53 protein-coding genes (1 of these 53 cut by a window edge) are annotated in these 56,665 nt (G+C 68.4%); 9 read left to right on the forward strand and 44 right to left on the reverse strand.

The genetic code is table 11. The features are described from left to right. Positions 1–428 precede the first annotated feature (428 nt). Positions 429–1,730 (reverse strand): tyrosine--tRNA ligase, encoded by a 1,302-nt coding sequence (gene tyrS, locus E3O54_RS14385; RefSeq protein ID WP_241976920.1) that lies wholly within the window; start codon positions 1,728–1,730, stop codon positions 429–431. Positions 1,731–1,876: 146 nt separating this feature from the next. Here tyrS and E3O54_RS14390 point away from each other — a divergent pair, with 146 nt between their 5' ends. Further along, a complete protein-coding gene (locus tag E3O54_RS14390; RefSeq protein ID WP_134342190.1) occupies positions 1,877–2,527 on the forward strand; it encodes a winged helix-turn-helix transcriptional regulator in 651 nt (216 codons plus the stop codon). Next, positions 2,524–3,228 (forward strand): hypothetical protein, encoded by a 705-nt coding sequence (locus E3O54_RS14395; protein WP_134401895.1) that lies wholly within the window; start codon positions 2,524–2,526, stop codon positions 3,226–3,228. Before E3O54_RS14390 ends, E3O54_RS14395 begins: the two co-directional genes overlap by 4 nt. A 268-nt stretch (positions 3,229–3,496) precedes the next feature. Here E3O54_RS14395 and E3O54_RS14400 read toward each other — a convergent pair whose 3' ends face one another. The 18 genes from E3O54_RS14400 to infC all read right to left on the reverse strand — a co-directional run bounded on the left by E3O54_RS14400 (position 3,497) and on the right by infC (position 21,529). Next, positions 3,497–4,108 (reverse strand): DNA-3-methyladenine glycosylase, encoded by a 612-nt coding sequence (locus E3O54_RS14400; protein ID WP_104101263.1) that lies wholly within the window; start codon positions 4,106–4,108, stop codon positions 3,497–3,499. Further along, on the reverse strand, positions 4,105–5,547 hold the full coding sequence (gene argH, locus E3O54_RS14405; RefSeq protein ID WP_104101261.1) for an argininosuccinate lyase: 1,443 nt from the start codon (positions 5,545–5,547) through the stop codon (positions 4,105–4,107). Before argH ends, E3O54_RS14400 begins: the two co-directional genes overlap by 4 nt. A gap of 7 nt (positions 5,548–5,554) precedes the next feature. Then, positions 5,555–6,754, reverse strand: coding sequence for an argininosuccinate synthase (locus E3O54_RS14410; RefSeq protein WP_104101259.1), 1,200 nt, complete (start codon positions 6,752–6,754; stop codon positions 5,555–5,557). Positions 6,755–6,816: 62 nt separating this feature from the next. Further along, complete coding sequence (gene argF / locus E3O54_RS14415) at positions 6,817–7,746, reverse strand: ornithine carbamoyltransferase (RefSeq protein WP_104101257.1); 930 nt, start codon at positions 7,744–7,746, stop codon at positions 6,817–6,819. Between the two features lie 38 nt (positions 7,747–7,784). Further along, positions 7,785–8,978 (reverse strand): acetylornithine transaminase, encoded by a 1,194-nt coding sequence (locus tag E3O54_RS14420; protein WP_134401896.1) that lies wholly within the window; start codon positions 8,976–8,978, stop codon positions 7,785–7,787. A gap of 32 nt (positions 8,979–9,010) precedes the next feature. Next, positions 9,011–9,946, reverse strand: a complete 936-nt coding sequence (gene argB / locus E3O54_RS14425) for an acetylglutamate kinase (RefSeq protein WP_104101252.1) — start codon at positions 9,944–9,946, stop codon at positions 9,011–9,013. Beyond that, entirely contained in the window at positions 9,943–11,115 is a 1,173-nt protein-coding gene (argJ, locus tag E3O54_RS14430; protein ID WP_104170088.1) for a bifunctional glutamate N-acetyltransferase/amino-acid acetyltransferase ArgJ, read from the reverse strand. Before argJ ends, argB begins: the two co-directional genes overlap by 4 nt. After that, positions 11,112–12,155: an N-acetyl-gamma-glutamyl-phosphate reductase gene (gene argC, locus E3O54_RS14435; RefSeq protein WP_134342194.1), complete on the reverse strand. Its 1,044-nt coding sequence runs from the start codon at positions 12,153–12,155 to the stop codon at positions 11,112–11,114. The genes argJ and argC overlap by 4 nt, the downstream gene beginning before the upstream one ends. A gap of 132 nt (positions 12,156–12,287) precedes the next feature. Next, positions 12,288–14,822: a phenylalanine--tRNA ligase subunit beta gene (gene pheT, locus E3O54_RS14440; protein WP_104101246.1), complete on the reverse strand. Its 2,535-nt coding sequence runs from the start codon at positions 14,820–14,822 to the stop codon at positions 12,288–12,290. Beyond that, positions 14,822–15,862 (reverse strand): phenylalanine--tRNA ligase subunit alpha, encoded by a 1,041-nt coding sequence (gene pheS / locus E3O54_RS14445; RefSeq protein ID WP_104101244.1) that lies wholly within the window; start codon positions 15,860–15,862, stop codon positions 14,822–14,824. Before pheS ends, pheT begins: the two co-directional genes overlap by 1 nt. Positions 15,863–15,882: 20 nt before the next feature. Further along, positions 15,883–16,806 carry an amino acid ABC transporter permease gene (locus tag E3O54_RS14450; protein ID WP_104101242.1) on the reverse strand — a complete coding sequence of 308 codons (924 nt, stop codon included), beginning with the start codon at positions 16,804–16,806 and terminating at the stop codon, positions 15,883–15,885. Next, positions 16,803–17,450 (reverse strand): amino acid ABC transporter permease, encoded by a 648-nt coding sequence (locus E3O54_RS14455; protein WP_104101240.1) that lies wholly within the window; start codon positions 17,448–17,450, stop codon positions 16,803–16,805. Before E3O54_RS14455 ends, E3O54_RS14450 begins: the two co-directional genes overlap by 4 nt. A gap of 135 nt (positions 17,451–17,585) precedes the next feature. Further along, positions 17,586–18,455 (reverse strand): glutamate ABC transporter substrate-binding protein, encoded by an 870-nt coding sequence (locus E3O54_RS14460; RefSeq protein WP_104101238.1) that lies wholly within the window; start codon positions 18,453–18,455, stop codon positions 17,586–17,588. Between the two features lie 37 nt (positions 18,456–18,492). Next, positions 18,493–19,281 carry an amino acid ABC transporter ATP-binding protein gene (locus E3O54_RS14465; protein WP_104101236.1) on the reverse strand — a complete coding sequence of 263 codons (789 nt, stop codon included), beginning with the start codon at positions 19,279–19,281 and terminating at the stop codon, positions 18,493–18,495. 67 nt (positions 19,282–19,348) lie between these two features. Then, on the reverse strand, positions 19,349–20,149 hold the full coding sequence (locus tag E3O54_RS14470; protein ID WP_104101233.1) for an RNA methyltransferase: 801 nt from the start codon (positions 20,147–20,149) through the stop codon (positions 19,349–19,351). 152 nt (positions 20,150–20,301) lie between these two features. Beyond that, entirely contained in the window at positions 20,302–20,688 is a 387-nt protein-coding gene (rplT, locus tag E3O54_RS14475) for a 50S ribosomal protein L20 (RefSeq protein ID WP_104101231.1), read from the reverse strand. A 27-nt stretch (positions 20,689–20,715) separates the two neighbouring features. Continuing rightward, positions 20,716–20,910, reverse strand: coding sequence for a 50S ribosomal protein L35 (rpmI, locus tag E3O54_RS14480; RefSeq protein WP_104101228.1), 195 nt, complete (start codon positions 20,908–20,910; stop codon positions 20,716–20,718). After that, positions 20,903–21,529, reverse strand: a complete 627-nt coding sequence (gene infC, locus E3O54_RS14485) for a translation initiation factor IF-3 (RefSeq protein ID WP_104101226.1) — start codon at positions 21,527–21,529, stop codon at positions 20,903–20,905. Before infC ends, rpmI begins: the two co-directional genes overlap by 8 nt. Before the next feature lie 286 nt (positions 21,530–21,815). Between infC and E3O54_RS14490 the strand changes: the two genes are divergently transcribed. Continuing rightward, entirely contained in the window at positions 21,816–22,163 is a 348-nt protein-coding gene (locus tag E3O54_RS14490) for a DUF1844 domain-containing protein (RefSeq protein WP_104101224.1), read from the forward strand. 135 nt (positions 22,164–22,298) lie between these two features. Here E3O54_RS14490 and E3O54_RS14495 read toward each other — a convergent pair whose 3' ends face one another. The 8 genes from E3O54_RS14495 to E3O54_RS14530 form a co-directional block, all read right to left on the reverse strand. Further along, entirely contained in the window at positions 22,299–23,078 is a 780-nt protein-coding gene (locus E3O54_RS14495) for a DNA-formamidopyrimidine glycosylase family protein (RefSeq protein ID WP_104101222.1), read from the reverse strand. Continuing rightward, on the reverse strand, positions 23,071–27,819 hold the full coding sequence (locus E3O54_RS14500) for an ATP-dependent helicase (RefSeq protein ID WP_134401897.1): 4,749 nt from the start codon (positions 27,817–27,819) through the stop codon (positions 23,071–23,073). The genes E3O54_RS14495 and E3O54_RS14500 overlap by 8 nt, the downstream gene beginning before the upstream one ends. Before the next feature lie 210 nt (positions 27,820–28,029). Further along, positions 28,030–28,830, reverse strand: coding sequence for an SseB family protein (locus E3O54_RS14505; protein WP_104101218.1), 801 nt, complete (start codon positions 28,828–28,830; stop codon positions 28,030–28,032). Continuing rightward, a complete protein-coding gene (gene priA, locus E3O54_RS14510; RefSeq protein ID WP_134342198.1) occupies positions 28,814–29,560 on the reverse strand; it encodes a bifunctional 1-(5-phosphoribosyl)-5-((5-phosphoribosylamino)methylideneamino)imidazole-4-carboxamide isomerase/phosphoribosylanthranilate isomerase PriA in 747 nt (248 codons plus the stop codon). Before priA ends, E3O54_RS14505 begins: the two co-directional genes overlap by 17 nt. Positions 29,561–29,617: 57 nt before the next feature. Then, positions 29,618–30,250: an imidazole glycerol phosphate synthase subunit HisH gene (gene hisH / locus E3O54_RS14515; protein ID WP_104101211.1), complete on the reverse strand. Its 633-nt coding sequence runs from the start codon at positions 30,248–30,250 to the stop codon at positions 29,618–29,620. Then, positions 30,247–30,870: an imidazoleglycerol-phosphate dehydratase HisB gene (gene hisB / locus E3O54_RS14520; RefSeq protein ID WP_104101207.1), complete on the reverse strand. Its 624-nt coding sequence runs from the start codon at positions 30,868–30,870 to the stop codon at positions 30,247–30,249. The genes hisH and hisB overlap by 4 nt, the downstream gene beginning before the upstream one ends. A 26-nt stretch (positions 30,871–30,896) precedes the next feature. Then, positions 30,897–31,976, reverse strand: a complete 1,080-nt coding sequence (locus E3O54_RS14525) for a histidinol-phosphate transaminase (RefSeq protein ID WP_104101204.1) — start codon at positions 31,974–31,976, stop codon at positions 30,897–30,899. A gap of 49 nt (positions 31,977–32,025) precedes the next feature. Next, positions 32,026–32,382: a LysM peptidoglycan-binding domain-containing protein gene (locus E3O54_RS14530; protein WP_104101202.1), complete on the reverse strand. Its 357-nt coding sequence runs from the start codon at positions 32,380–32,382 to the stop codon at positions 32,026–32,028. Positions 32,383–32,665: 283 nt separating this feature from the next. On the opposite strand from E3O54_RS14530, the gene lexA reads away from it, so the two are divergent. Further along, positions 32,666–33,370 carry a transcriptional repressor LexA gene (gene lexA, locus E3O54_RS14535; protein ID WP_104101199.1) on the forward strand — a complete coding sequence of 235 codons (705 nt, stop codon included), beginning with the start codon at positions 32,666–32,668 and terminating at the stop codon, positions 33,368–33,370. Positions 33,371–33,563: 193 nt separating this feature from the next. Here lexA and metE read toward each other — a convergent pair whose 3' ends face one another. From metE to hflX, 3 genes are all read right to left on the reverse strand, one after another. Beyond that, entirely contained in the window at positions 33,564–35,906 is a 2,343-nt protein-coding gene (metE, locus tag E3O54_RS14540) for a 5-methyltetrahydropteroyltriglutamate--homocysteine S-methyltransferase (protein WP_134401898.1), read from the reverse strand. Continuing rightward, entirely contained in the window at positions 35,903–36,898 is a 996-nt protein-coding gene (locus tag E3O54_RS14545) for a methylenetetrahydrofolate reductase (RefSeq protein ID WP_104101195.1), read from the reverse strand. The genes metE and E3O54_RS14545 overlap by 4 nt, the downstream gene beginning before the upstream one ends. 293 nt (positions 36,899–37,191) lie before the next feature. Further along, positions 37,192–38,730, reverse strand: coding sequence for a GTPase HflX (gene hflX, locus E3O54_RS14550; protein WP_134401899.1), 1,539 nt, complete (start codon positions 38,728–38,730; stop codon positions 37,192–37,194). 41 nt (positions 38,731–38,771) lie between these two features. Between hflX and E3O54_RS14555 the strand changes: the two genes are divergently transcribed. Beyond that, positions 38,772–39,383, forward strand: coding sequence for a class I SAM-dependent methyltransferase (locus E3O54_RS14555; RefSeq protein WP_134401900.1), 612 nt, complete (start codon positions 38,772–38,774; stop codon positions 39,381–39,383). A gap of 33 nt (positions 39,384–39,416) precedes the next feature. Here the strand turns inward: E3O54_RS14555 and dapF are convergent, their stop codons facing one another. The 13 genes from dapF to thyX all read right to left on the reverse strand — a co-directional run bounded on the left by dapF (position 39,417) and on the right by thyX (position 53,697). Further along, positions 39,417–40,298 (reverse strand): diaminopimelate epimerase, encoded by an 882-nt coding sequence (dapF, locus tag E3O54_RS14560; protein WP_134401901.1) that lies wholly within the window; start codon positions 40,296–40,298, stop codon positions 39,417–39,419. A gap of 10 nt (positions 40,299–40,308) precedes the next feature. After that, positions 40,309–41,298: a tRNA (adenosine(37)-N6)-dimethylallyltransferase MiaA gene (gene miaA / locus E3O54_RS14565; RefSeq protein ID WP_241976922.1), complete on the reverse strand. Its 990-nt coding sequence runs from the start codon at positions 41,296–41,298 to the stop codon at positions 40,309–40,311. Positions 41,299–41,302: 4 nt separating this feature from the next. Further along, on the reverse strand, positions 41,303–43,021 hold the full coding sequence (gene miaB / locus E3O54_RS14570; RefSeq protein WP_134401902.1) for a tRNA (N6-isopentenyl adenosine(37)-C2)-methylthiotransferase MiaB: 1,719 nt from the start codon (positions 43,019–43,021) through the stop codon (positions 41,303–41,305). Positions 43,022–43,082: 61 nt separating this feature from the next. After that, positions 43,083–43,880 (reverse strand): regulatory protein RecX, encoded by a 798-nt coding sequence (locus E3O54_RS14575; RefSeq protein WP_134401903.1) that lies wholly within the window; start codon positions 43,878–43,880, stop codon positions 43,083–43,085. A 3-nt stretch (positions 43,881–43,883) separates the two neighbouring features. Next, complete coding sequence (recA, locus tag E3O54_RS14580; protein WP_104170109.1) at positions 43,884–45,017, reverse strand: recombinase RecA; 1,134 nt, start codon at positions 45,015–45,017, stop codon at positions 43,884–43,886. A 259-nt stretch (positions 45,018–45,276) separates the two neighbouring features. Then, positions 45,277–45,498 (reverse strand): DUF3046 domain-containing protein, encoded by a 222-nt coding sequence (locus tag E3O54_RS14585; RefSeq protein WP_104101179.1) that lies wholly within the window; start codon positions 45,496–45,498, stop codon positions 45,277–45,279. A gap of 9 nt (positions 45,499–45,507) precedes the next feature. Beyond that, positions 45,508–45,813 (reverse strand): helix-turn-helix domain-containing protein, encoded by a 306-nt coding sequence (locus tag E3O54_RS14590; RefSeq protein ID WP_104101176.1) that lies wholly within the window; start codon positions 45,811–45,813, stop codon positions 45,508–45,510. Between the two features lie 189 nt (positions 45,814–46,002). Further along, complete coding sequence (locus tag E3O54_RS14595) at positions 46,003–46,560, reverse strand: CinA family protein (protein WP_370247996.1); 558 nt, start codon at positions 46,558–46,560, stop codon at positions 46,003–46,005. Continuing rightward, on the reverse strand, positions 46,553–47,152 hold the full coding sequence (gene pgsA, locus E3O54_RS14600) for a CDP-diacylglycerol--glycerol-3-phosphate 3-phosphatidyltransferase (RefSeq protein WP_134342204.1): 600 nt from the start codon (positions 47,150–47,152) through the stop codon (positions 46,553–46,555). The genes E3O54_RS14595 and pgsA overlap by 8 nt, the downstream gene beginning before the upstream one ends. A gap of 3 nt (positions 47,153–47,155) precedes the next feature. Next, positions 47,156–50,101 (reverse strand): DNA translocase FtsK, encoded by a 2,946-nt coding sequence (locus tag E3O54_RS14605; protein WP_134401904.1) that lies wholly within the window; start codon positions 50,099–50,101, stop codon positions 47,156–47,158. Between the two features lie 124 nt (positions 50,102–50,225). Then, positions 50,226–51,902 carry a ribonuclease J gene (locus E3O54_RS14610; RefSeq protein WP_194087077.1) on the reverse strand — a complete coding sequence of 559 codons (1,677 nt, stop codon included), beginning with the start codon at positions 51,900–51,902 and terminating at the stop codon, positions 50,226–50,228. Between the two features lie 28 nt (positions 51,903–51,930). Continuing rightward, positions 51,931–52,908 (reverse strand): 4-hydroxy-tetrahydrodipicolinate synthase, encoded by a 978-nt coding sequence (gene dapA, locus E3O54_RS14615; protein ID WP_134342207.1) that lies wholly within the window; start codon positions 52,906–52,908, stop codon positions 51,931–51,933. A 51-nt stretch (positions 52,909–52,959) separates the two neighbouring features. Next, positions 52,960–53,697 carry an FAD-dependent thymidylate synthase gene (thyX, locus tag E3O54_RS14620; RefSeq protein WP_104101167.1) on the reverse strand — a complete coding sequence of 246 codons (738 nt, stop codon included), beginning with the start codon at positions 53,695–53,697 and terminating at the stop codon, positions 52,960–52,962. A 78-nt stretch (positions 53,698–53,775) separates the two neighbouring features. Between thyX and E3O54_RS14625 the strand changes: the two genes are divergently transcribed. From E3O54_RS14625 to E3O54_RS14640, 4 genes are all read left to right on the forward strand, one after another. Beyond that, positions 53,776–54,249 (forward strand): thioredoxin family protein, encoded by a 474-nt coding sequence (locus E3O54_RS14625; protein ID WP_134342208.1) that lies wholly within the window; start codon positions 53,776–53,778, stop codon positions 54,247–54,249. Further along, positions 54,230–54,754: a DUF4395 domain-containing protein gene (locus E3O54_RS14630; protein ID WP_104101163.1), complete on the forward strand. Its 525-nt coding sequence runs from the start codon at positions 54,230–54,232 to the stop codon at positions 54,752–54,754. The genes E3O54_RS14625 and E3O54_RS14630 overlap by 20 nt, the downstream gene beginning before the upstream one ends. Positions 54,755–54,852: 98 nt before the next feature. Continuing rightward, positions 54,853–55,278 carry an OsmC family peroxiredoxin gene (locus E3O54_RS14635; protein ID WP_104101161.1) on the forward strand — a complete coding sequence of 142 codons (426 nt, stop codon included), beginning with the start codon at positions 54,853–54,855 and terminating at the stop codon, positions 55,276–55,278. A gap of 16 nt (positions 55,279–55,294) precedes the next feature. Beyond that, the gene (locus E3O54_RS14640) at positions 55,295–56,185 is read left to right on the forward strand and encodes a TIGR01777 family oxidoreductase (protein ID WP_134401905.1); all 891 of its coding nucleotides are present in this window, start codon (positions 55,295–55,297) and stop codon (positions 56,183–56,185) included. Positions 56,186–56,446: 261 nt separating this feature from the next. Here E3O54_RS14640 and E3O54_RS14645 read toward each other — a convergent pair whose 3' ends face one another. Continuing rightward, positions 56,447–56,665, reverse strand: partial view of a tetratricopeptide repeat protein gene (locus E3O54_RS14645; protein WP_104101156.1) — the 3' end only. The gene runs 219 nt beyond the window's last position; the window shows 219 of its 438 coding nt (coding positions 220–438); its start codon lies beyond the right edge, outside the window — the gene reads right to left on this strand; the stop codon is at positions 56,447–56,449.

Consider the following 56,665-nt stretch of genomic DNA (forward strand, 5'->3'; position numbering starts at 1 on the left):
CCGAGGTTTTTGGCATTTGACATTGTGCACGCTGTTGAGTTCTCAAGGATCGGACGCACTCGACTTCAAACCCCACAGGGGCTGTCGCTTCGAGGCAACTTGTATAACTTAGCTGCCCGGCCACGCCCTGTCAAATCACGGAAAGCAGCCGATTCCAAGTGCGCCAAAGCGACTCGGACAACCACCCACCAGACCAAACACGCAGCCGGAGAGAGTTACCATCTTAGGCCTCCCCCACACCCACCTGAAACAGGAACAAGCATGAGACGAAGCGAAAAACTGTGGTTCCACATGAGGCCGGGAAGCTCTGCGGCTTTCCGCACCTGTGGGGTACGTTTGAATACATTACNAGGCCGTCAAAACCAGCAACCGCCCGGGCGTGTCACGCCCCAACGGGGCGGAACGACCAGGCGACATCCGTCTCTGAATCAGACGACGAAAACGCCGGCCAAGGTCTTCTTCCCACGGCGGAGCACGGCCACTCCCCCGGGAAGCACGGCACCCTCGATGGTCTGGTCATCGCTCAGCACCTTCACGTTGTTGAGATAGACCCCACCCTGGCTGATGGCACGGCGGGCTTCGCTCAGACTCATGCTGAGTCCGGTGTCGACCAGCAGCTGCACCACGGGGGCGTGCGGGGCGGTCGTCGTGTTCGGGAGTTCTCGCAGAGCGGCTTCGAGGGTGGCCTCGTCGAGATCGGACAGCTCACCCTGGCCGAAGAGGGCATGCGCGGCCTGGATGGCGGCATCCGTCGCGGCACGGCCGTGAACAAGGCTCGTCACGGACACGGCGAGCGTGCGCTGGGCGAGGCGTTTGAACGGTTCCGCCGCCACGGCACCCGCGAGCTCCTCGATGTCGGACCGGGTGAGGAAGGTGAACACCTTCAGCCGGTTGAGGACATCGGCATCGTCGGTGTTGAGCCAGAACTGGTAGAACGCGTACGGGCTGGTGAGGGTGGGGTCGAGCCAGACCGCGTTGCCCTCACTCTTGCCGAACTTGGTGCCGTCGCTGTTCGTAATCAGCGGGGTGCCGATGGCGTGGGCGCTCTCCCCCTCCGCCTTGCGGATGAGGTCGATACCGCTGGTGAGGTTGCCCCACTGGTCGCTGCCTCCGGTCTGCAGCACGCAGCCGTACGTGCGGAAGAGCTCGAGGAAGTCCATCCCCTGCAGAACCTGGTAACTGAACTCGGTGTAGCTGATGCCGGCGTCGGAATTCAGCCGGGCGCTCACGGCATCCTTCTTGAGCATGCTGCCGACCCGGAAGTACTTGCCGATGTCGCGCAGGAAGTCGATGGCACTGAGCGGGGCGGTCCAGTCCAGGTTGTTCACCAGGGTGACGGCGTTGTCGCCCTCCGAGCTCAGAAAGCGCGAGACCTGGGCCTGGAGGTAGCCCACCCACTCGCCGACGACATCCCGAGAGTTCAGGGTGCGCTCGGCCGTGGGGCGCGGGTCACCGATCAGTCCGGTGGACCCGCCGACCAAGCCGAGGGGCTTATGTCCGGCCAGCTGCAGCCGGCGCATGAGCAGCAGCTGCACGAGGTTGCCGAGGTGCAGGCTCGGGGCGGTCGGGTCGAAGCCGCAGTAGAACGTGGCCGGCGGGCCGGCGAGCAGCTCACGCAGTTCGGTGGTGTCGGTGGACACCTGTACCAGGCCTCGCCAGGAGATCTCCTCCCAGACGTCGTCGAAGGTCGGGTCGTTGGCTTGCAGGGCGAGGATGGCTGGATCTGACACGAGCCAAGGATATCAGCGCCCGACTCGCTGCCCGGGAATTCAGGACCACACCTTGATCGGCAAATATTAAGCCTATAGGCTGAATTAGTGTAGATTCATCGTGGAAGCTTCATATCAGCCCGCCAACTCCGTCGGAGGTCCCGCCCATGTTCGTCATCACGGCCGACCAGGTCGACAGCCGCAACGATCGCGATCGGGCCGGCGAGATGATCGCCGAGCTCGTGGCCGCGTACGGCCCGGCGTTCACGCTGCCGCCCGACCAGACGTCCGGCGATGAGATCCAGCTACTGCTGCCCGACGCCGGCACGGCCCTTGCCGCCGTTCTCGCGCTGCATCGCGCGGGCCATTGGAGCATCGGGCTCGGCATCGGCGAGGTGCGCACCCCTCTTCCAGAAACAACCCGGCAGGCCTCCGGCGGTGCGTTCGTCGCGGCGCGCGCGGCCGTGACGCGGGCAAAGAAGGCCGAGGCCCGGTTCAGTCTCGAGGTTGATCCGGCCGCTGGCCGTACTGCTGGCCGCTCTGCTCCGCTGCTCGACGCCGACGGGGTGGAAGCACTCATCACCAATCTGCTGCTCCTTCGCCAGCGTCGCTCGCAGGAGGGCTGGGCGGCCATCGACCTGCTGGCGAGCGGGATGTCCCAGGTGGAGATCGCCGCCGAGCTCGGCATTTCCCCCGCCGCCGTCAGCCAGCGCATCCGAATCGCCCTCTGGAGGGTCGACCAGTCCGCCCAGCCCGCACTCGTTAGGCTGCTGGAGAACCTCGAGCACGCCACGACCGAAACGGACCCTGCCGCATGATCTCCTCGTCCTTCCCGATCGTTGCCTACCTCTACTGGATGTCCCTCCTGGTCGTCACCACCGGCTCGCTGGTCTTCGCCATCCTCGCGTTCCGGCGCCAGAAGCCGCAGTTCGCCGCGGTCTCCGGCGGCGCCCTCGCCGCGGCCCTGATGATCGCCGCCCTCCCCTCGCCCGGAGGCGCGACCGTGTCGGGCGTGCTCCTCGGCATGGTGGCCCTCGGTCTCGCCGTGGTCGGCGGCGGCCCGGCGGCGCTGCTTGCGCTGAGGCTGGCCACGAACAACTCCGTGCCCCAAGGCCAGCACGGCGGGATCCTGGTCGACAACGGCGGCGCTCCCGTGACACCGGAGCCGGGCCGCGCGTCCGGGGTTGATGCCGGCGCACCGGATGCACCGGATGCACCGGATGCACCGGATGCCACCGGTGTACCCGATGGTGAGGGGACGGCCGGAACGCACGGCACTTTCGTGCACGAGGTGCTGCGCGGTGGATTGATGATCGGAATCCTGGAGCGCCTCGCCGTGGCCGGCGCGATCCTGGCGGGCTTCCCGGAGGCCATCGCGGTCGTCGTGGCGATCAAGGGCGTCGGCCGCTTCACCGAGCTGGCCACGGCCGAGGCCCGGGAGCGGTTCATCATCGGCACGCTGGCGAGCCTGATCTGGGCGTGCGCGTGCGCCGCCCTGGTGCAGATCGCCCTGACGTAGGCGCCGGTCGGCGGTCGAGCTTGCCGGGATCCGGTGACCCGAACCTGCCGCGCGACCCGGGACATCCGTGCCGATCGCGCTGACGTAACCTCGGAGATTTTCGCGACACGCCGGTCGGCCCCCGAACCGGCGTTTCCCGAAAATCTCCGCTTTTATATGACGCCGGATGCCCCAGCGCGGGTCCCGGTGATGGCGCGAGCCCGGCGACGGCCCGAGCCTGTCGACGGTGCTCGCCTGTCGACGGTGCTCGCCTGTCGACGACGCGCGCCTAGCGAGAGTCGGGCTCAGCGCCCAGCTTCGGATGTCGCCGGTACGGCGACACCGACGCGTCGCCCGGGATCCAGAATCGCCACGGATACTCCGCTCCCCCGCCGACGCCGCCGACTCCGGTGCGGGGTCCGCTGCGGAAAGCGACCGGTTCGGGAGGCAGGGTCAGCGTGAACGGCGCCTCACCGAGGTCCGCACCGTCGTCTCCCAGCCCGATGCCGAGCGCCAGCGTGAGCCGGGCCGGGCCGCGCGCCAGGTCGCGGTCGCTGCGTGAGGTGGGGCGGCGCATCCGTGCCTCGGCGACACCGTCGACGATCTCGCCGGCGCGCAGCAGCACGGCGGACGCTTCGCCGCCCGGCGAGCAGACGATGTTCGCACAGACGTGCATGCCGTAGCTGAAGTACGCGTAGAGGTGGCCGCTCGGGCCGAACATCGACGCGTTCCGCCGGGTCTGGCCACGGAAGGCGTGCGAGCCGGGGTCGAGCCCTTGCCCGAGGTAGGCCTCCACCTCGGTGATGCGCAGCCGCACCCCGGCGCGGTCGAGCAGCGCGCCCAACAACTGTGGCGCGACCTCAACGGCCGGTCGCGCCAGAATGCCGTCGGCGAGTGTCACATGCCGAGCGCAGCCGCCAGCGCGCGCACCCGGGTGACGAGCGCCGCGCGCTGCTCCGCCACGCGCACCGGGGCGGTCCCGCCCTGGCCGTCGCGGCGGGACACCGAACCGGTGATGGTGAGTACCTCGCGCACGTCCGGCGTGAGGTGCGGCGACAGCGCGAGCAGCGCGGCGTCGTCCACCTCGTGCAGGTCGAGCCCGTTCCGCTCCGCGAACTTCACCAGCGAACCGGTGATTTCGTGCGCGTCCCGGAACGTGACCTGCTGCTTGACGAGCCACTCGGCGACGTCGGTGGCCAGGGAGAATCCCTGGGGGGCGAGCTCGGCCATCCGTTCAGTGTGGAAGGTCAGGGTCGCGATCATTCCGCTGAAGGCCGGCAGGAGCACCTCGAGCGTCTCGATCGAGTCGAAGACTGGCTCCTTGTCTTCCTGCAGGTCGCGGTTGTAGGCGAGCGGCAACCCCTTGAGAGTGGTCAGCAGACCGGTCAGGTTGCCGATCAGGCGCCCCGCCTTGCCGCGGGCCAGCTCGGCGATGTCCGGGTTCTTCTTCTGCGGCATGATCGACGACCCGGTGGAGTAGGAGTCGTCGAGGGTGACGAAACCGAACTCGCGGGTGTTCCAGAGGATGATCTCCTCGGCCAGACGGGACAGGTCGATACCGATCTGGGCGGTGATGTACGCGAACTCGGCGACCAGGTCGCGGCTCGCGGTGCCGTCGATCGAGTTCTCGACCACGGCGCTGAAGCCGAGGTCGGCCGCCACCAGGTTGGCGTCGAGGCCGAGCGTGTTGCCGGCCAGGGCACCAGACCCATAGGGCGAGTAGTCGGCGCGTGTGTTCCAGTCGGTGAACCGCTCGAGGTCGCGCACGAGCGGCCAGCAGTGCGCGAACAGGTGGTGGGCGAGCAGCACCGGCTGGGCGTGCTGCAGATGCGTGCGGCCCGGCATGATGGCCTCGTCGTTCGCTTCGGCCTGCGACGCCAGGGCGTCGATCAGGTCGATGACGTGGGCGGAGATGCCCTTCGCCTTGTCGCGCAGCAGCATCCGCACCAGGGTGGCGACCTGGTCGTTGCGGCTGCGGCCAGCGCGCAGCTTGCCGCCCAGTTCGACGCCGACGATGTCGATCAGGCCGCGTTCCAGGGCCGAATGCACATCCTCGTCGGATTCCGCGGGAAGGAAGCTCTCGTCGACCACGGCCTGCATCAGGGTGTCGAGGCCGGCGATCATGGCGACGAGTTCCGGGGCGGTCAGGTAACCGGCCGCGGCCAGGGCCCGCGCGTGGGCCTGGGAACCACGGATGTCGTAGGGAGCCAGCGGCCAGTCGAACTGGGTCGACTTGCTCAGCTTCGCCAGTTCCGGCGACGGTCCCCCGGCGAAGCGGCCACCCCAGAGGGCGCCCGCCTTGCCCGCGCGGTTCTCGTGCGTGTCCGTGTCGCCAGCCACGTCAGCCCTACTTGCCGGCGAGGTCGCGGCGGGCCGAGATCTTGCTCGGCAGCGACCACAGCTCGATGAAACCCTTGGCCATGGACTGGTCGAAAGTGTCCCCGGTGTCGTAGGTGGCGAGGTTGAAGTCGTAGAGGCTCTGCGTGGACTTGCGGCCGGTGACGACGGCGGTGCCAGCATGCATCTTCAGACGGATGTCGCCGGTCACGTGCTTCTGCGTCTCGTCGATGAACACGTCGAGTGCGCGCTTCAGGCCGGAGAACCAGAGGCCGTCGTAGACGAGTTCGGCCCACTTGGACTCGACCGTGCGCTTGTAGCGGGCCAGGTCACGTTCCACGGTCATGTTCTCGAGCTCTTCGTGCGCGGCGATCAGGGCGATGCCGGCGGGGGCCTCGTAGACCTCGCGGCTCTTGATGCCGACGAGGCGGTCCTCGACGATGTCGATCCGTCCGACGCCCTGGTTGCCGGCGAGCAGGTTCATCATTTCGATGGCCTGCAGCGGGGTGACGGCGACGCCGTCAATCGCGACGGGAACACCCTGGTCGAAGCTGATGACGACCTCGGTGGGCTCGCGAGTCACGGCCGGGTCCTGCGTGTACGTGTAGAGGTCTTCGATCGGGGCATTCCACGGGTCTTCGAGGAAGCCGGTTTCGACCGCACGGCCGTAGACGTTCTGGTCGATCGAGTAGGGGCTCTTCTTCGACTGTGCGATGGGCAGGTCGTGCAGCGCCGCGTATTCGATGGCTTTGTCCCGGGTGAGGGCGAAATCGCGCACCGGGGCGAGCGAGGTGAGCTCGGGCGCGAGGGCGGCGACGGCGGCCTCGAAGCGCACCTGGTCGTTGCCCTTGCCGGTGCAGCCGTGCGCGACGCTGTTCGCTCCGAGCTCCTTGGCCGTGGAGGCGAGGTACTTGGCGATCAGCGGGCGGCTGAGCGCGGAGACGAGCGGGTAACGCTTCTGGTAGAGCGCGTTGGCCTTGAGGGCCGGCACGACGTAGTCGCTGGCGAACTCGTCCTTCGCGTCGACGACGATGGACTCGACGGCGCCGCAGTCCAGGGCGCGCTGGCGGATGACGTCCATATCCTCGCCGCTCTGTCCCACGTCGATGGCGAGGGCCACGACCTCTTTGCCGGTTGCATCCTTCAGCCAGCCGATGCCAACCGAGGTATCGAGTCCGCCCGAATATGCCAGCACAACGCGTTCAGCCATGGTTCTCCCTAAAAATTCGATCTGATCAAGTTTACGGTCATGCTGTGACGCCCGCCGGGGCGTTAGGCGCTGTTCTGGGTGAGCAGCCAGACGAGCAGCGCCTTCTGGGCGTGCAGGCGGTTTTCGGCCTCGTCCCAGATGATGCTCTGCGCGCCGTCGATGACGTCGGCGGTCACCTCGTAACCGCGGTCAGCCGGCAGACAGTGCAGGAAGTGCGCGTCGGGCTTCGCGAGCGCCATCAGGGCGGCGTCCACACGGTAGCGACCGAGGTCACCCAGGCGGGTGGCCTTCTCCTCTTCCTTGCCCATCGACACCCAGGTGTCGGTGACGACCACGTCGACGCCGGTGACGGCCGCGACCGGGTCGGTGAAGAGCTCCACGGAGCCGCCGGTGCGCAGGGCGATCGCCGCGGCATCCGCGACGACCTCGTCGGTGGGCGTGTACCCGACCGGGGAGGCGATGCGCACGTGCATGCCCGCGGTCGCGCCGGCAAGCAGGTAGGACTGGCCCATGTTGCAGGCGCCGTCGCCGAGGAACGCGAGGGTCTGACCGGCCAGGTCGCCGCGGTGCTCACGGATGGTGAGCAGGTCGGCGAGCAACTGGCAGGGGTGGAAGTCGTCGGACAGCGCATTGACTACGGGCACCGTGGTGCCGAGGGCCATCTCCTCGAGTCCGGCCTGGCCGTAGGTGCGCCAGACGATCGCGGCCACCTGGCGCTCGAGCACGCGGGCCGTGTCGGAGGCGGTTTCCTTGCCACCGAGCTGGCTGTTCGCGGTGCTGATGATCAGCGGGCTGCCGCCGAGGTCGGCGATCCCCACGGCGAAGGAGACCCGGGTGCGGGTCGATGACTTGTCGAAGATGACAGCCACGGTCTGCGGGCCGGCCAGAGGTTTGACCGCGAATCGGTCACGCTTGAGGTCCAGGGCAAGGTCGAGGATCTCGGCCTGTTCGGCCGGTGAGATGTCGTCGTCGCGCAGGAAATGGCGGGTCACGGTGTCACTTTCGCTTCTGGGGAATAGATCGTTCAACTCTAGAGGCTGGCCAGAGCGAGCCCGAATCGGCACTCGAAATCGGCCAGTTCGTCGTCGCCGACGATGAGGGGCGGGGCCAGACGGATGGTGGACTCGTTTGCGGCGTTCACGATCAAGCCGTTGCTCTGGGCCGCGGCCGCCAGGCGGGTGGCGACCGGTTCGGTCAGCCCGACACCGAGTAGGAGCCCGCGGCCGCGCACCTCGCCGATGAGGGGGGAACCGAAATCGGCGAGGATCTCCCGCAGCTGCTCGCCGCGCCGCGCGGCGTTGGCGACCAGGCCGTCGGCCTCGATGGCGCCGAGCACGGCGTTGGCGGCGGCCGTGACGAGCGGGTTGCCGGCATAGGTTGAGCCGTGCTGGCCGCGCTGGAACAGCTCCGACGCCGCCCCGAAGGTGACGAGGGCGCCGATGGGCAGGCCGCCGCCGATCCCCTTCGCCAGCGTGAGCGCATCCGGCTGGATACCGTCGTGCTGGTAGGCGAACCACTCGCCGGTGCGGCCGGCGCCGGTCTGCACCTCGTCGAGGATGAGCAGCACGCCGTTTCGGGTGCACAGCTCGCGGGCGTGGCGCAGGAACCCTGCGGGCAGGTCGACCACCCCGGCCTCGCCCTGCACGGGCTCGAGGAAGAGGGCGGCGACGGTCTCGTCGATCGCGGCGTCCAGCCCCTCGAGCGTGGCGTGGATGTGCTCGACCCCCTCGGGGACCGGCAGGAACGGCTCGCGCATGGCCGGCTTGCCGGAAAGGGCGAGCGCCCCCATCGTGCGGCCGTGGAACGAGTCGTGCAGGGAGAGGATGCGGGTTCGGCTGCCACCGTCGGTGTTCAGTCGGGCCAGCTTGAATGCGGCCTCGTTGGCCTCGGCGCCGGAATTGCAGAAGTAGACCCGGCCGGCCTGTCCCGCACCGGTGAGGCGCTTGAGCCGTTCGGCCAGTTCCAGCTGCGGTGGCGACGCGAAGTAGTTCGAGACGTGGGCAAGCCGGCCGACCTGATCGGTGACCGCGGCGACGAGAGCCGGATGCGCGTGGCCGAGCGAGTTCACGGCGATTCCGGCGAGGAAGTCGAGATATTTCGTGCCCTCGTCGTCCCAGACGTAGCACCCCTTCCCGCGCACGAGCATCGCCAGCGGCGGTGCGATCGTGTGCATCATGGCGGCGCTGAAACGCTCGCGCCAGTCGGGGGTGCCGGAATCAGCCATCTGTGCGGTGCTCGATTCTGGGTGCGTATTGCTCATGCCGGGACCACTTCGGTTCCGATCCCGCTGCCGGTGAAGACCTCGAGCAGGATCGAGTGTGGTACCCGGCCGTCGATGATGGCCGCCTTCGCGACGCCACCCTCGACCGCGTCGAGGCAGGCCGTCATCTTGGGGATCATTCCCGACTCGAGGCCCGGCAGTAGGGAGCGAAGCGAGTCCACGTCGATGACCGACACCAGCGAGTCGTGGTTGGGCCAGTCGCTGTACAGCCCCGCGACATCGGTCAGGATGACCAGTTTGGCGGCGCCGAGCGCGACCGCGAGGGCCGCGGCGGCGGCGTCGGCGTTGATGTTCAGGGACTGGCCCGGGACATCCGTGTCGGGTGCGATCGAGGAGACGACCGGTATGCGGCCGGCGGCGAGCTGGGCGAGCACGGCCTCGGGGTCGACGCCGATCACGTCGCCGACGAGGCCGAGGTCGACCTCGCCGCCGTCGATGACGGTGCCGCGGCGACGGCCCTGGAACAGCCCGGCGTCCTCGCCGGAGAGCCCGGCCGACAGCGGACCGTGCTGGTTGATGCGGCTGACCAGCTCGCGGTTGATCTGGCCGGTGAGCACCATCCGCACGACGTCCATCGCCTCAGGCGTGGTCACCCGGTAGCCACCGCGGAACTCGCTCGCGATGCCGAGGCGGTCGAGCATCGCGGAGATCTGCGGGCCGCCGCCGTGCACGACGACGGGGCGGATGCCGGCATAACGCAGGTACACCATGTCTTCGGCGAACGCTCGCTGCAGTTCCTCGCTGACCATGGCGTTGCCGCCGAACTTGACCACGATGATCTGGTCGTGGAACCGCTTGAGCCAGGGTAGCGACTCAATCAGCGTGGCGGCCTTGACGGCTGCCTCCGCCCGGCTGTTCGTCTCGTCGCCTGGGGTCGTCTCGTCGCCAGGGGTTTCGTGGACCGGGTTCAACTCGAGTACGCGCTGTTCTCTTCGACGTAGGCGTGGGTGAGGTCGTTGGTCCAGATGGTGGCCGTCTCGTCGCCCTCGTGCAGGTCGATCAGCACGGAGACCGAGCGGGGGGTGAGGTCGACGAGCTCACGCGGCTGGTCGGGTTCCCCCGCGGTGCAGACCTGAACGCCATTGATGGCGACGTCGATGCCGTAGGGGTCGAAGGCGGCATCCGTCGTACCGACCGCCGCGAGCACGCGGCCCCAATTCGGGTCGTTGCCGAAGATCGCGGTCTTGAACAGGTTGCTGCGGGAGACCGCGCGGGCGACCGTGACGGCGTCGGCCTCGGTGCCGGCGTGCCGCACCGTAATGGCGACGTCGTGGGCGGACCCCTCGGCGTCGGCCTGCAGCTGCAGGGTGAGGTCCTGGCAGATGGCGATCAGGGCATCCGTGAATTCGGCCAGGTCGGCGGTGACCCCGCTCGCCCCGGAGCCGAGGAGGGTGACAGTGTCGTTGGTGGACATGCAGCCGTCGGAGTCGAGGCGGTCGAACGTGACCCGGGTGGCCTGGCGGAGGGCCACGTCCAGCTGCTCGGAGTCGAGCACGGCGTCGGTGGTCAGCACCACGAGCATGGTGGCCAGGCCAGGCGCGAGCATGCCGGCGCCCTTGGCCATGCCGCCGATGGTCCAGCCGGTGTCGGAAACGAGCATGGTCTGCTTGGGTGTGGTGTCGGTGGTCATGATCGCCTGCGCCGCGGCCAGGCCGGCGGCGTCGGAGGTGGCCTTCTCACCCTGCAGCGCGAGGGTCGCGTCCCACACGCCGGCGGTGATCTTGCCGAGGTCGAGCTGTTCGCCGATCAGGCCGGTGGAACAGACCAGCACCTCGCCGGCGGAGATCTCCAAGCGGTCGGCGATGGCCTCGGCGGTGGCGTGCGTGGTCTGGAAGCCGATGCTGCCGGTGTAGCAGTTCGCGCCGCCCGAGTTGAGCACGATGGCCTTGACTCGGCCGCCCTTCATGACCTGCTCGCTCCAAAGCACCGGGTTCGCCTTGCACCGGTTACTGGTGAAAACGCTGGCCGCGCTGGTGAGCGGGCCGAGGTTCTGCACGACGGCGAGGTCGAGCCCGCCGGACTGTTTCAGGCCGGCGGTGACTCCGGCGGCGGCGAACCCGGCGGGGGCGGTGACACTCATGGGGCAACTCCATTCGTGCTCAGGCCCGTGGTCTCGGGCAGTCCCAACGCCAGGTTGGCGGACTGGATGGCGGCACCGGCGGTGCCCTTGGTGAGATTGTCGACGGCGGTGATCGTCACGACGCGGCCCACGGCCTCGTCGACGGCGAGGCCGATCAGCGCGGTGTTGGCGCCGAGCACATCGCCCGTGCGCGGGAATCGGCCCTCCGGCAGCACATGCACGAACGGTTCGTCGGCGTAGGTCGCCTCCCAGGCGGCGCGCACCGCGGCGCCGGATGTGCCGGGCACGAGACGGGCCGTCGCGGTGCAGAGGATTCCCCGCGACATCGGCACGATCACCGGGGTGAATGAGATGGTCGGGTTCGAGGCCCCTGCCCAGCGCAGGCTCTGCTGGATTTCGGGGATGTGGCGGTGCACGCCGCCGACCGCGTAGGGGTTCGCGGAGCCGAGGATCTCGCTTGCGAGGTTCGGCAGCGTCAGACTCTTGCCGGCGCCGGAGGGTCCGACCGCGAGCACCGCGGCCAAGTCTTCGGGCTCGATCACCCCGGCACGGATGCCCGGCGCCAGCGCCAACGCCACCGTGCTCGCGTTGCAGCCGGGGGCGGCGACGCGGCGGGAGCCGGCCAACCGGGAGCGCTGCGTGCCGCCGACCACCGGGAGCTCGGGCACGCCGTAGGTCCAGGCGCCGAAGTAGTCGCCCCCGTAGAACGCCGCCCAGTCGCTCTCACTTTCGAGCCGATGGTCGGCACCGCAGTCCACGACGAGCGTGTCGGCGGAAAGGTGCGCGGTGAGGGCACCGGATGCCCCGTGGGGCAGGGCGAGGAACACCACATCGTGCCCGGCGAGGGTTTCGGGCGTCGTGTCGACCAGGGTGAGGTGCGCGAGCGAGCGCAGGTGCGGCTGCGCGTCGATCAGACGCTGCCCGGCAGTGCTGTGCGCCGTGACCGTGCGCACCTCGAAGTCGGGGTGCCCGGCCAACAGACGCAACAATTCACCGCCCGCGTAGCCACTCGCACCTGCCACCGCCACCGAAAAAGACATGTTCCCAACCTAGCGCGCCGCCCCGCGCGCCGAGAATCGCCGTTCACGCCGATAATCGCCGCCCGGGCGGTGACTCTCGGCGCGCGGAGCGGGCGCCAGCCCGCGCCACTCGCGCTACTCGCGCTACTCGCGCTACTCGCGGAGAGTGGCCCCGAAGCGGGCGGCGGCCACCGCGACGCCGGCGAGTTTGGCGTCGCTGGCCTCCGCGGCGGTGAGGGTGCGCTCCGGCGCCCGGAACCGCAGCGCGAACGTCAGTGACTTGCGTCCGGACGGCACGCCCGTGCCGCGGTAATCGTCGACGAGTTCGGCGTGGTCGAGCAGCGGCCCGCAGCCCTCGAGCAGCGTGCGGAGCACGTCGCCGGCCGGCACGCCGGCGTCGACCACGAGGGACAGGTCCTGTGTGGCGGCCGGCATCGTGGCGATCGGTGTGGCGCGCAGCTCGGCGCCGGCCTCCGCGAACACGGCGGTCAGGTCGATCTCGGCAACCGCGACGACCGCGGGCAGGTCCGCGTCGCGGGCGATGCTGGGCAGCAGTTCGCCGGCGTAGCCGACCGAGGTCGTGCCGGCATCCGTCGTCACGAACAGCTCGGCGGTGCGGCCGGGATGCATGGCCTGGTGCGAACCCTGGCGAACCGTGATCGGAACGCCGGCGGCCAGCGCGACCTGCTGCACCGCGGCGAGGGCGTGCTGCCAGCTTGCGGCCACGGCGGGCTGCCCCGGCTGGTGCCGCACGACGGAGCCGGTCAGCACGACCGCCACCGACAGAGGCTGCGGCGGGATGCCCGCGTTGAGCTCGGCCTCCAGCTGCGCGCTCGGGCGCACCGCGCCGGGCGGCACGACGGAGCCGCCGTAACGGATGCCCGCCACCGGCCGGAACACCAAGCCCAGTTCGAAGACGGCCAGGTCGGTGAGGCCGCGCGAGCGGTTGCGGTGTGCGATCTGCAGCAGCCCGGGCAGGATCGACGTGCGCAGGAACGGCGCCTCTCCGTCGAGCGGGTTGGCAACCCGGATCTGCGGAACAGCAGGGCCGATGGGCAGCCCGAACAGGTTGTTCGACTTCTCCGCCACGAACGGGTACGCGAGCACCTCGGTGTGGCCGGTGGCCGCCAGGGTCTGCGCCACCTGGCGGCGCAGGGTCTGCGCGTGGGTGAGGCTGCGCCCGGGCGGGGCGACGGGCAGCACCGAGGGGATGCGGTCGTAACCGACGATGCGGGCGACTTCCTCGGCCAGGGTCCACTTGTCCGTCAGGTCGGGGCGCCAGCTCGGGGCGGTGACGTTCAGCCCGATCTCGGTCTCCTCGATCGAGGCGCCGATCTCGGCCAGCGAGGTGCGCACCTCCTCGCGGGTGTAGTCGAGTCCGATCAGGCCGGAGATGAAGCCGGTCGGCAGGAAGATCGGCTCGGCGTCGGGCGTGGCGTCGTGCAGGGAGCCGAGGCCGTCGGCTTCTCCCCCGGAGAGCTCGACCAGCAACTGAACGACGCGGGCGGCGGCGACCGCGGCCACGGCCGGGTCCACCCCGCGCTCGAACCTGCGGGATGCCTCGCTGGGAAGCTTGTGCCGACGGGCCGTGCGCGCGATCGATACCGGGTCGAAGTTCGCGGCCTCGATCAGCACATTCGTGGTCGCGGAACCGATCTCGGTGCTCTGACCGCCCATTACGCCGGCCAGACCGATCGGTCCGGACTCGTCGGTGATCAGCAAGTCTTCGGCGTTGAGAATGCGGGTGACGTCGTCGAGGGTGACGAGCTTCTCGCCCGGTTCTGCGCGACGCACGGTGATACCGCCGGCCAGCTTGTCAAGGTCGTAGCCGTGGATCGGCTGGCCGAGCTCGATCATCACGTAGTTGGTGACGTCGACGATCAGCGAGATCGAACGGATGCCGGCCAGCTTCAGGCGGGCGATCAACCAGGCCGGAGACGGCCGGGTGGGGTCCACGCCGCGCACCGCGCGGGTGACGAACACGCTCGCGCCGACGCGACCGCGGATCGGGGCCTGATCGGCGATGGTGACCGGGAAGGCGACCGTGGACGCGTCCGCGGTGACGGAGAGCGCCGGGTCGCGGAAGGCAGCCCCGGTGGCGTGCGCGTACTCGCGGGCGACGCCACGGATCGAGAAGGCGTAGCCCCGGTCGGGCGTGACGTTGATCTCGACGGCGGTGTCGTCCAGGCCCAGCAGGCTGATCGCATCCGTGCCGATCTCGGGGTCGAGGCCGAGGCTGCCGAGCACCAGGATGCCGTCGTGCTCGTCGCCGAGGCCGAGTTCGCGGGCCGAGGCGATCATGCCGTCGGACACGTGGCCGTAGGTCTTGCGGGGCGCGATCGGGAACGGACCGGGCAGCACGGCGCCGGGCAGGGTCACGACAACCTTGTCGCCGACGACGAAGTTGTGGGCGCCGCAGACAATGCCGTGCACGGCCGGGCCGCCGTCGGCCGCGAGCTCGCCGTCAGCGGCGACGCGCACCTGGCACCAGTTGATGGTCTTGCCGTTGGTCTGCTCCTCGCCGACGAACTCGAGCACCTGGCCGACCACGATCGGCCCGGTCAGCTCGAAGCGGTGGATCTCCTCCTCTTCGAGGCCCACGCTCACCAGGGCGGCGTGCACGTCCTCGGGCGTGATGCCCGGGGCCAGGTCGACGAACTCAGCCAGCCAGCTCAGTGGTACGCGCATCAGACGGTCATCCCGTACTGCTGGCTGAACCGGACGTCGCCTTCGACCATGTCGTGCATATCCTTCACATCATTTCGGAACATCAATGCCCGTTCGACGCCGACGCCGAACGCGAATCCGGAGTAGACCTCCGGGTCGATCCCGGCGGAACGCAACACATTGGCGTTGACCATGCCGCAGCCGCCCCACTCGATCCAGCGGGCGCCGTCCTTGAAGGTCGGGTGCCACAGGTCGAGTTCGGCGCTCGGCTCGGTGAACGGGAAGTAGTTGGGGCGCAGGCGCACCTTCGCCTCGGGGCCGAACATGGCCTGCACGAAATGGTCGAGAGTGCCGCGCAGGTGCGCCATGGTCAGGCCCTTGTCGACGGCGATGCCCTCGATCTGGTGGAACACGGGCGTGTGCGTGGCGTCAAGTTCGTCGGTGCGGAACACCCGGCCGGGCGCGACGACATAAACGGGAAGTTCGCGCGACAACAGGGCACGCAGCTGTACCGGCGAGGTGTGGGTGCGCAGTACCAGGTGTGCCTCGGGTGGGTCGATGAAGAACGTGTCCTGCATGGCACGGGCCGGGTGGTCCTCGTCGAAATTGAGGGCGTCGAAGTTGAACCACTCGCTCTCGAGCTCGGGGCCCTCGGCGACCTCCCAGCCCATGCCGACGAAGACATCCGCGACGCGCTCCTGCAACAGGGTGAGCGGATGCCGCGCGCCGGGCTTCCAGGTGGAGGCCGCCGCCGTCACGTCGATTGTTTCGGCCGCGAGCTGAGCGGTTGCCTCAGCCTCGGTGATCGCGGCCTCGCGGGCGGCGAACGCCTGGGCGACGGCACCTCGGGCCTGGCCGAGGAGCTTGCCGGCGGCGGCCTTCTGGTTGCCCGGCACGCTGCGCATCAGCGCGTTGAGTCGGGCCAGCGGGGAGGCCTCGCCGGTGTGCTCGGTGCGCACGGTTTTCAGGGCCGCGGAGTCGTTCGCGGCGTCAATGGCGGCGAGTGCGGCGTCGACGGCCGCGCTCACGACTGGTTCAGAGATCTCAGTGGGGTCAGACACAAGGCATAAGTTTAGTGCCGCTAAAGCCCCCGGGCGCCCATCTGGTTGCCGAGCGCAGCGGGGTAGACCACCTCGGGATCGAGGGGCTTCTCAGGCGGCGCCTTCGTGTCCGTGGTGACGCCGCCGGACTTGGAACCGGTGCGGCGGGCGATGACGCGGGCCAGCCAGGAGAGCAGTAGGTTCATCGTCAGGTAGATCGCGAGCACGACGAGGAAGAAGGAGAAGGAGTACCGGCTGCCGAAAAAGTTCGTCAGGTTGTACAGCCCGCTGCGGAGGAGCTCCTCGTAGCCGACCACGAACGCCAGGGACGTGTCCTTGAGGAGCACGACGAGCTGCGCGATGATGATCGGCAGCATCTGCCGGAACGCCTGCGGGAACTCGATCCGGAACCGGGTTGCCACGGGCGTGAGCCCGATGGCCAGCCCAGCCTCGCGCTGGCCGCGAGGCAGGCTTTTGATGCCGGCCCGCAGCGCCTCGCCGATGATCGCGCCGTTATAGACGGAGAGGGCGGCGACACCGGCCCAGAAGGAGCCGGTGGAGAAGACGAGGAGGATGAAAAGCATCATCAGCAGTACGGGCATGCCGCGCACGAATTCGAGCACGACCGTGGTCGGGATCCGAATCCATTTAGTGTCGGAGACGCGCCCGAAGGAGAACAGCACACCGAGCACCAGGGCGAACGCGGCGGCGACGCCGGCCATTCGGAGGGTGTTCAGCGCTCCGCGGCCGAGCGTGCGCCAGACCTCGCGGTCGGCGAAGACGTCCCACCGGGAGACGTCCCAGAGGCCCGGCTGAACGGCGCCGTTGGCGCTGGTCTTGGGCGCACCCAGCGCCAGGATCAGCCAGACCAGGCCGGCGGCGATGACAAGGCCGGCCACCACGGAGAACAGCCGGGAACGGAAGATGGCCTTGGGGCCCGGAGCGTCGTAAAGCACGGAAGTCATCGGAGAACCGCCACCTTCTTCTCGACCCGACCGGCGATCAGGCCGAGCGAGATGGTGACCAGGAGGTAGAAGACTGCGACGGCGAGCAAGATCGCGAGCACCTCATCGCCGCGATCGTTGGTGATCTTACGGGCGGCGCCGAAGAGTTCGAAGACGAAGAAGGCACCGGCGACCGAGGTGTTCTTCGTCAGGGCGATGAACACATTGATGAGCGGCGGGATGACCATGCGCACCGCCTGGGGCATGACGACGAACGAGAGGGTCTGCGTGAAGGTCAGACCCACGCTGCGGGCGGCCTCGGCCTGACCCACGTGCACACCGTTGACGCCCGAGCGCAGGGCTTCGGCGACGAACGGCGAGGTGTAGACGGTGAGTCCGATCGTGGCGAGCACGAAGTAGCCTGGGCTGAACTGGAGGTAGGGCAGGATGTAGGCGCAGAAGAACAGCACCAGCGTGAGCGGGGTGTTGCGCACGATCTCGGTGTAGACGGTGGCGAATCCGCGCAGGGATGCGACGGGCGAGATGCGCATGGCAGCGATGATGATGCCGAACACGAGCGCTCCCGTGCCGGCCAGAAGCAGAAGGCCCAATGTATTTCTGAAGCCCTCCAGAAACAGGGGCAGGTTTTCGATGACTGCTTCCACAACTCACCTCCTCTTCTGTAGTGACTATCTGGATGTCGTGCGGGTGGGTCGTGCGGGTACCAGGAAAAAGGTGCTGGTCGAGGCGGCCGCCTGTGCGGCGCGGCCGCCCCGATCAGCAGGTGCTGCTTTCGGCGACTAGTACCGGTCGACTGCCGGCGGGGTCGGGGTCTCGAGCACGGTACCGGCGGTCGCTTCCCAGGCTTCGGCCCACGTGCCATCCTCGTACGCCTCATCGAGCACATCGTTGATGAAGGTGCGGAACTCGGTGTCGTCCTTCTTCAGGCCGATGCCGTAGGGCTCCTTGGTGAAGGGGTTGTCGACAACCTCGAACTCACCGGCGTTCTGGTCGGCGAGGCCGGCCAGGATAACGTTGTCCGTGGTCACGGCGACAACCTCGCCGCTGCGGAGCGGGCCCAAGCAGTTGGAGTAGGTGTCGGTCGCGATCACGTTGTCGGAGTACGCGGCGATGTTCTTCTCCGACGTCGAGCCGCTCACGGTGCAGACGGGCTTGCCGGCGAGGTCCTCCGGGCCGGTGATCTTGTCGGGGTTGCCGGCGAGCACAAGCAGGTCCTGGCCGGCCTGGTAGTACGGTCCGGCGAAGTCGACGACCTCCTTGCGGGTGTCGTTGATCGTGTAGGTCGCGACGACAAGGTCAACCTGGCCGTTCTGGAGGAAGGGCTCGCGGTTGGCCGAGACGGTCTCGGTCCACTTGATCTTGTCGGCGGAGATGCCGAGTTTCGCGGCGATGAGCTTGCCGATCTCGACGTCGAAGCCGACCGGGTTGTTGTCCGGGCCCTTGAGGCCGAACAGCGGCTGGTCGAACTTGGTGCCGATGGTGATCGCCCCGGCCTCGTTCAACGCGGCCATGGAGGTGCCGGCTTCGAACTCAACCGTTTCCTCGACCGGTGCGGCCTCGGGCGTCTGGGCGGAATCGGTACATCCGCTCAACGTGAGAACGCTCGCGAGGGCAATGGCCGAAATCATTAGACCTTTAGTGAGTCTCATGGGTATCTCCTGATTGCTGTGTCGTCCTGCACACCGGTTAGTGGGCAAGTATTTTGGAGAGGAAGTCCTTCGCTCTCGAGCTCTGTGGGTTGGTGAAGAACTGCTCGGGCGTGGTCTCCTCGACGATCTCGCCCTCGGCCATGAAGATGACCCGGTCGGCGGCGCGGCGGGCGAAGCCCATCTCATGCGTGACGACGATCATGGTCATGCCGTCGTTAGCCAGGTTGATCATGACCTCGAGCACCTCGTTGATCATCTCGGGGTCGAGCGCACTGGTGGGCTCGTCGAGCAGGATGACCTTCGGGTCCATGGCGAGAGCCCGTGCGATCGCGACCCTCTGCTGCTGTCCACCGGAGAGCTGGGCAGGCATCTTCTTGGCCTGGTTGGCCACGCCGACGCGCTCGAGGAGGACCATGGCCTTTTTCTCGGCCTCGGCCTTCGACAGGCCGCGCACCTTGATCGGCCCGAGGGTGACGTTCTCGAGGACGGTCTTGTGGGCAAAGAGGTTGAACGCCTGGAACACCATTCCGACGTCCGCGCGCAGCTTGGCCAGCGCCTTGCCCTCGGCCGGCAGCTTGACGCCGTCGATCGTGATGACGCCCGCGTCGATGGTCTCGAGCCGGTTGATGGCCCGGCAGAGGGTGGACTTGCCGGAGCCACTCGGCCCGATCACCACCACGACCTCGCCGCGGTTGACCACGGCGTTGATCTTCTTCAGCACGTGAAGGTCACCGTAGTGCTTGTCCACGTCACTGATCACGACGAGAGGCTCACCGCGCAACACCGTGATGTTGGACGTCGCCGGCGCAGATTCTGTAGGCTCCATGTCCCAAACCTAGGCTAGAACAGGGTTTCTCAGAACCACCAAGCCGGTGGTTACCGAGCTGTGATAATCAGCTGCGCTGAGCAAATGCGCTTTCATACAGGCAAACACTGGCGGCCGTCGCCAAGTTCATCGATTCGGCGTGACCGTAGATGGGAACAGAAATGGACCGGTCGACCACGGCGAGATCTTCGTCGGTCAGTCCGCGGGCTTCGTTGCCGAACAGCCACGCCGTCGGAGCGACCAGAAGCCCCTCGGTGCGGGCAGCGAGCAAATCGGTGCCCTTGACGTCGGCGGCGAAGATCTGCAGGCCGGCGGACCGGGCCCGTTCGCGCACGTCGGAGAGCGTCGCGCTGACGGCGACGGGGAGGTGGAAGATCGAGCCGGTCGAGGAGCGCACGACCTTCGGGTTGTACAGGTCCACGCTGCGGCCGGTGAGGATCACGGCGTCGGCGCCGGCGGCATCCGCGGCACGGATGATGGTGCCGGCGTTTCCGGGGTCGCGCACCTCTTCGAGGATGGCGATGAGCTTGGGCTCGTTGGCGAAGATGTCCTTGACCGAGGTGGGAAACTGACGGCACACCGCGATGAAACCCTGCGGCGTGACCGTGTCGGCCATCGTTTCGAGCACCTGCTCGGTGACGAATTCGAGCTCGGCGCCCACCTCTTGGGCGACCTGGGCGATCTCGGGGTGCCGCTCGAGGGCGGTGGGGGTCACGAAGAGCTCCACAACAAGGTCGGGCCGGAAGTTGAGGGCCTCGGAGACCGACTGGGGGCCTTCCAGGAGGAACAGCCCCGCCTCGGAGCGAGCGGCTCGATTCGCCAGTTTCGCGACAGCCCGCACGCGCGGAGAACGGGGATTATCTAACATGCCTCCAGCTTACTTGCCGGGGCGGGGCGGCTGTGTTCCCGCTCGGGGCACACGCGGCGACCCGGCGAACCGGCCCCGGGCACGCAAAACGGGAGCGGGCGCGGGGCCCGCTCCCGTGGAGAGTGCGTGATAGTGCTGGTGCCGGCTGACAGCTACGCGGCGACCCGGGGTGCCGACGTGTCGGCGGGCAGTGCTGCCTTGGCGCTCTCGACGATGGCCGCGAACGTGGCGGGCTCGTTGACGGCCAGCTCGGCCAGGATGCGACGGTCGACCTGAATGCCGGCCAGGGCGAGACCCTGGATCAGACGGTTGTAGGTCAGGCCGTTCGCGCGGGACGCAGCGTTGATCCGCTGGATCCACAGGCGACGGAAGTCACCCTTGCGTGCACGACGGTCACGGTAGCTATAGGTAAAGGAGTGAGTGAGCTGCTCCTTGGCCTTGGTGACCAGGCGCGAGCGCTGACCGCGGTAACCCTTGGCGCGCTCGAGAATAACGCGACGGCTCTTATGGGCGTTTACGGCCCTCTTGACTCTTGCCATTTTCTTAGTTCCTTACGGGGTACGGGTCTAGCGACCGAGAAGCTTCTTGATGACCTTGGTGTCGGCCTTGGCCAGCACCTGGTCGTGGTTCAGGCGGGACTTGCGCTGGGTGCTCTTGACCTCGAGGTTGTGGCGCAGGCCGGCCTGCTGCTTCATGATCTTGCCGGAACCGGTGACCTTGAAGCGTTTCTTCGTCCCGGAGTGGGTCTTCATCTTAGGCATCTTTTTCCTCCAGTTTCGCTGCCTTATCAGCAACTTTGTCAGCCTTGTCGGCAACCTTTTCTGCCCGATCGGCAGCCTTGTGTGCGTTGATCTCGGCCTTGGCTTCCGCTTTGTTCTTCAGCGGGCCAACGACCATGACCATGTTTCGACCGTCAATGGTCGGGCTCGATTCCACGGAACCGAACTCGGCGACATCCTCGGCAAATTTTTGGAGCAGACGTACGCCCTGGTCGGGACGGGACTGTTCGCGGCCACGGAACAGAATCATGGCCTTGACCTTGTCACCGGCCTTCAGGAAGCCCTCGGCGCGCTTGCGCTTGGTCTCGTAGTCGTGCTTATCAATCTTGAGACGGAAACGAACCTCTTTCAGGATCGTGTTCGCCTGGTTGCGCCGGGCCTCCTTGGCCTTCTGCGCAGCCTCGTACTTGAACTTGCCGTAGTCCATGATCTTGGCAACGGGCGGCTTCGAGGTCGGTGCAACCTCGACGAGGTCAAGATCGGCCTCCTGTGCAAGGCGCAGCGCAACATCGATGGCCACGACCCCAACCTGCTCGCCGTTAGGACCAACGAGACGGACTTCGGGGACGCGGATACGGTCATTTGTACGGGGATCGCTGATGCGTCTCTCCTCTTCTCATGCATCGTGGCTACAGCCAGGAGACGGATGTCGCCCGGAGACGAAGAGAGGAAAAACGCGTCTGGATTGTCGGAGAAAACTGCCCGAATACCACAGACGACACCCTGTCTACCCACGTGGAGCGGATTCCTGTTGGAGTCCAGCGCCGCGAAGGCGGAGTGCAACTACCCGGTAACCTAGATGAAGCGGTATGCGCGGGTGGGAGATTATCCACTTTCGTACCGAGACTTGCATCTCGGAGCCCAGTCGAGTCTAACAGAGGAATGCAGTGACCAACAGCAACGAGCAGGATGCAGCCCAGGCAACACGCGATATCGCCGACGTGCCGGCCGTGGAGATCATCACGACGGCATCCGTTCACCTGATGAGCGCCGCCGCGGTCAAGGTGGGCCTGGCCGACGACCCGGAGAACCAGACCGACCTCGACGAGGCGCGCAAGCTGATCACGGCCCTCGCCGGCCTGATCACCGCCGCGGCCCCCGACATCGCCGACATGCACGCGCGCAGCCTGCGCGACGGTCTGCGATCGCTGCAGCTGGCCTTCCGGGAGGCCTCGGCCATCCCCGACGCGATCGGCCAGGGTCCGGGTGAAAAGTTCACCGGGCCGGTCAACTAGGGACGAACAGCCGGCTCGGATGGGTCGCGGTGCGGCTCCCTGAAGTGACCTAGCACCGTGGAAAACCCCGTCGACTCCGGCGGGGGTTTCTGTGGTCGAATTGGTTCGGGCCAGATCCGCTACGGGGCCACGAGCTCAGGTCTGGCAGCGCGGGCACCAGTAGGTGACCCGCAATTCGAGCTCGGTGCGGCCGAGCCGGCCCTGCTCGACCGCGGTACCGCAGCGCCGGCAGGGCTGGCCGGCGCGGCCGTAGACCCAGCTCTGCATGCCGCGCCGGGCATTGCCGGTCGTGATCCGCTCCGTGCGGTCACGGTTCGCCAGGATCAGGCGGCGGGCGAGGGCGACGAGGCCCAGGACATCCGTCACCTCGGCCACCGGCCGGGACGGCAGCAGGCCGCGAAGAAAACCCAGCTCGTTCACGTAAACGTTGCCGAGCCCGGCGAGGTTGCCCTGGTCGGCGAGCGCCACCGCGATGGGTTGCGCGGGACGTGATTCGAGGCGACGCACGGCTTCGGCCGCATCCCAGTCGGGGCCGAGGAGGTCAGGTCCGAGGTAGTCGAGGAGCGCTGCCTCCTGATTGAGCGGCACCACCTCGAGCAGCCCGAGTTCGAAGCCCACAGCCACCCACTCCACCGTCTCGAGAACGATGCGCGCCTGGAACGCGGGGCGGCGCCAGGCGCTCCCATGACGGTAGAGGTGCCACGACCCCTCCATTTTCAGGTGAGAGTGGATGCTGGCCTCCCCTACGCGCATCAGCAGGTGCTTCCCGCGACTGAGAACCTCGTGCACGGTCTGCCCGGTCAGGTCGACGGTGGCGAACGCCGGCACCCGCACGTCGCAGCGGGTGAGCCGGGCTCCGTGCAGGGCCTGGTCGAGGTTCCACGCGGTGCGGTAGACGGTGTCACCCTCAGGCATGCAGCTTCACTCCCCGCGGGGTTACGCCGAATCCGGCCGCGAGCAGGGCGGCGCCCACCGCTGTTCCGATCACGAACACGCCGTTGACGGTCTCCACGCCGAGCTTCGGAACCCGCCCAGCGGTGACCGTGCCGGCAAGGGTCGCCGCGGCGAGGGTCAGGACCGCAGTCGGTCCGCCATTTTCGACGGCGGGTTCACGGTTCCCATCGGCACGGTTCCCGTCGGCACCGTTCCCGTCGGCACCATTCCCAGCCGCTTTGTTCCCGGCCGCTCCGTTTCCGGCCGCTCCGTCGAACGCGAGCACGGTCTTGCCGCCGCGTTCGACGTAGAGCACCAGGGCCCCATCGACGAGCACGACCAGCGCGCCGGCCTTCCGTCCGGGGCGGTGCCCGGTGCCCTCGGGCAGCGGAGGCCAGGGCAGCACCGAGCCGTAGGGGTTCGCCGGGTCGGTGGCGGCGAGGGTGATCGCCACCGGTTCCGGATGCTGTGCGTCGGCGACGTAGGAGCGCAGCCGGTCGATCGTGCCGACCGTGGCGAACTGGGCGGCCCCGAGACCCTCGATGAAGTAGCCGCGCCGGCACCGCCCCATCTCCTCGAAGCCGCTGAGGGTGCGGTAGACGAGGGCGAAGCCGCCCGTCACGCCCTCCCCCATCACCGCGCCCCGGGTGACGACGCCGTAGCGTTCGAGCAGGGTCTCGCCAAGGGCGTGCGCCCGACGGGTGGGCGAGTCATCGGCGACCGGAACGATCGACCAGCGCCCGGATACGGTCGGTGGCCCGGTGCGCGACGGGAGGGTGCCACGCGCGGGGATGCGGCCGCCGTGCAGCCGGGCTCGCGGGGCGGCCCGGCGGGTGCTGTGCGCCGCGCGCCCGCCGGAGAGCAGGGCGCGTACGGGGGCGAAGGTATCGTTGCCCACCAGTCCCGCCCAGACCAGGTCCCAGAGGGCGGCGGCGAGGCCGGCGTCGTCCTGGCTGCCGACGGCATCCGCGAGTTGACGGAAGAAGAAGGCCCCGCCGCCGGCCAGGGTGGTCAGAATCTCCTGCTGGAGCGCAGTGGTCTCCAGCGGGGTGGGCAGCGGCAGGGTGAGCGGCGCCGTGTCGCGCAGGTGCATGCTGATCCAGCCGTCGTTGCCGGCCAGCGTGCCGGCGCCGGCCCAGAGCACCTCGCCCGTGTTGGTGAGCTCGTCGAGCATGCCCGGCCGGTAGTCTGCGACGCGGGAGGGCAGCACAAGCGTCTCCCAGGCGGATGCCGGGATGCGCGCCCCCTCCAACTGTTCGATCACGGATGCGACCCCGTCGATCCCGCGCAGGCGCCCGCCCACATGCTGCCAGGCCGGCAGGAACCGGCCCATTGTGACCTGGTCGACCGGCTCGACCTCGTGCCGGAGCGCGGCCAGGGAGCGGCGGCGGAGGCGCCTCAGCACCTCGGCGTCGCACCACTCGCTGCCGGTGCCGTGCGGCCGGAACTCGCCCTCAAGGAGGCGGCGGGCCCCGGCCAGCCGCCGGAGGGCGACGAGCGCCACGGCCGGACCGAGCCCGAAGCGCGCGGCCACGTCGGTGAGAGTGAACGGGCCGTGGGTGCGGGCGTACCGGCTGACCAGGTCGCCGAGCGGGTCCGGCACCGGCTCGGTGAACACGGCCGGGACCCCCTGCGGCAGGGGGACGCCGAGGGCGTCGCGAAGCCGGGCGGCGTCTTCGATGGCCGCCCACCACTGCTGCCCGGCGAAACCGACCGGGATGATGCGCCGGGCGTCGAAAAGCACCTGCAGGCCCTCGGCGGCGCCCGGTGACACGGCGGGGTCGAGGCGGGCGGCCACCTCCGCCGTGGTGAGCGGTCCGAGGCCGCGGAGCAGGTCGGCGATGCCCTCGACTCCGCGCGCCTTCCGGTCGGCCGGCAGCCGCTGCAGTTCCAGGTCGGTCTGCTCGATCACGGCCGGGTCGAGCAGCTCGCGCAGCTCCACCCGACCGAGCAACTCGGCCAGCAGGCTGGAATCGAGCGAGAGGGCGGTGGCGCGCCGCTCGGCGAGCGGGGAATCTCCCTCGTACATGAACGCGGCCACGTAGCCGAAGAGGAGGGTGCTCGCGAACGGGCTCGCGGCATCCGTCTGGGTCTCGACCAGGCGCAGGGCGCGACTGTCGATGCGGCGGGTGAGGGCCAAGAGGGCGGGCAGGTCGTAGACGTCCTGCAGGCACTCGCGCACGGTTTCGAGGATGATCGGGAAGGTCGGGAAGGTGCGGGCCACGTCGAGCAGCTGCGCGGCCTTCTGGCGCTGCTGCCAGAGCGGTGACCGCCGGCCCGGGTTGTAGCGCGGGAGCAGCAGTGCCCGCGCGGCGCACTCGCGGAACCGGGCGGCGAACAGGGCCGACCCGCCGACTTCGTCGGTGACCATCTGTTCGAGCTCGGTCGGGTCGAAGACGAAGAGGGAGCTTCCGGGTGGGTCGGACTCGGTGTCGGGGATGCGCACGACGATGCCGTCGTCACTGGCCACGCAGGCCCCGTCGAGACCGTAGCGCTCCCGCACCCGGGCGCCCACGGCGAGGGCCCAGGGCGCGTGCACCTGCAGGCCGAACGGGGAGTGCAGCACCACCCGCCAGTCGCCGAGCTCGTCTCGGAACCGCTCGACGAGGAGGGTGCGGTCGGTCGGGACCTGACCGGTCGCGGCGCGCTGCTCGGCGAGAAAGGTCAGGAGGTTGTCAACGGCCCGCTCGTCGAGGCCGCCGGCCCGGCAGCGTACCCGGGCCTCCGCGTCGGGGAGCGCCGAGACCTCGCGCAGGAACGCGCCGATCGCCTCACCGAGCTCGGCCGGCCGGCCGAGGCCGTCGCCCTTCCAGAACGGCAGCCGCCCCGGTTCACCGAAGGCGGGCAGCACGAGCACCCGGTCGTGGGTGATCTCCTGGATACGCCAGCTCGTCGTGCCGAGGGCGAAGACGTCGCCGACCCGGGACTCGTAGACCATCTCCTCGTCGAGCTCCCCCACCCGGCGGCCGGTGGCCTGGTCGCCGCCGACCATGAAGACGCCGAATAGGCCGCGGTCGGGGATCGTGCCGCCGCTGGTCACCGCGAGCCGTTGCGCGCCCGGGCGCCCGGTGAGGATGCCCGTCTCCCGGTCCCAGACGATGCGGGGGCGCAGCTCGGCGAACTGGTCGGAGGGATACCGACCGGCAAGCAGGTCGAGGGTGGCCTCGTAGGCCGACCGCGGGAGGGCGTGGAAGGGGGCGCTGCGGCGCACGGTGTCGAACCACTCCTCCGCGTAAATGGGTTCGAGGGCGGTTGCCGCCACGGTCTGCTGGGCGAGGATGTCGAGTGGGTTGGACGGCACCTGCAGGGATTCGATCAGGCCGGCGGCCATGCGCTCGGCGGCGACGGCCGCGTGGATGAGATCGGCCCGGTGCTTGGGGAAGATCACGCCCCGGGAGACCTCGCCCACCTGGTGCCCGGCCCGGCCGATTCGCTGCAGCCCGCTGGCCACGGACGGCGGCGACTCCACCTGCACGACCAGGTCGACGGCGCCCATGTCGATGCCGAGTTCGAGGCTGGACGTCGCCACCACGCAGCGCAGCCGCCCGGCTTTCAGGTCGTCTTCGATCAGTGCGCGCTGCTCCTTGCTGACGGACCCGTGGTGGGCGCGGGCAAGCAGCGGCTCGGCCCCGGCGCTCTGGCCGCTGGCGCCCATGAGCGCAGCCGGCGGGCCGGGTGCCGCAGTGCCGACGGGCGCGAGGGCAGGCATCCGCTCGGTCATCACGGCCGGCATCGCGGCGGGCACGAGCTCGTCCTCGAGGCGTTGGGCATAGATCTCGTTGAAGCGCGCGGTCAGCCGTTCGGCCAGACGGCGGGAGTTGGCGAACACGATCGAGGAGGTGTGCGCCAGCACCTCGTCGACGATTGCCTCTTCCACATGCGGCCAGATGGACCCGGTCTGTGGGGCGGCGGCGGCCGTCGAACCCTCCCGCACCGGTGCCGGGCCGACCTGGCTCATGTCGTCGACGGGAACGACCACGCTGAGGTCGAATCGTTTGGTCGACACCGGTGCGACGATCTCCACCGGTGCGGACCCTCCGAGGAACCGGGCGACCTCGGCGGCCGGTCGCACGGTAGCCGACAGTCCGATGCGCTGGGCCGGGCGGGCGAGCAGGTCGTCGAGCCGTTCCAGTGAGACGGCCAGGTGCGCGCCGCGCTTGCTCGCCGCGACCGCGTGCACCTCGTCGATGATGACCGTGTCCACGGCGCGCAACGATTCCCGCGCCGCCGAGGTGAGCATGAGGAACAGCGATTCTGGCGTGGTGATCAGGATGTCCGGCGGCGTTTTGACCAAGCTTCGGCGTTCCGTGGCCGGAGTGTCCCCCGACCGCACGCCGACGGTCACCCGGGGCGGGGCGAACCCGAGACGCTCGGCAGCCTGGACGATGCCCACCAGCGGGGCCCGCAGATTGCGTTCCACGTCGACGCCGAGCGCCTTGAGCGGCGAGATGTAGAGCACGCGGGTTCCCGGCGCGGTGACCCGGTCAGGACGCGCCGAGGCTTCCGAGACATCTGCGGCCTCCGCAGTATCCGCGGCCAGGCGGTCGATGGCCCAGAGGAACGCGGCGAGAGTCTTACCTGACCCGGTGGGGGCCACCACCAGCGCGTGCGAGCCCCGAGAGATGGCGTCCCACGCCCCGAGCTGGGCCTCGGTGGGTGCGGCGAAGGCCTGCGCGAACCAGGCGCGGGTGGCCGGGGTGAATCGGTGCAGAACCTCGTTCATACGACTATCCTCGCCGATCCGCCTGAGCCGGGCCACTCGAACCAATTCGACGGAGATTCTGAGCTAAAACGGGCTTTCCCGGACATCCAGGACCGATTTGGCCACAATCTCCGTCGAATTCGTTCGTGGCGTGGGCGGGGGCGCGGGCGGAACGCGGAGCGCGGGGCCCGGAACCCGGAGCCCGGAACCGCCGACGATGGAAGAGGCCGCCTAGGCGGAGGGCAGCAGCTGCACGGTGAGGGAGTCCACCTGGGTGGCGATGACGTCGCTCGATGACCAGCGAGCCGCGAGCCGGGCGAGGGTCGCGTCGAGCTCGATGCGGGTCAGGCCGTCCACGAGCTCGAGACGCACAATTAGTTCCGGTCCGGCGAGGCGGGCGGCCGGGTCGCCGGGGGCCAGCTCAACCCCGAGCACACTCAGTTCGGTGGACACGGAGTCGGCAAAGGCATCCGCGACGTCGCGACTGGCATAGCTGGGGGTCCAGGGCAGGGACTGGGCGATGGCCCACAGGGCCGGGCGCCGCACCACGAACTCGGTGGGCGCGGTCGGATCGAGCACGACCAGATCGGTGTTCTCCTGAGCCGCGGCCAGCGCGACGCGCACGCCGTCGGCCGGGACCGGCCGGGCCTGCGTGTTCCACGCCGTCATCGCCGCGACCGAGGAGAACACGGGAAGCACCGTGCGGCCGTCGGGCCCGGCCACGGTGATGATCGACAGTTCCTGGGTCTTGTCGACGCGGAGGCCGGCCTCGGTGGTGCCCGATTGGCCGAGTTCGGTCACCAGGGGAACGAGCAGCCGTGAGCCACGGATGGCGTCGACCACCGTCTCTTCGCCGGCCTCCCGAGCCTGGAAGCGGCGCACGGCCGCCAGCAGCGGCTCGGGCGCGAGCCCGTCGTCGTCGCTGTGCATGTTGGGCTCAAACTGTCGTCCCTCCCACGGTTGCCCGGCGGAGTCGCCCCCTCCGGGTCCGCCGGGAAGGCCGGTGGAGCCGAGGTTACGCGCCCGCGACATCCAGCGCCTCGCTCAGGGTGAACGCCCCCGCGTAGAGGGCTTTTCCGACGATCGCGCCCTCGAGTCCGAGCGGTACAAGTTCGCGCAATGCGCGGAGGTCGTCGAGGCTGGAGATGCCGCCGGAGGCGACGACCGGTCGGTCAGTGCGCTCCATCATCTGGCGGAGCAGGTCGATGTTGGGGCCTTGCAGCGTGCCGTCCTTGGTCACATCGGTGACGACGTAGCGCGAGCAGCCAGCCTCCTCGAGACGGGCGAGCACCTCCCAGAGGTCCCCTCCCTCCCTGGTCCAGCCGCGGGCGGCGAGGGTGGTTCCGCGCACGTCGAGCCCGACGGCGACGGCGTCCCCGTGCCGGGCGATGACCTGCGCCGCCCACTCCGGGTTCTCCAGTGCCGCGGTGCCCAGGTTGATCCGGCTGACGCCCGCGTTCAGGGCCGCGTCCAGCGACGCGTCGTCGCGGATCCCGCCGGAGAGCTCGATCTTCACGCCCGTGACCTCGCGGATCACAGTGCGGATGACATCCGTGTTGTTGCCGCGACCGAAGGCCGCGTCGAGGTCGACGAGGTGGATCCACTCGGCGCCCTGGCGGGCCCAGTCAAGTGCCGCGTCGACGGGGTCGCCGTAGTTGGTCTCGGTGCCGGCTTCGCCCTGGGTCAAGCGAACGGCCTTGCCGTCGGCCACATCCACGGCGGGCAGCAGAACGAGACGGAGGGAAGGGGTATGCACAGTCATGGGTGTCCTCGGTTGGGAATGGTCGCGGCGACCAAGTCAGTCAGGGAAAAGTCAAGGTCAGTTCTTGACTGTGCCGAGCCAGTTATGGAGCAGACGGATGCCTGCCTCACCGGATTTCTCCGGGTGGAACTGGGTGGCGGTAAGCGGTCCGTTCTCGATGGCGGCCAGGAAAGGTTGTCCGTGCTCGGACCAGGTGAGAATCGGTTTCGGGAACGGCGGCATGACGTCGAGGGACCATTCCTGGGCGGCGTAGGAGTGCACGAAGTAGAAGCGCTCCTGCTCGAGGCCATGGAACAGCGTCGAGCCCTCCCCCGGCGTGACCGTGTCCCAGCCCATGTGCGGCAGCACCGGCGCCGTCAGCTGCGTCACGGTGCCGGGCCATTCGCCCAGCCCCTCCGTGTCCACGCCGCGTTCGACGCCGTGCTCGAACATGATCTGCATGCCCACGCAGATGCCCAGCACCGGGCGTCCGCCCGCGATCCGGCGGTCGATGATCTCGTCGCCGTGCACCGCCTTCAGAGCCTGCATGACGGCGCTGAACGCGCCCACGCCGGGCACGACGAGCCCGTCGGCCTCAAGCGCCTGACGGCGGTCGCCGGTCAGCGTCACCTCGGCCCCGGCGAGTTCGAGTGCCTTGACGGCGGAGTGCACGTTTCCGGTGCCGTAGTCGAAGACAACGACGCTGGTCACAGCGCACCCTTGGTCGAGGGGACGCCGGACACCAGCGGGTCGAGCGCCTTCGCCTGGCGGAACGCGCGGGCGAACGCCTTGAATTCGGCTTCGGCGATGTGGTGCGGGTCGCGGCCGCCCTGCACGGTGACGTGCACCGTGAGGCCGCCGTTGAAGGCGATAGCCTCAAACACGTGGCGCACCATGGAGCCGGTGAAGTGGCCGCCGATCAGGTGGAACTCGAAACCGGCCGGCTCGCCCTGGTGCACGAGGTAGGGGCGCCCGGAAATGTCGACGACGGCCTGTACGAGGGCCTCGTCGAGCGGCACGACGGCGTCACCGTAGCGGGAGATGCCGGATTTGTCCCCGAGAGCCTGCTTGATCGCCTGGCCGAGCAAGATGCCGACGTCCTCGACCGTGTGGTGCACATCGATCTCGATATCGCCGCGGGCGCGCACGGTGAGGTCGGTCAACGAGTGTTTCGCGAAGGCCGTGAGCAGGTGATCGAAGAACGGGACCGACGTCTGGATGTCCGACTCACCGGTGCCGTCGAGATTGAGCGACAGGTCGATGCTCGACTCGCTGGTCTCGCGCTGCAGGTGGGCGAAACGGGGCGAGGTGGTCGCGAAAGAGAAGCTCATACGACTAGTTTATTGGCCCGCGCCGTTCACGGCCGCCCAAGCGCCTCGAGGGCGTCGAGGAACGCCGTGGTCTCGGCCTCGGTGCCGGCGCTGACCCGCAGGTGGCCCGGGATGCCGACGTCGCGCACAAGGATGCCTTCCGCCAGCAGCGCCTCGAAGGTGGCCCGAGGGTCCTCAACGCCGCCGAACAGCACGAAGTTGCTCGCACTGCGCAGCGGAGTGTAGCCAAGCCGGGCCAGTTCGCTCACGATGCGGTCCCGCTGCCCGCGGATGTCGTCGACCATGGCAAGCATCGCGGGCGTGTGGACGAGCGCGGCGACCGCGGCAGCTTGGGTGAGCGCGGACAGGTGGTAGGGCAGACGAACCAGGCGGAGGGCATCCGTCACGGCGGGATCGGCGGCCAGATAGCCGACGCGCACACCGGCGAAGGCGAACGCCTTGCTCATGGTGCGGGACACCAGCAGGCGCTCCCGGCCGGGAAGCAGGCTCAGGGCGGTTGGCGCGTCATCCGTCCCGAACTCGGCGTACGCCTCGTCGACGACAACGATGCCGTCGCTCGCATCGTAGACGGCCGCGATCGTTTCCAGGGACAGGGGCGTGCCGGTGGGGTTGTTCGGCGAGCAGAGGAAGACGAGGTCAGGGGCAACCCGGTCGACCCACTCGAGCGCCGTGGCCGGGGAGAGTTCGAACTTTGCGTCACGACCGCCCGCGATCCAGCGGGTACCGGTGCCGGAGGCCAGCAGAGGGTACATGGAGTAGGTCGGCGCGAAGCCGAGCACGGACCGACCCGGGCCGCCGAAGGCCTGCAGCACCTGCTGAAGAACCTCGTTGGAACCGTTGGCGGCCCAGATGTTCTTTCGGGTGAGGCCGTGACCGAGATAACGGGCGAGGGAATCCCGCAGCTCGGTGAACTCCCGATCGGGGTATCGGTTCACGGTCGTGACCGCCACGGCCAACGCCGCCACGATGTCCTGCGCCACCTCAGCCGGGATGCCGTGGGTGTTCTCGTTCACGTTGAGAGCCACCGGCACGTGCAACTGCGGCGCCCCATAGGGAGTGAGTCCGCGCAGATTATCGCGAAGGGGCAGATCGTTGAGACTGGTCACTCCCCCAATATTACCGGGGTGAGACCGGCGGGGGCTCGCCGCGGGTAGTTCACAGGTCGTTCGGAAGCGCCAGCCGCTGACCGGGCTGCACGCTGTCGGACGGCAGCTGATTGAGGCTCACAATCTCGGCGATCACCTCGCGCGGATCGGACGTGGGCGCGATTGTCTCGGCAAGTTGCCAGAGCGACTGCCCCGACTTGATGGTGACGTAGTCGAAGGCCGAGGCCACGTGAGCGACGGTCGAGTTCTCGGCGGCGGCGATGCCTCCGTTGAGGGCGACGGCCAGGGCCACGGCCACGAGCGGAAAGGCAGCCAGGGACGTGAAAACGACGCGACCGCGCCGGGTGAGTCGGAGCCGGGTGCGTCCGGTCGCGATGGGGGCGCCTCGTTCAAGTGCAGTGCTCATGTGAAACCTCCTGTGAGAAGACGCATCCGACTCTCGGCCGGGAGAGCCGGATGCGAACTTATGTTCCGAATGTATATTCGATTATTCGAACAATCAAGCTTTATTCGGTAGTTTCTGAAATATTTGTTCCGACGCACTCGAATACATGTTTGTTTAATGAGCTCAACGCGGATACAGTTTCGATTGTTGATTGACACTCAATCAGGCACCCCCGACATTCGCGTGAATCGGCGGCATTCGCTGCTTGCTGCCAGCGCATCAATCAAAACGAGGAGCGACGAACGTGGCACAGAACACCAGCGGTCCCCGCGACAAGGGCGGCACCAGACGGCGCAAGAGCCTCAGCGAGAAGCAGCTCGCCATCCTCGACGTCATCCAGCGCTCGGTCAGCCAACGCGGCTATCCGCCGAGCATGCGCGAGATCGGCGACGCCGTCGGCCTGTCGTCACTGTCGAGCGTCACCCACCAGCTCAACCAGCTGGAACTGAGCGGTTACCTCCGCCGAGACCCGAACCGTCCCCGAGCACTGGAGGTGCTCATCGAGATTCCGCAGTCGCCCGAAGACACGACGGCCGGAGCCTCGGAAAGTTTCCACACCGGAGTGCAGGTCGGCGACGCCGCCATGGTTCCGCTCGTCGGTCGCATCGCCGCCGGCATCCCGATCACCGCCGAACAGCAGATCGACGAGATTTTCCCGCTACCCCGCCAGCTGGTGGGCAAGGGCGACCTGTTCATGCTCAAGGTGTCGGGCGAATCGATGATCGACGCCGCCATAATGGACGGCGACTGGGTCGTCGTGCGGCAGCAGAAGACCGCCGAAAACGGTGAAATCGTTGCAGCCATGCTCGACAACGAGGCAACCGTCAAGGTCTTCCGCCAGCGCGACGGGCACACCTGGCTGCTGCCCCGCAACACCAACTTCGAACCCATCGTCGGCGATCACGCCGAGATTCTGGGGAAGGTTGTGGCAGTGCTGCGGTCGGTTTAGGGCATCAGCAGTCAAGCACATCAGCATTTCAGGCGGACTCTTGGTCTCGACGGTTTCGACCAGCGTCGTGGAGACGCGCGAGTGTTGAGTCACCATGGTTATTTCGGTCGGGTCTTGTGAGCCGGGTCTTGTGGGCCGGGCACGAACACTGTTCTTGGTGTCGTGCCCGGCTTTTGTGTGGGTGGAGGCGGGGTCAGGCGGAGACGGAGGAGGTCAGGCGGGCGCGGAGGATGCGGGTGGCGGCGAGCATGTTGTGCAGGGACTGGACGGTTTCGGTGTAGCCGCGGGTTTTGAGGCCGCAGTCGGGGTTCACCCAGAGCCGGGTGGCCGGGATGGCCGCCGCGGCGCGCTCGAGCAGGTCGGTGAGTTCGGACACGCTCGGCACACGCGGCGAGTGGATGTCCCACACTCCCGGGCCGATACCGTGGTCGAAGCCCTGGGACCGGATATCGCCCACCACCTCCATGCGAGAGCGTGCCGCCTCGATGCTGGTCACATCGGCGTCCAGGTTGCGGATCGCGTCGATGACCACCCCGAACTCCGAGTAGCAGAGGTGGGTGTGGATCTGGGTGGCCGCGGCCGCACCGGCCGTCGCCAGGCGGAAGGACCCCACCGACCAGTCGAGGTATTCCGCCTGGTCCTTCTGCTTCAACGGCAGCAGCTCCCGCAGCGCGGGCTCGTCGACCTGGACGATCTGAATGCCGGCCGACTCCAGGTCGGCGATCTCGTCCCGGAGGGCCAGGGCCACCTGCCTGGCCGTCTCGCCCAGCGGCTGGTCGTCGCGCACGAACGACCACGCGAGGATCGTGACCGGACCGGTGAGCATCCCCTTGACGGGCTTGGGCGTCAGCCCCTGCGTGAACGCCGACCACTCGACCGTGATGGGCCGCGGCCGGGACACGTCACCCCAGAGGATCGACGGGCGCACGCACCGGCTGCCATAGGACTGCACCCAGCCGTTCTCGGTGACCGCGAAGCCGTCCAGGTTCTCGGCGAAGTACTGCACCATGTCGTTGCGTTCCGGCTCCCCGTGCACGATCACGTCGAGGCCGATGTCTTCCTGCAGCGAGACGACCCGACGGATTTCGGCGCGCATCAGGTCCCGGTAGTCCGCGGTGCTCAGCACCCCCCGTACCAGCTGCGCCCTGGCCCGACGGATGTCCCCGGTCTGCGGGAAGGATCCGATCGTGGTCGTCGGCAGGAACGGCAGCCCGAGGGCCATCTCCTGGGCTGCCACTCGGGCTGCGTAGGCGCCCCGGGTGAAGTCGCCCGGAGCGAGCGCGTCGGCGCGCACCCGAACGGCGCCATCGTGGACTCCGGGAGCCACCCCCCGCGCGTCGAGGGCCGCGGAGGCCGCAGAGAGGTCGATCTCGATGGCACGGCGACCCAGACTGAGGCCGCGGGCGAGTGTGGCAACCTGCGCGACCTTCTGATCCGCAAAGGCCAGCCAGGTCTTCAGGTCGTCGTCCAGCGCCGATTCGTCGTCGACGTCGTGGGGAACGTGCAGCAGCGAGGTAGAGGTGGAAACCGAGATCCGCGGCGAGAGGCGGACCAGGCCGGCCGCCGTGTCGAAAGCGGCGGCCAGGTCGCCGCGCCAGATATTGTGGCCGTCAATGACGCCGGCCACGAGAGTGGTCGTGTTTAGTCCGGGGGTCTCCGCCGGCACGCTTCCCCGCACGAGGTCAAGCCCGATGGCTTCCACCGGGGTGATGGCAAGAACGGGTAGGGCGTCGTCGAGGCTGCCGTACGGCGCGGCGACAAACAGGGCGGGACGCTCGGCGAGGGCGCCGAGGGTGTTGTAGGCGAAGCGGAGGCCGGCGAGGGCATCCGTTCTCGGGATGTCGATGCTCTCGCTGACCAGGGCAGGCTCGTCGAGCTGCACCCATTCGGCTCCAGCGGCGCGCAGCCGCTGCAGGAGGGCGGCGTAGACCGGCACAAGGTCGTCGAGGCGGTCAAGCGGACTGAATCCGGCCGGGGCCTCGTCGCTGGGCTTGCTCAGCAGCAGGAAGGTGACCGGGCCGACGATGACGGGCCGGGTCAGGAATCCGGCCGCCTTCGCCTCCTCGAACTCGCGCACCAGGCGGGTGCCGGCGAGGGTGAACTCGGTCTCGGGGCCGATCTCCGGCACCAGGTAGTGGTAGTTGGTGTCGAACCATTTGGTCATCTCCAGCGGCGGATTCTCCCCTTCGCCGCGGGCGAGGGTGAAGTAGCCGGCCAGGTCGAGGTGGCCGTCCGCGCCCCGCAGATGCGCGAACCGGGCGGGGACGGCGCCCACCGTGCTCAGGGCATCCAACATCTGGTCGTAGTAGGAGAAGGATTCCGGGATGGACGAGTCGTCCCGGCCGAGTCCCAGCTGCACGAGGCGCTTCCTGGTGCTCTGGCGCAGGGCGGCCGCGGTCGCTTCGAGCTCGTCGGCGCTGACCGATCCGGCCCAGAACGCTTCGACGGCCTTCTTCAGTTGGCGGCGCGGCCCGATGCGCGGGTAGCCCAGGATGGTGCCGGCGGGAAAGGCGGGAAAGGCGGAAGTGTGGGTCATGAGTTCTCCTTGACGGGGTGAGGGGCAGGCAGTGCGGAAGCAGGCAGGGTGGGGGTGAGCAGACCGCAGCCGTCGAGCACGGCGAGCACGGTCTCGTGCTGGTTGAAGGCGTAGAGGTGCAGCCCGGGGGCACCGCCGGCGATGAGTTGCCGGGCCAGTTCGGTGGCCTGACGGATGCCGATCTCACGCTGGCCTTCCTTCGTCGGCTCCACCTCGAGCGCGATCGCCAGCTCGGACGGCAGTTCCTCGCCGGACAACTCGAGGATGCGGCGCAGGCGGGCCGGGCTCGTGACCGGCATGATCCCGGGCAGGATCGGGAATTCGACCCCGGCGGCACGGGCTCGCAGGATGAAGCTGAGGTAGTGGTCGGCGTGAAAGAAGAGTTGCGTGATCGCCAGGTTGGCGCCGGCGGCCTGCTTGGCCAGGAGCGCGTCGATGTCCTGGGTGGCCGACCGGGAGCGCGGGTGGCCGTTCGGGAAGGCGGCCACGGCGATGCGTACCTTCTCCCGTTCCCGCTTGATCGTGCGGGCGGCAGGGAGTCCCGGGATCACGGCCTCGCGGTACGGCACCCGCTCGGCCTGCACCCGGTGGATCAGCTGCACCAGTTCCGCGGCGCTGCCCAGGTCGCCGAGGAAGGCCTCACCCTCCCGAATGCCTTCCGGCGGGTCGCCACGCAGGGCCAGGAAGCTCCGCACCCCGGCGTCCAGAAACTCCCGGATCAGCTGGCTCGATTCCGCGTTGGACGAGCCCACGCAGGTGAGGTGGGCCAGCGGGTCCACGGTGGTGGTGCGCAGGATGTGGGTGAGCACGTCCAGGGAGGAGCGCCGGGAGGAGCCGTTCGCACCGTAGGTGACCGAAATGAATTCCGGGCCGGCCGCGGCCAGCCGCTCGATAGTGGCGTGCAGCACGGAGGTGGCAGCATCCGATGTGGGCGGATACAACTCGAATGAGAACGGGATTTTCCGGCATGCAGGATCCGAGGTGTGGGGCATTGCTCCTCATTCGACAGTTGCCAGTGTCAGTCACCGGGGGCCGGGCGACCGCGGACCGCCCGGCAAGCCAGGCGGGCGTTCGCGGGCGGGTGCCGGGCTCGGCTGTCGCTCCATGCCGCCGGTCAGGAGACCGGCGGCAACGATTGAGAAGACTCTAACAAGCACGCCCGGTGCCCGGCAGGTCTGTGACCGAATATGTCATCAGCTGGCGCCGGAGCGGCTCAGACAGGCCGGAGGAGTGCGGACATCGGCAGGCGAAGGCCTGCCGAGGTACGCGGAGCGAAGCCGGCGGGTCAGCCGGTGACGGCCGGCGGCACGGCGAACGGCTCGAACAGCGCCCGAATCTCATCAGTCACCAGAGCCGTAACCCGGGTGCCGGTCTCGGCGTACTCGGTGGACAGCACCGTGCCCTGATCGTGCAGCACCGCGATCAGGTCGCCCCGCTCGTAGGGGATGAGCAACTCGAGCCTGATCGACGGCCGCGGCAGCAGGTCCGAGATGGTCGCGAGCAGTTCCTCGATGCCCTCGCCGGTGCGGGCCGAGACGAAAATGCCCTTCGGCCAGAGTCCGCGCAGCACGAGCCCGTCATCATCGCTGATCAGGTCGCTCTTGTTGAAGACGACGACCTCCGGGATCTCCCGGGCGCCGACCTCGGCGATGACCTCGCGCACTGTGGCAAGCTGGCTCGCCGGGTCAGGATGCGAGCCGTCGACGACGTGCACGATGACGTTGGCGTCGGCGACCTCCTCGAGGGTGGACCGGAACGCCTCCACCAGCTGATGGGGCAGGTTCCGCACGAACCCGACGGTGTCCGTCAGCGTGTAGAGCAGCCCGTCGGCCGTCGTCGACTTGCGCACCGTGGCGTCCAGGGTGGCGAACAGGGAGTTATCGACGAGCACGCCGGCCCGGGTGATGCGGTTGAGCAGGCTCGACTTGCCGGCGTTGGTGTAACCGACGATGGCGACGGATGGCACGGCGTTGCGCTTGCGGTTGGCCCGCTTGGCCTCGCGAGCGGGTTTCATCTCGAGGATCTGCTTGCGGAGGCGGGACATCCGGGTGTGGATGCGCCGGCGGTCCAGCTCGATCTTGGTCTCGCCGGGGCCGCGCGAACCCATGCCCGCACCGGCGCCGCCCACCTGGCCTCCGGCCTGGCGGGACATCGAGTCCCCCCAGCCGCGCAGGCGGGGAAGCAGGTATTCGAGCTGGGCGAGTTCGACCTGGGCCTTCCCCTCGCGGCTCTTGGCGTGCTGACTGAAGATGTCGAGGATCACGGCGGTGCGGTCGATGACCTTCACCTTGACGACGTCCTCGAGGGCGCGCCGCTGGCTGGGCGCCAGCTCGGTGTCGGCGATGACGGTGTCGGCGCTCATCGCCTTGACGATGCCGGCCACCTCTTCGGCCTTGCCCTTGCCGAGGTAGGTGCTGGCGTCGGGCTTCGCCCGGCGCTGCATGAGGCCGTCGAGAACGGTGGCGCCGGCGGTCTCGGCCAGCGCGGCGAGTTCGCGCATGGAGTTCTCGGCGTCCGCGACGGTCCCGTGCGTGTACAGGCCGATCAGAACGACGTTCTCCAGCCGGAGCTGGCGGTACTCGACCTCGGTGACGTCCTCGAGTTCGGTGGAGAGGCTGGGCACGCGGCGCAGCGCGTTGCGGTCCTCGCGGTCCTGCTGCACGCCGTCGTGACCCTCGTCGTCGTGCGACGGGCCGGATTCGGCCTGCAGAGCCTGCGCGGAGCCGCTGCGGAAAAGCGAATAGCCGGCAGCCTTGCTATCAGCGCTGGCGAGAACGCGGGCGACCACGTCGTCGGTGTCGTCGGGCAGATGTGACTCAGTCATTCCTTTAACAATACTTCCTCGATGCACGGTAAGTTCCCTCTATGCCTTCCGACCACTACTTCACCCCGGCACCCGACAGCACCCTGAAACTCCGCCAGGTGACCGTTCGATTGGGAGGCCAAGAGCGCGAGCTGACCACAGCCAATTCGGTCTTCAGCCCGGAGCACATCGACACCGGCACCCAGGTGCTTTTGAACAGCGCGCCGACCCCGCCGCCCGGCGGCGATTTCCTCGACCTGGGTTGCGGCTGGGGTCCGATCAGCCTGCACTTGGCCCTCGCCTCACCCCGCGCCACGATCTGGGCCGTCGACGTCAACGAGCGGGCGCTCGACCTGGTGCGGCTGAACGCGGAGGAGCTCGGCCTCACCAACATCACCGCGGTGCTGCCCGATCAGATGCCCGCCCACGTGGCGTTCCGCACCATCTGGTCGAATCCCCCGATCCGGGTCGGCAAAACCGAACTGCACACCATGCTGCGGACCTGGCTGCCGCGCCTGGAGCCGGGTTCGGATGCCTGGCTCGTCGTGCAGCGCAACCTCGGCTCCGACTCCCTGCAGCGCTGGCTCGACGGCGACCTGCCCGCCGAATTCAGCACCTCACGGCACTCCATCAGCAAGGGCTTCCGGGTCCTGCGGGTGAAACGCCAGGACTAGACCGCGTCGCGGCCCATCGCCCGGAGCTAGTTCTCAGTCGAGGCGGAAGACCCCGTCGAACACGAGTTCTGCCGGGCCCGACAGTGAGACGTGCTCGCCGTCCTCGGTCGGAAACATGCGCACGCCGAGCGTGCCGCCGGTGACCTCGACCTGCCACTGGTTCGGGGCACCCGCGCCTGCCCAGTGCCGGGTGGCGAGGGCCGCCGCGGCCGCCCCCGTACCGCAGGAGAGTGTTTCGCCGCTGCCGCGCTCGTGCACGCGCATCCGGATGCGGCCGACACCGTTCACGACGAGCGGATCGCCCGGAAGCACGAACTCGATGTTCGCCCCGGCCGCCGGGTCAGGGTCGAGCTGCGGCACGAAGGTGAGGTCGACGCCTGCGAGCTCGTCGTCGTCGGCCAGTGCCACGACCACGTGCGGGTTGCCCACGTTGATGCCGAGACCGGGGCGGGCCACGGGCAGGTCCTTCGCCCGAACGAGCGGTTCGATACCGTCGAGGCGCCACCGGCCGAGGTCGACCTGGTAGCCGGTTGCGCCGCGCTGCACGTCGCGCACTCCCCCGCGGGTGCCGATGCAGAGCGTGTCGCCGCGGTCGAGCGAGGTCAGGCCCTGCTCTACCAGGAAGCGGGTGTAGACGCGGATGCCGTTGCCGCACATCTCGGACACCGTGCCGTCGGCGTTCCAGTAGTCCATGAACCATTCGGCCGCGTCGTCCTCGGCGAGGGCGATCGCACCGGCGGCCAGGCTCGTGGAGCGCACCGCGCGGATGATGCCGTCGGCACCGATGCCGAATCGGCGGTCGCAGATGGCCCGGATCTGGCTCGGGGTAAGGTCGATCTGCCCGTCGGGATCAGAGAAAAGCACGAAGTCGTTCCCGGTGCCGTGGCCCTTGGTGAAGTTCAGATCAATACCCATGCCGTCCAGTTTAGGAGGCCGGGTCGGCCGCCCAGTGATCGGCCGGCTGCTCCGGGTCGGCCAGGCGGGTCAGCGCCCGGTCAACCCGATCCGGCGCGTCGAAGTCGATCCAATGGGTGTGCGGGGAACGCTTGAACCAGCTCACCTGCCGTCTCGCGTACCGGCGGGTGAACTGCTGCGTCACCTGGATAGCCTCCGCCCGGCTGAGGCTGCCCGTCAGCTGCCCAAGGGCCTGGGCGTAGCCGATGGCCCGGCTGGCCGTGACACCGGTTTCGAGTCCGCTCGGGATCAGCCCGCGCACCTCCTCGACGAGCCCGCGGGCCCACATACCCTCCACCCGGGCGTCGAGGCGGGGGGTGAGCTCCGCGCGCTGGGCGCGGAGGCCCACTGTGACCGCGGGCATCCAGTAGACCGGCTCGTCGGGCAGGGCGGCGGTGTGCGGCCCCCCGGTCAGCTCCACGACCTCGAGGGCGCGCACGAGGCGCCGACCGTTGCCGGCGCCGATGCGGGCGGCGGCGACCGGGTCCACGGCCTTCAACCGGGTGTGCAGGGCACCAGGCCCCTGCTCGATCAGGTCGGCTTCGAGTCGGGCGCGCAGCACGGCATCCGTGCCGGGGAACTGGAAGTCGTAGACCACGGCGGACACGTAGAGCCCGGAGCCGCCGACCAGGATGGGCACGCTGCCGCGCGCCACGATGTCGGTGATCGCGGCGCGGGCCTCCGTCTGGTAGCGGGCGACGGTGGCCTCGTCGGTGACCGACAGCACGTCGAGCAGGTGGTGCGGGACGCCGCGGCGCTCCAGCACGGTGAGCTTGGCGGTGCCGATGTCCATGCCGCGGTACAGCTGCATGGCGTCGGCGTTGACGATCTCCGCCCCCCGACCGGCCTCGGCCAGGCGTTCGGCGAGGTCGAGCGAGAGGTCGGACTTGCCGGTGCCGGTGGGTCCGACGACAACGATCAGCGTCGGGTGGGCGCCGGTCACCGGGTTCGTGCCGGGCACCTGCCTAGCGCTCCCCGTCGGTGACGTCGTAGATCGGCGTGGTGCTGGAACTGGTCACCGCGGGCGAGCCCACGGCCCGGTCGGGTAGGCGCAGGGTCGGCAGACCGAGGGAGACCGAGCCAGACCCGCCTGCTGCTCCGCCGTGACTGGGCACGCCGCAGGACTCGGCTTCGAGGCGGTCCCAGGCGTCGCCGGCGATGGTGCGCCGGATGCGCAGCGGAGCCCCGTCGACAGAGTCGGCGATCAGGTGGAAGGGGGCCGCCTGGGTGACCGTGACGGTCACGAGGTCGCCCGGACGGGGCAGTTCCGAGCCTTCCGGCACGTCGAAGTGCACGAGCCGGCTGTCAATGGCGCGACCGCTGAGTCGACGGGTGTCGGCGTCCTTGCGGCCCTCGCCGTTGGTGACGAGCAGTTCGACCTCGCGACCGACCACAGCCTGGTTCTCCTCCCAGGAAATCCGCTCCTGCAGGGCGGCGAGGCGCTCGTAACGATCCTGCACGATCTCCTTGGGGACCTGGTCGGGCAGCGTCGCGGCGGGGGTCCCGGGCCGGATGGAGTACTGGAAGGTGAAGGCGGTGGCGAACCGGGCCAGCTCCACGACCCGCAGGGTCTCCTGGAAGTCCTCCTCGGTCTCGCCGGGGAAGCCGACGATGACGTCCGTGCTGATGGCCGCGTGCGGCATCTGCGCGCGCACGCGGTCGAGGATGCCGAGGAACCGCGCCGACCGGTAGGAGCGGCGCATGGCCTTGAGGATACGGTCCGAGCCGGACTGCAACGGCATGTGCAACTGCGGCATGACCGACGGCGTCTCGGCCATGGCGTCGATCACGTCGTCGGTAAAGGCAGCCGGGTGCGGGCTGGTGAAACGGATGCGTTCCAGCCCCTCGATCTTGCCGGCCGCGCGCAGCAGCTTGCTGAAGGCGAGACGGTCGCCGAACTCAACCCCGTAGGAGTTGACGTTTTGGCCGAGCAGGGTGACCTCGATCGCCCCGTCGTCGACGAGGGCCTGGATTTCGGCGAGGATCTCGCCGGGACGGCGGTCCTTCTCCTTACCGCGCAGCGCGGGCACGATGCAGAACGTGCAGGTGTTGTTGCAGCCGACGGAGATGGAGACCCAGCCGCTGTAGCTCGAATCGCGCTTCGTGGGCAGGGTCGAGGGGAAGGTCTCGAGGGAGTCTAGGATTTCGAGCTGGGCCTCGCCGTTGTGCCGTGCACGCTCGAGCATGCTCGGCAGCGACCCCATGTTGTGCGTCCCGAAGACGACGTCGACCCAGGGTGCCTTCTTGAGGATGACGTCCTTGTCTTTCTGGGCCAGGCAGCCGCCGACGGCGATCTGCATGCCGTCGTGGCGGCGCTTGACCGAGGCCAGCTGCCCCAGGTTGCCGTAGAGCTTGTTGTCGGCGTTCTCGCGGACGGCACAGGTGTTGAGCACGACGATGTCGGCTTCCTCCCCGCCGGCCGTCACGTAGCCGGCCGCTTCGAGCGACCCGCTGAGCCGTTCGGAGTCATGCACGTTCATCTGACAGCCGAAGGTGCGCACCTCGTAGGTGCGGGCCCGGCCCTCAGCATCGTGCGCCGCCTGGCTTGGAGCAATCAGAGTCGGCGCGCTCAGGGCCGAGGTGCGCAGGGCCGCGGTGCGCAGGGCCGCGGTGCGCAGGGCCGACTGCTGCGGGTCCAGCGTCTCGGCGCTGGAGAATGGGGGCGTGGCGGTGCTGCTGGTCATAGTGGGTATCAGCTTACGCGTGGCACCTCCGAAACCGGGCCGGGTTGCCCCGACCCGCTCCCTACTGGAACCGCACCCGCGATGGCGAACCACCGCGGGAGGCAAGGGCGGCCTTCACCGCCACGCGCACGATGGACGAGGAATAGCCCTTGCGCATCAGGAACGCGTTGAGTCGACGGTCGATGGTCTGGTCGTCGAGCCGCCCGAGCTGCCCCACCCGCTTGACGGCTATTTCGATGGCCCGTTCCGTCTCGTCGTCGGGCATTTCGTCGAGCTTTTCCAGGATGAGGTCCTGATCGAGCCCACGGCGGCGCATCTCCGCCTGCACACCGGAGCGCCCCAGGCCTTTGCGCTCGTGGTGGCTGTGCACGATCTGATCGGCGAGGCGGCCCTCGTCGATGTAGGACAACTCGATGAAGCGCTCGATGATCTCTTCGATCTCGTGCTCAGCGACCTCCGTACCGCCAAGAACTGCGCGGGCCTCGGCCGCCGACAGGGACCGGCCGCGCAGCCGCTGGCGCAGCACCCCCTCGGCGTGCTCGCGATCGGCGGCGGCCCGGGACGCCACACCCTCGGGGGTGGCGTCCCCGTCGTCGGCACCGACACCAGCGTCGGCACCGACACCAGCACCGGCACCAGCACCGACACCGGCACCGACACCGGCACCGCTGTCGACTGCGGGGCCGCTCGACGCCGCCGGACCACCGTCGCCGAGATACGTGACCGGCGCCAGTTGTTCATCGGCGATCGGCGCCGCCTCGAGCTCGGCCGGCCGGGTCGCGGCGGTGCCGCGGGCCGCGCTCTTGCGACGTGCCGCACTCAGCGACGCGACCTCGTCGGCCGGCTCGAAGTGGACCATGCGCTACGCCCCCTTGCGGGCGGCGAGCTTGGCCTGGAGGGACTCCGCCTTGGCGGCTGCGGCCTCCTTGGCTGCGGCTGCGGCGACCAGGGCGGCTGCGGCGTCGATTGCGGCCTGCGCCTTCTTGGCGGCCGCACCCTCGGGGCTGATCCCGAGCTTGAAGAGGATCTTGTTCTCGATCTCGTTGGCCATCTCCGCTTCACGCAGCAGGAAGTTGCGCGAGTTCTCCTTGCCCTGGCCCAGCTGGTCGCCGTCGTAGGTGTACCAGGCTCCGGACTTCTTGACGATGCCGTGCTCGACACCGAAGTCGATCAGGCTGCCTTCCCGGGAGATGCCGATGCCGTAGATGATGTCGAATTCCGCCTGCTTGAAGGGCGGTGCCATCTTGTTCTTGACGACCTTGACCCGCGTGCGGTTACCGACGGCCTCGGTGCCGTCTTTCAGAGTCTCGATACGGCGGATGTCGAGGCGCACCGACGCGTAGAACTTGAGCGCCTTGCCACCGGCGGTGGTCTCGGGGCTGCCGAAGAAGACCCCGATCTTCTCGCGCAACTGGTTGATGAAGATCATGGTGGTGTTGGTCTGACTGAGGCCACCGGTGAGCTTGCGCAGGGCCTGGGACATCAGACGGGCCTGCAGGCCCACGTGCGAGTCACCCATCTCACCCTCGATCTCGGCGCGGGGAACCAGCGCGGCGACGGAGTCGATCACGATCAGGTCAATGGACCCGCTTCGCACGAGCATGTCGGCAATTTCCAGCGCCTGCTCACCCGTATCGGGCTGGGAGACGAGGAGCGCGTCGATGTCGACTCCGAGCTTGCGGGCGTACTCAGGGTCCAGAGCGTGCTCGGCGTCGATGAAGGCGGCGATGCCGCCGTTCTTCTGCGCGTTCGCGATGGCGTGCAGGGTGAGCGTGGTCTTTCCCGACGATTCCGGACCGTAGATCTCCACGATGCGACCTCGGGGCAGGCCACCTATGCCGAGGGCCACGTCCAGCGCGATCGACCCCGTGGAGATCGTCTCGACGGGGGCGCGCTCGTCGCTGCCCAAACGCATGATCGAACCCTTGCCGAACTGGCGGTCGATTGCTGCAAGAGCGGTGTCGAGGGCTTTTTCGCGATCTGCTGATGATGCCATGAGTGATCTCCTTCGGTCGTGCATTCCGGCGCCTATAGGCTGTCGCGTTTGGCTACCGGGACGACCCCGACACCCGCTTTCAACAAGGCATGTGCTCTCTGTCGCTGACACAAACCGACTGTACGCGGCACGTCCGACAGAGCCGGGAACGGGGAGCGGCAGTGGATAAGCCGTCTTCGACTCCTGCTGTGGAGGAGTATATCAAAATGCGAACACGCATTCGAGAATTCCACGGAATCCAGGGCGTGTCGAGCGAAAACTAGCTGCGGGCGGCGGGGAGTCCCGCGCCGTACCAACGGGCCTTCGGGACATCCGTTTCGGCGCAGAGGGCAAGCCAGACGTCGCGCGCCGAAGCACCGCCGGCCAGAGCCTGGTCGGCGGTGCATCCAAACGGGGTCAGGATGAGATCTCGAGTGAGGACGCGGCCGTAGCCTTCGCCGAACTCGTCGCTCAATGCCTGACGGAACTCACTGAGCCGCATGGGATGGAACTAGCGCACCATCATGTCGTCGTAGTTGGCCACGAGCTCGTCGGGCACAGTGTCGGGGAATCTGTCGATTCCCTCGATGATGGCCAGTCGGTCGCCGACTTCCCGCATGATGACCGAGATCGGGGTCTCCAACGCTTCTGCAACGGAAGCCAGAATCTCGGAAGACGCTTCTTTCTGGCCACGCTCCACCTCGCTCAGATATCCGAGGGCCACACTGGCCCTGCTGGCTACCTGACGGAGTGTGCGCCCTTTCTGCAGGCGGAAGTCCCTGAGCACATCGCCGATTTCCTGTCGAACAAGAATCATCGGAACCTCCTTCTCGTACTGATTATGTGTTGCTTATCGAGTACCGTTTTATACTTCTGGCGCCCACTCAACCGGGTGGTTGCGTGTGTTGGATCGCAAGAGTACTACAACCTTGAACACCCTGACACTACCGATATCGACTGGGCTTTTCTTGTGAATATGCTCGTTGTAACCACGGAATTCGGGGAACTATTCCACCGCGTCACGGGCTAACAGCTGCCACACAGCTTCGACGGCCGCGGCCACGGAGGCCGCTCGAACGAGGGCACGGTCTCCGTGCAGCCGGAGCGGGATGACCGATATTTCTCCTTCACGAGCCAGCCCGAGGAACACCGTTCCCGGCTCGTGGCCACCCTGGCCGTCGGGCCCTGCCACACCCGTCGTGGCGATGCCGATGTCGGCGGGCCGGCCGTCGACGGCGAGGCGCGTACGCACGCCCTCTGCCATCTGCAGGGCAACCTGCGGGTGCACCGGGCCGTGCTCCTCGAGCAGAGCCGCGTCGACGCCGAGGAGGGTGTGCTTGAGCGCACTCTGGTACGCCACCACTCCCCCGTTGACGACGACGGATGCGCCGGGGATGCGGATGAGTTCGGCTGTCAGCGCCCCGCCGGTAAGGGACTCGGCCACGGCGATAGTGAGGCCGCGGCGGGTGAGCTCGGCGACGAGGCGCGCGGTGGCATCCGTCGCCCCGGGTATGTCAGCAGGTGACAGGGCCTCGTCGAATGCCGGAGGAATCGGATCAGCCACGGTCGTGCTGGAGCCGGTTTTCGCGCCGCGCGGCCACGAGGTAGTCGAACCCGGTGACGACGGTAACGATGAGGGCGAGGGCCATGGCCGTCCAGTTGACCCAGTAAATCCAGTCGCCCAGCAGCAGCCAGAGGGGCACGAGGGCGAGGGAGATCGCCACGGACTGCAACACGGTCTTGAGCTTGCCACCCCGTGACGCCGGGATGACCCGGTCCTTCAGCATGACGAACCGGAACACCGTAATGCCGACTTCACGCACGAGGATGACGATGGTCACCCACCACCACAGTTCGCCGAGGATGGAAAGGCAGACCAGGGCTCCGCCGGTGAGCACCTTGTCGGCGATCGGATCGAGGATCTTGCCGAGGTCGGTGACCAGGTTGTGCCGACGGGCGATGGCCCCGTCGATCCCGTCGGTGGCGATGGCCACGATGAACAGGGCGGCCGCCCACCAGCGCAGCGCGCCGTCCTGGCCGGCGTCGGCGAGGAGCATATAGATGAACACAGGCGCGAGCAGGATGCGCACGATCGTGATCAGATTCGGGAGATTCCAGTTGCTGGGCCGGACGACCGGCGTGGATGGTGTGGCCATGGGTCAGTCCCTGTCGGTCAGTTGCCAGGCGTCTTCATCGGGAGATGCGTCTTCTTCAAGGTACCCCTCCGACATTTTGGCGACCGGGTCGTCGGCGTAGCGCGGATCGGGCGGGCCGGGCGTGTGCTGGGCCGCGGACTGGTGAGCTGCGGCGGCCTGAGCGGTGGCCGTGGCGGCGTGGTGTTCGGCGTCGGAGCCGCGCAGCAGGGCCAGCACGCCGGGCAGCTGCTCCACGGAGACGAGCACGTCGCGCGCTTTCGATCCCTCGGAGGGACCGACGATTTCGCGGGACTCGAGCAGGTCCATCAGGCGGCCCGCCTTGGCGAAGCCGACCCGGAGCTTGCGCTGCAGCATCGACGTGGACCCGAACTGGGTCGACACGACCAGTTCCGCCGCTGCGAGGAGCACCTCGAGGTCATCTCCGATGTCGGAGTCGATTTCTTTGCGGGGGGCGACCATGGAGACATCCGGCCGGTAGTCGGGGCGGGCCTGCAGAGTGACGTGCTTGACGACGCGTTCGATCTCGGCCTCGTTCACCCAGGCCCCCTGCACGCGGATCGCCTTGGAGGCTCCCATCGGCAGGAACAGGGCGTCGCCCTGCCCGATCAGCTTGTCGGCGCCCGGCTGGTCGAGGATGACCCGGGAATCGGTGACGCTGGTCACGGCGAAGGCGAGGCGGGAGGGCACGTTGGCCTTGATCAGGCCCGTGACGACGTCGACGCTGGGGCGCTGGGTGGCGAGCACGAGATGGATGCCCGACGCGCGGGCCAGCTGGGTGATGCGCACGATCGAGTCTTCGACGTCGCGCGGTGCGACCATCATCAGGTCGGCGAGCTCGTCGACGACGACCAGGAGGTAGGGATACGGCTTGAGGCTGCGCAGGCTGCCGGCGGGCAGCACGATCTCGTTGTTGACGACGGCCTTGTTGAAGTCGTCGATGTGGCGGAATCCGAAGCTGGCCAGGTCGTCGTAACGCATGTCCATCTCCTTCACCACCCACTGCAGCGCCTCGGCGGCCTTTTTCGGACTGGTGATGATGGGCGTGATCAGGTGTGGAACCCCCGCGTAGGCAGCCAGCTCGACCCGCTTCGGGTCGATCAGCACCATGCGCACGTCGCTCGGCTTGGCCCGCATGAGCAGGCTCGTGATCATGGAGTTGACGAAGCTGGACTTGCCGGAACCGGTGGAACCGGCGACCAGGAGGTGAGGCATCTTGGCGAGGTTGGCGAGCACGAAGCCGCCGCCGACGTCTTTCCCGACGCCGATGGTCATCGGGTGGGTGCTGTTCGAGGCCGCCGGGGAGCGGAGCACGTCACCGAGGGTGACGATTTCGCGGTCGGTGTTGGGGATCTCGATGCCGATCGCGCTCTTGCCCGGGATCGGCGACAGGATGCGCACCTCGTTTGAGGCGACGGCGTAGGAGAGGTTTTTGCTCAGCGCGGTGACGCGCTCCACCTTGACTCCGGGGCCGAGCTGGATCTCGTACTGGGTGACGGTGGGGCCGCGGGAGAACCCGGTCACCTTCGCGTCGACCTGGAACTGGCGGAGCACCTCGGTGATGGACTTGACGATCTCGTCGTTGGCCGCCGAGCGGGCCTTGGCCGGCGGGCCCTTGGTGAGGGTCGTGTCCGAGGGCAGCAGGTAGGGCGCGGCGGGCTGGTCTGATGCCGGCGGAACCGGGGCCGGCACCAGGGACAGGGGCGTGTCGGCGGAACCGGCGGCCCCACCGGCCGCGGCCGGGTCGAGTGCGTCGAATCCTGCTCCGGTCAAACCGGGAAGAACCTCGGTCAGGCCCGTCTGGTCGTCGGCCTGGAGCCCGGTCGACGAGCCCTGCGGCAGGTCGATCGCGCCCGTGAAACGTTTGAGGACGTCTTCGGCTCGGAGCAGGTCTTCGAGCACCTCGGTGCCGTAATGGTCCTGGTTGAGACCCGGGGTCGTCGGCGTCGTCTCCAGCGCGGTGTCGAAGCTGCCTCGTTTGTCGCCGCCGAGCAGGGTGCGCAGCGGGTCGGCGCCGTGCGGGCCTGCGGCGTTCGGATCGTCGGCGGGGGTACCGGCGCCGTTCGGGCCGAGCGGCCCGCCGAAGTCAGGGTCCTCCTCGCGCTTGCTCGTGTTGCGCCGCCACCAGGGCAGCGCTCCGGCATCTCCGTCGTCATCGTCGACCCCGTCCAGTTCGACCTGAACGGCCTTCTCATGCTTCGCTTCCCGGGCGGCGGCGCGCTCCTCGGGATCGGGGAGCTGGGCCCCGAATAGCCAGGCATAGAGCTCCCGGCTGCGTTCACCAATGCGGTTGGGCGGGGTCTTGGTGATGATGAAGAGGCTCAGGGCGAGAAGCAGGATGACGACGATGGTGGCACCGATCGCCGTTGTCAGGTAGATCAGGGGGGCAGCGATCATCCAGCCGATGACGCCGCCGGCCAGTGCGAGGGTCTCCATGCCGTCGCTGGGGGCAGGCTGGCCACCGAAGATGTGGCAGAGACCCGACACCGAAACGAGTAGCACGGATAGTCCGATGCCGATGCGGCCGTTGTCGTGCACCGAACTGGGTTTGCGGAACAGCCAGACGGAGAAGAGCAGCATGATCACGGGCAGGGCGAACGCGACGCGGCCGAACAATCCGCCGAAGGTCCAGGCGTCGAGGGTCTGGGCGACCGCGTTGTTGATCAGGAACCACTCGATCACGGCGCCGGCGACCGAGAGCAGCACGAGGAAGAAGGGCAGGCCGTCGCGGCGCTCTTCTTTGGAGAGCTTCTCCGGGCCGAGCGCGCGGGCAGCCCCGCCGGTCACGTGGGCCAGGGCCATCCACGACCGCACGAACAGACTCGGCCTGACCTCGACCGCGGTGAACTTGACCGTCTTCTGAGCGGCGGTGCGGGCTGCGGGCTTGCGCGCCGGGGTGCCGCGCGCAGGCGTGCTGCGGGCGCGACCGTTCGACTTAGTGCTCGTAGCCATGCAACTACGGTACTTCGATCCCCCGACATTGGGGCTTAGGCACGCCAAAACGCCTGCGGGCGGCGATCAGCGACCGCGACATCAGGGCTGGGCGGACGCGCGGCATCCGTCGCCCTCGGCGGGATCAGGCCTCGATCACCAGAGGGACGATCATCGGGCGGCGACGGAAGGCGGTATTCACCCAGCGGCCGACCGTGCGGCGCACGATCTGCTGCAGCGCGAACGGGTCGCGCACCCCGTGCTCGGCGGCTTCCGCCAGGGCCGCCTCGATTTTCGGGCGCACGGCGTCGAACACCGAGGCGTCTTCGGCGAAGCCCTTCGCGTGGATCTCGGGCCCGACGATCACCTTGCCGGTGGCGGCGTCGACCACGATGATAATCGAGATGAATCCCTCCTCGGCGAGGGTCCGGCGGTCCTTGAGGTCGGCCTCGGTGATCTCGCCGACGGTGGAGCCGTCGACGTAGACGTAGCCGAGGTCCAGCTGGCCGACCTTGGTGGCCACACCGTCCCGCAGGTCGATGACCGTGCCGTCCTCGGCAAGGAGCACGTTCGCCTCCGGCACGCCGGTCTGCACCGCGAGCTTGGCATTGGCGACCAGGTGCCGGTATTCGCCGTGCACGGGCAGCACATTCTTCGGCTTCAGGATGTTGTAACAGTAGGTCAGTTCCCCGGCGGCGGCGTGCCCGGAGACGTGCACCTTCGCATTACCCTTGTGCACCACTGTGGCGCCCAGCTTGGTCAGGCCGTCGATGATCCGGTAGACCGCGTTCTCGTTGCCGGGAATCAGGCTGGACGCCAGGATGACGGTGTCGCCGTGGCCGACTTCGATCTGATGGTCCTGGTTGACCATCCGGCTGAGCACGGCCATCGGCTCCCCCTGCGAGCCCGTGGACATGTAGACGATCTTGTCGCCCTGGATGTTGCCGGCCTTCCTGAAGTCCACCAGCACACCCTCCGGCACCCGCAGGTGGCCGAGGTCGGCGGCGATGGTCATGTTGCGCACCATCGAGCGGCCCAGGAGCGCGACGCGGCGACCGTTCGCGTGGGCGGCATCGAGCACCTGCTGCACCCGGTGCACGTGGCTGGAGAAGCTGGCCACGATCACCCGTCGGGGAGCCCGGGCGATGACGTCGTCGAGGACGGGACCGATGGAGCGTTCCGTGGGTGTGAAGCCCGGGACATCCGCGTTGGTGGAATCGACCAGGAACAGGTCGACGCCCTCGGTGCCGAGACGCGCGAATTCGCGCAGGTCGGTGAGGCGGTTGTCGAGCGGCAGCTGGTCCATCTTGAAGTCGCCGGTGTGCAGCACGGTGCCGCCGGCGGTCTTGATGGCCACAGCCAGGGCGTCGGGGATGGAATGGTTGACGGCGACGAACTCGAGGTTGAACGGGCCGAGCCGTTCCGTCTGGCCCTCCTTGACCTGCAGCGTGTACGGCGTGATCTTGTGTTCCTTGAGCTTTGCCTCGATAAAGGCGAGGGTCAGGCCCGAACCGATCAGCGGAATGTCCGCACGCAGCTTCAGAAGGTAGGGGACGGCGCCGATGTGGTCCTCGTGGCCGTGCGTGAGCACGACCGCGAGGATGTCGTCGAGGCGATCCCGGATGGGGCTGAAGTCGGGGAGGATCAGGTCCACGCCCGGCTGGTGCTCCTCGGGGAACAGCACCCCGCAGTCGACGATCAGCAGCTTGCCGTCGATCTCGAACGTGGTCATGTTGCGGCCGATTTCGCCGAGGCCACCGATCGGCGTGATGCGGAGGGTTCCCGCCGTGAGCGGGGCCGGGTCGTACACATCGATGGGCACAGGCCCTCCTCGGGGTTCGGTGGAGCGGTTAGCGTGTCGTTCCGGCGACCTTCGGCAGGGCGCCGCCGGCCGCGGCATTGCGGTCCGGGCGGAAGTTGGAGAAGTTGACCCCGGGGATGTTCTTGACCAGGTCTATTTCGTCTTCGATCTGGGCGGCTTCCCACTCCTCCGGGCCGACGAGGGGCAGGCGCACGCGCGGGCTGTTGATTCGGCCGAGGCCGTGCAGGATGTACTTGACCGCGACCGTACCCGGAACGTGCGTCATGCAGGCCCGCACCAGCGGTTCGAGCTGCTGATGCGCGGCGGTGGCCGCCTTCAGGTCGCCCACATTCACGGCGTCGACCATCTGGCGATACGGGGTGGCGGCGATGTTCGCCGTGACCCCGATCAGGCCGGTCGCCCCGATCGAGAGGTGCGGCAGAACGTTGGGGTCGTCGCCGGAGAAGTACATCAGGTCGGTCTGGTTGAGCACGCGGCTGACCTGGGCCAGGTCACCCTTGGCGTCTTTGACGGCGAGGATGTTCGGGTGCTTCGCGGCCCGCAGGATCGTCTTGTATTCGATCGGGATACCGGTGCGTCCGGGGATGTCGTAGAGGATCACGGGCAGATCCGTGGCATCCGCGATCATGCGGAAGTGGGTGAGAACGCCGGCCTGGGTGGGCTTGTTGTAGTACGGGGTGACGATCATGTTGCCGTCGGCGCCCGCCTTCTCGCTCTGCTTGGCAAGCTGCATGGCGTGGGCGGTCTCGTTGGACCCGCCGCCGGTGATGATCTTCGCGCGTCCGCCCGAGATATCCTTGCCGACCTCGACCAGGCGAATCTTCTCCGCGTCGGTGAGGGTAGACGTCTCACCGGTGGTGCCGGTGACGACGATGCCGTCCGCTCCGGCGTTGATGACGTCGTCGATGTGCTGGGCAACGCCCGCCCAGTCGACTTCGCCGTCGGCGGTGAAGGGAGTCACCAGGGCAACGAGGACCTGGCCGAAGGGATTCTGAGACATAGACACGAGGGACAGGCTACCGGTCAGTGTGCGGCCGCGCACCGCCGCGGCGTCACGTTACGGGGCGACGCGACCGTTCTTGTTGAAGGCGGCGTAGGTGAGCGGCATCAAGGTCGCGAACTGGTCTTCCATCTTCTCGGCGCACATCTCGATCTCGCGCTGCGGGAACGACGGGAAGTGGGTTCCCTCGCGCTTGGTACGCAGACTGAGAAAGTTCATCAGCGACCGGGCGTTCATGGTCACGTACATCGAGGAGAAGATGTTGAGCGGCAACACGATGCGGGCAACCTCGCGGGCCACGCCGGCTTCGAGCATCCGTTGATACGACGCGTAGGCGTGCGCGGAGGCCTCGCGGGTCAGCTGGTCGACCAGCGCGGCCTGCTCGGCCGTGCCGGGCAGGAAGTCGTAGGCGCCGGGCTTGCCGACCTGCACGAGGTTGCGGGTCGGGGCCGGAACGTAGAAGACCGGATTCAGCTCGCGATAGCGGCCCGATTCCTCGTTATAGGAGGCGATGCGGTGCCGCATGAACTCGCGGAATACGAAGATCGGCGCCTGCACGTAAAAGGTCATCGAGTTGTGCTCGAACGGCGAGCCGTGGCGGTCGCGCATGAGGTAGTTGATCAGCCCGGCGTCACCCGTGCTCGGGGCGTCGCCGTCCGATTCCTCGAGCAGGGCCTTGGTCAGGGTCTGCTCCCCCTGAGTCGACACCCGTGCGGCGAACAGCACATCGGAGTCGTGGGCGCTTGCGCGCACCAGTTCGACGGTTACATCGGAGCGGAACTCAATTTCAGACACGGCTAAACGATACCTGCTGCACGCGTAACCTGTCGTCACACGGACCCGCCCGGCCCGAGATCCTTGTAACGTCGCAGCATGAGTTCGACCTCCGCCCTGATTCTCGTGCTGGTTCTTGTCTCGGGCACCACCGTGCTGGGCCTCTTCTGGCGGTCCCGCCAGGGGCGCCCCATCGTGGTCACCCCGGCGGCTCCGGAGGCGCTCGGCGTGCCGGACGCGCTCACGCCGGCGGATGTCAGCAGCCGGGTTCCGTTCGGCGCGAACGCCACGCTCGTGCAGTTCTCCACCAGTCACTGCGCCCGCTGCCCCGGCACCCAGGTGCTCCTCGCCGGCCTGGCCCGGTCCCGTCCCGGCGTCGCGCACCTGGACGTCGACCTGACCCACCGCCGCGACCTCGCGAACCGGTTCGGGATCCTGCAGACCCCGACCACACTCATCCTCGACGGAACCGGTCAGGTGCGCGCCCGGATCGGCGGCGTTCCGAACCGGGCCGGCGTCCTCCGGCAACTCGACGACCTCACCGGGAGCAGCCATGCCCAGTTCGCCCGCTGAGCCCCGGCCGCAGCCCTCCGCGCGCCGGGCCCGCCCGGATCGCCCGGACCTCGACCCGCGCGGACCACGCTTCGGCGCCGCGATCACGGCCGTTCTGCTCCTGGTGGTGGTGTTCCTGTCGCTGACCGGGGCATCCGTTGCCGCCTTCGTCCTCCTCACGATCCTGGCGGCCCTCTTTGCCTGGGGTGCGTTCGCCGGCGCCGGGCGGCACCCTTACGGCGTGCTGTTCAAGACCGTCGTGCGGCCGCGGCTCGGCCCGCCCACCGCACTGGAGAAAGCGGCCCCGCCGACGTTTGCGCAGGGGGTAGGGCTGCTGGTCACCGTGACCGGCGTGGTGCTCGGTCTGGCCGGGCTGACGCCCGCTGTGGGCGTCGCTGCCGGCGTCGCGTTCGTCGCGGCGTTCCTGAACGCCGTGTTCGATTACTGCCTCGGCTGCCAGTTGTACCTGCTCCTGGTGCGTGCCGGCATCCTCGGACGCGGGCCGACGCCGCTGGCCGGGAGCTGACGGCCGCCGCAGCTCCATCCCTGATCATTGGCTGAGAGTGAACCCTATGTGGGCCGAGGCGACAGTTAGGCTGAAGCTTCACCTCAGGAGGCAACATCATGGCACTCACCAGCGAAGCAACAACTGTCTGGACCGGCGATCTGAAGTCCGGCAGCGGTACCGTCACCCTCGACTCCTCCAAGACCGCCGAGTTCCCGGTCACCTGGCAGGCCCGGTCGGTCGGCACCCCGAACACCACCAACCCGGAAGAGCTTCTCGGAGCCGCCCACGCGGCCTGCTTCTCGATGGCGCTGGCCAACGGCCTCAGCGCCGGCGGACACACTCCCGACAGCATCCAGACCACCGCGGCCGTGACCTTCGAGGCCGGCGTCGGCGTGGTGGGTAGCCACCTCCTGGTCAGCGCCAAGATCCCCGGCCTGACCGAAGAGGAGTTCGCGGTCTACGCCGAGGACGCCAAGGCCAACTGCCCGGTTTCGAAGGCGCTCGCGGGCATCCCGATCACCATCGAAGCCGAGCTGGCGTAGGCGCGGCCCGCACACAATGCGAGTTCTCGTCTCCGGTGCGTCCGGACTGATCGGCACCGAGCTGAGCGCACAGCTGCGCGCGGCCGGCCACACCGTGGCCCGCCTGGTGCGCCGCGATCCGCGCGGGGCCGATGAATTCCGCTGGGACCCGGCCGCGCTGAGCATGGACCAGGGCGCCCTCGACGGCGTCGACGCCGTGATCAACCTGTCGGGGGCATCCATCGCCCGTCTGCCGTGGACGAAGGCCTATCGCCGGGAGATCCGTGACTCGAGGGTGCAGGCCACACGCACGCTGACGGATGCCATGGGCCGGCAGGCGACACCGCCAGCCGTGCTGCTCAATGCGTCGGCCGTGGGCATCTACGGCGACCGTCCGAGCGAGGTGCTCACCGAGAACTCCCCGGCCGGCAATGATTTTCTGGCGAAAGTCACCAGAGACTGGGAGGCCGAGGCCGCACGTGCGCCGGAGTCGACCCGTGTCGTCACCCTCCGCACCGGGCTGGTCATCGCCCGCGGCGGCGCCCTGAAGCCGCTTCTGCCGATCGTCAAGCTTGGCCTGGGCGGCCCGCTCGGCCGCGGCACCCAGCACTGGCCGTGGATCAGCCTGCACGACGAGGCCGCGGCCGTCGTGCACCTGCTCACCTCGACGCTGTCGGGTCCGGTCAACCTGGTCGGCCCGACACCGGCCACCGCGAACGACGTCATCCGGGCCGTTTCAGCCGGGCTGCACCGCCCGTTCCTGGTGCCGGTGCCGGAATTCGTGCTGACGCTCGCACTGCAGGATGCCGCTCGCGCACTGCTGCTCGCCGACCAGCAGATCGTGCCGGAGAGGCTGCACACAGACGGTTTCGTCTTCACCCACAAAACCGCGGCCGAGGCCGTGGCCTGGATGCTCAGCCGCCCGTAGTTCTGACGGTTCGCGGCCTCGGACGGCCAAGGCGCCACCCTGCCCGGGGTTCGGGCGCGGTCGGGGATGCGGGCGCGGTCGCAGCGGGCCGAGGGCATCCGTCGCGACGTAAACTCGGAGAAAATCGGGACACGCCGCATTTTTCGGTTGCTCCGGCGGCGTGTCGCGAAAACTTTGCATTTAGCGCGCGGTGATGGATGCCGGTGAGCTGGTTCGAGGGCCGGGTCACCGGATTTCGGCGGGCTCACGCACCGGTGGAGGCTAGGCGCGCTCGAGGGAGATCGCGGTACGGATGGCGCCGCGGGCGCGACGGCGGTCCCCCGATGAGTTGTAGGCCAGGCCGAGCCTGAACCAGGCGCGCCAGTCGTCGGGGGCGGCATCGACGGCCGCCCGGTAGATCGGGAATTCGGCGTCGGCCTCGTCCCGCATGGGGCGTCCGCTCGGCCGGATCGGCAGTTCTTCGACGGGGAGCCCGCCCTC

Source organism: Cryobacterium sp. TMT2-4, assembly GCF_004402575.1.
Taxonomy (GTDB): domain Bacteria; phylum Actinomycetota; class Actinomycetes; order Actinomycetales; family Microbacteriaceae; genus Cryobacterium; species Cryobacterium sandaracinum.

Excerpts from the sequence above, each read along its gene's own strand:
- argC (WP_134342194.1), bottom strand. The coding sequence starts at position 12,155 with ATGTCTTTTTCGGTGGCGGTGGCAGGTGCGAGTGGCTACGCGGGCGGT.
- E3O54_RS14585 (WP_104101179.1), bottom strand. The coding sequence starts at position 45,498 with ATGCGGCTCAGTGAGTTCCGTCAGGCATTGAGCGACGAGTTCGGCGAA.
- E3O54_RS14555 (WP_134401900.1), top strand. The coding sequence starts at position 38,772 with ATGCCTTCCGACCACTACTTCACCCCGGCACCCGACAGCACCCTGAAA.
- E3O54_RS14530 (WP_104101202.1), bottom strand. The coding sequence starts at position 32,382 with ATGAGCACTGCACTTGAACGAGGCGCCCCCATCGCGACCGGACGCACC.
- rpmI (WP_104101228.1), bottom strand. The coding sequence starts at position 20,910 with ATGCCTAAGATGAAGACCCACTCCGGGACGAAGAAACGCTTCAAGGTC.
- E3O54_RS14640 (WP_134401905.1), top strand. The coding sequence starts at position 55,295 with ATGCGAGTTCTCGTCTCCGGTGCGTCCGGACTGATCGGCACCGAGCTG.
- E3O54_RS14395 (WP_134401895.1), top strand. The coding sequence starts at position 2,524 with ATGATCTCCTCGTCCTTCCCGATCGTTGCCTACCTCTACTGGATGTCC.
- E3O54_RS14500 (WP_134401897.1), bottom strand. The coding sequence starts at position 27,819 with ATGAACGAGGTTCTGCACCGATTCACCCCGGCCACCCGCGCCTGGTTC.
- E3O54_RS14575 (WP_134401903.1), bottom strand. The coding sequence starts at position 43,880 with ATGGTCCACTTCGAGCCGGCCGACGAGGTCGCGTCGCTGAGTGCGGCA.
- E3O54_RS14465 (WP_104101236.1), bottom strand. The coding sequence starts at position 19,281 with ATGGAGCCTACAGAATCTGCGCCGGCGACGTCCAACATCACGGTGTTG.
- E3O54_RS14495 (WP_104101222.1), bottom strand. The coding sequence starts at position 23,078 with ATGCCTGAGGGTGACACCGTCTACCGCACCGCGTGGAACCTCGACCAG.
- E3O54_RS14470 (WP_104101233.1), bottom strand. The coding sequence starts at position 20,149 with ATGTTAGATAATCCCCGTTCTCCGCGCGTGCGGGCTGTCGCGAAACTG.
- rplT (WP_104101231.1), bottom strand. The coding sequence starts at position 20,688 with ATGGCAAGAGTCAAGAGGGCCGTAAACGCCCATAAGAGCCGTCGCGTT.
- hisB (WP_104101207.1), bottom strand. The coding sequence starts at position 30,870 with ATGAGCTTCTCTTTCGCGACCACCTCGCCCCGTTTCGCCCACCTGCAG.
- miaB (WP_134401902.1), bottom strand. The coding sequence starts at position 43,021 with ATGACCAGCAGCACCGCCACGCCCCCATTCTCCAGCGCCGAGACGCTG.
- dapF (WP_134401901.1), bottom strand. The coding sequence starts at position 40,298 with ATGGGTATTGATCTGAACTTCACCAAGGGCCACGGCACCGGGAACGAC.
- E3O54_RS14545 (WP_104101195.1), bottom strand. The coding sequence starts at position 36,898 with ATGCCCCACACCTCGGATCCTGCATGCCGGAAAATCCCGTTCTCATTC.
- E3O54_RS14410 (WP_104101259.1), bottom strand. The coding sequence starts at position 6,754 with ATGGCTGAACGCGTTGTGCTGGCATATTCGGGCGGACTCGATACCTCG.
- E3O54_RS14630 (WP_104101163.1), top strand. The coding sequence starts at position 54,230 with ATGCCCAGTTCGCCCGCTGAGCCCCGGCCGCAGCCCTCCGCGCGCCGG.
- pgsA (WP_134342204.1), bottom strand. The coding sequence starts at position 47,152 with ATGGCCACACCATCCACGCCGGTCGTCCGGCCCAGCAACTGGAATCTC.
- recA (WP_104170109.1), bottom strand. The coding sequence starts at position 45,017 with ATGGCATCATCAGCAGATCGCGAAAAAGCCCTCGACACCGCTCTTGCA.
- E3O54_RS14635 (WP_104101161.1), top strand. The coding sequence starts at position 54,853 with ATGGCACTCACCAGCGAAGCAACAACTGTCTGGACCGGCGATCTGAAG.
- E3O54_RS14460 (WP_104101238.1), bottom strand. The coding sequence starts at position 18,455 with ATGAGACTCACTAAAGGTCTAATGATTTCGGCCATTGCCCTCGCGAGC.
- E3O54_RS14505 (WP_104101218.1), bottom strand. The coding sequence starts at position 28,830 with ATGTCGCGGGCGCGTAACCTCGGCTCCACCGGCCTTCCCGGCGGACCC.
- E3O54_RS14420 (WP_134401896.1), bottom strand. The coding sequence starts at position 8,978 with ATGGCTGATTCCGGCACCCCCGACTGGCGCGAGCGTTTCAGCGCCGCC.
- E3O54_RS14590 (WP_104101176.1), bottom strand. The coding sequence starts at position 45,813 with ATGATTCTTGTTCGACAGGAAATCGGCGATGTGCTCAGGGACTTCCGC.
- E3O54_RS14450 (WP_104101242.1), bottom strand. The coding sequence starts at position 16,806 with ATGACTTCCGTGCTTTACGACGCTCCGGGCCCCAAGGCCATCTTCCGT.
- E3O54_RS14625 (WP_134342208.1), top strand. The coding sequence starts at position 53,776 with ATGAGTTCGACCTCCGCCCTGATTCTCGTGCTGGTTCTTGTCTCGGGC.
- hflX (WP_134401899.1), bottom strand. The coding sequence starts at position 38,730 with ATGACTGAGTCACATCTGCCCGACGACACCGACGACGTGGTCGCCCGC.
- argJ (WP_104170088.1), bottom strand. The coding sequence starts at position 11,115 with ATGAGTGTCACCGCCCCCGCCGGGTTCGCCGCCGCCGGAGTCACCGCC.
- pheT (WP_104101246.1), bottom strand. The coding sequence starts at position 14,822 with ATGCGCGTACCACTGAGCTGGCTGGCTGAGTTCGTCGACCTGGCCCCG.
- priA (WP_134342198.1), bottom strand. The coding sequence starts at position 29,560 with ATGACTGTGCATACCCCTTCCCTCCGTCTCGTTCTGCTGCCCGCCGTG.
- E3O54_RS14390 (WP_134342190.1), top strand. The coding sequence starts at position 1,877 with ATGTTCGTCATCACGGCCGACCAGGTCGACAGCCGCAACGATCGCGAT.
- E3O54_RS14605 (WP_134401904.1), bottom strand. The coding sequence starts at position 50,101 with ATGGCTACGAGCACTAAGTCGAACGGTCGCGCCCGCAGCACGCCTGCG.
- metE (WP_134401898.1), bottom strand. The coding sequence starts at position 35,906 with ATGACCCACACTTCCGCCTTTCCCGCCTTTCCCGCCGGCACCATCCTG.